Source organism: Leptospira weilii serovar Ranarum str. ICFT (assembly GCF_000332415.1).
Classification (GTDB): domain Bacteria; phylum Spirochaetota; class Leptospiria; order Leptospirales; family Leptospiraceae; genus Leptospira; species Leptospira weilii_A.
This window is the reverse complement of record NZ_AOHC02000035.1, coordinates 1-57,304: the sequence shown is the minus strand read 5'-3', so window position 1 is coordinate 57,304 and position 57,304 is coordinate 1. Positions and strand designations below refer to the sequence as shown.

Annotated in this window: 55 protein-coding genes and 2 pseudogenes (1 of these 57 cut by a window edge); 29 read left to right on the top strand and 28 right to left on the bottom strand. The window is 43.6% G+C overall.

Features of this window, described 5'->3' with window-relative positions:
* A protein-coding gene (locus LEP1GSC060_RS10400) for a PLP-dependent cysteine synthase family protein (protein ID WP_003003402.1) crosses the window boundary here: on the top strand, positions 1–445 show its 3' portion. It extends 557 nt beyond the left edge of the window; only the last 445 of its 1,002 coding nucleotides appear in the window; its start codon lies beyond the left edge, outside the window; its stop codon occupies positions 443–445.
* On the top strand, positions 442–2,346 hold the full coding sequence (locus LEP1GSC060_RS10395; protein WP_003003274.1) for an AAA domain-containing protein: 1,905 nt from the start codon (positions 442–444) through the stop codon (positions 2,344–2,346). Before LEP1GSC060_RS10400 ends, LEP1GSC060_RS10395 begins: the two co-directional genes overlap by 4 nt.
* Before the next feature lie 970 nt (positions 2,347–3,316).
* On the opposite strand, the gene LEP1GSC060_RS10390 is transcribed toward LEP1GSC060_RS10395, so the two are convergent.
* Complete coding sequence (locus tag LEP1GSC060_RS10390) at positions 3,317–3,949, bottom strand: NrsF family protein (RefSeq protein ID WP_003003457.1); 633 nt, start codon at positions 3,947–3,949, stop codon at positions 3,317–3,319.
* A gap of 312 nt (positions 3,950–4,261) precedes the next feature.
* On the opposite strand from LEP1GSC060_RS10390, the gene LEP1GSC060_RS10385 reads away from it, so the two are divergent.
* The 7 genes from LEP1GSC060_RS10385 to gshAB are packed head-to-tail and all read left to right on the top strand — an operon-like array spanning position 4,262 to position 12,972.
* The gene (locus LEP1GSC060_RS10385) at positions 4,262–4,819 is read left to right on the top strand and encodes an RNA polymerase sigma factor (RefSeq protein ID WP_003003272.1); all 558 of its coding nucleotides are present in this window, start codon (positions 4,262–4,264) and stop codon (positions 4,817–4,819) included.
* Positions 4,820–4,852: 33 nt separating this feature from the next.
* The gene (locus LEP1GSC060_RS10380) at positions 4,853–6,082 is read left to right on the top strand and encodes a GNAT family N-acetyltransferase (RefSeq protein WP_003003482.1); all 1,230 of its coding nucleotides are present in this window, start codon (positions 4,853–4,855) and stop codon (positions 6,080–6,082) included.
* On the top strand, positions 6,079–6,414 hold the full coding sequence (clpS, locus tag LEP1GSC060_RS10375; protein ID WP_003003296.1) for an ATP-dependent Clp protease adapter ClpS: 336 nt from the start codon (positions 6,079–6,081) through the stop codon (positions 6,412–6,414). Before LEP1GSC060_RS10380 ends, clpS begins: the two co-directional genes overlap by 4 nt.
* Positions 6,411–8,648 (top strand): ATP-dependent Clp protease ATP-binding subunit ClpA, encoded by a 2,238-nt coding sequence (gene clpA / locus LEP1GSC060_RS10370; protein WP_003003547.1) that lies wholly within the window; start codon positions 6,411–6,413, stop codon positions 8,646–8,648. Before clpS ends, clpA begins: the two co-directional genes overlap by 4 nt.
* 18 nt (positions 8,649–8,666) lie before the next feature.
* A complete protein-coding gene (gene ggt / locus LEP1GSC060_RS10365) occupies positions 8,667–10,400 on the top strand; it encodes a gamma-glutamyltransferase (protein ID WP_003003341.1) in 1,734 nt (577 codons plus the stop codon).
* Positions 10,397–11,953 carry a glutamate--cysteine ligase gene (gshA, locus tag LEP1GSC060_RS10360; RefSeq protein WP_003003492.1) on the top strand — a complete coding sequence of 519 codons (1,557 nt, stop codon included), beginning with the start codon at positions 10,397–10,399 and terminating at the stop codon, positions 11,951–11,953. Before ggt ends, gshA begins: the two co-directional genes overlap by 4 nt.
* Positions 11,941–12,972, top strand: a complete 1,032-nt coding sequence (gshAB, locus tag LEP1GSC060_RS10355; RefSeq protein WP_003003521.1) for a bifunctional glutamate--cysteine ligase GshA/glutathione synthetase GshB — start codon at positions 11,941–11,943, stop codon at positions 12,970–12,972. Before gshA ends, gshAB begins: the two co-directional genes overlap by 13 nt.
* On the opposite strand, the gene LEP1GSC060_RS10350 is transcribed toward gshAB, so the two are convergent.
* From LEP1GSC060_RS10350 to LEP1GSC060_RS10310, 9 genes are all read right to left on the bottom strand, one after another.
* The gene (locus tag LEP1GSC060_RS10350) at positions 12,969–13,211 is read right to left on the bottom strand and encodes a glutathione S-transferase N-terminal domain-containing protein (protein ID WP_036096130.1); all 243 of its coding nucleotides are present in this window, start codon (positions 13,209–13,211) and stop codon (positions 12,969–12,971) included. The two genes, gshAB and LEP1GSC060_RS10350, sit on opposite strands and share 4 nt — an antisense overlap.
* Positions 13,211–13,531, bottom strand: coding sequence for a Grx4 family monothiol glutaredoxin (gene grxD, locus LEP1GSC060_RS10345; protein WP_003003324.1), 321 nt, complete (start codon positions 13,529–13,531; stop codon positions 13,211–13,213). Before grxD ends, LEP1GSC060_RS10350 begins: the two co-directional genes overlap by 1 nt.
* Positions 13,528–13,755, bottom strand: coding sequence for a BolA/IbaG family iron-sulfur metabolism protein (locus LEP1GSC060_RS10340; protein ID WP_003003389.1), 228 nt, complete (start codon positions 13,753–13,755; stop codon positions 13,528–13,530). Before LEP1GSC060_RS10340 ends, grxD begins: the two co-directional genes overlap by 4 nt.
* Positions 13,756–13,869: 114 nt before the next feature.
* Positions 13,870–14,163 (bottom strand): BolA family protein, encoded by a 294-nt coding sequence (locus LEP1GSC060_RS10335; protein ID WP_003003445.1) that lies wholly within the window; start codon positions 14,161–14,163, stop codon positions 13,870–13,872.
* 12 nt (positions 14,164–14,175) lie between these two features.
* On the bottom strand, positions 14,176–14,949 hold the full coding sequence (locus tag LEP1GSC060_RS10330; protein ID WP_003003352.1) for an ABC transporter permease: 774 nt from the start codon (positions 14,947–14,949) through the stop codon (positions 14,176–14,178).
* Entirely contained in the window at positions 14,946–15,863 is a 918-nt protein-coding gene (locus LEP1GSC060_RS10325) for an ABC transporter ATP-binding protein (RefSeq protein WP_003003370.1), read from the bottom strand. The genes LEP1GSC060_RS10330 and LEP1GSC060_RS10325 overlap by 4 nt, the downstream gene beginning before the upstream one ends.
* A 15-nt stretch (positions 15,864–15,878) precedes the next feature.
* The gene (locus LEP1GSC060_RS10320) at positions 15,879–17,264 is read right to left on the bottom strand and encodes a dihydrolipoyl dehydrogenase (RefSeq protein ID WP_003003442.1); all 1,386 of its coding nucleotides are present in this window, start codon (positions 17,262–17,264) and stop codon (positions 15,879–15,881) included.
* 138 nt (positions 17,265–17,402) lie between these two features.
* Complete coding sequence (locus LEP1GSC060_RS19450) at positions 17,403–18,053, bottom strand: hydroxyacylglutathione hydrolase C-terminal domain-containing protein (RefSeq protein ID WP_003003515.1); 651 nt, start codon at positions 18,051–18,053, stop codon at positions 17,403–17,405.
* A 165-nt stretch (positions 18,054–18,218) separates the two neighbouring features.
* On the bottom strand, positions 18,219–18,533 hold the full coding sequence (locus LEP1GSC060_RS10310; protein WP_003003347.1) for an STAS domain-containing protein: 315 nt from the start codon (positions 18,531–18,533) through the stop codon (positions 18,219–18,221).
* Positions 18,534–18,728: 195 nt separating this feature from the next.
* Here LEP1GSC060_RS10310 and LEP1GSC060_RS10305 point away from each other — a divergent pair, with 195 nt between their 5' ends.
* Together LEP1GSC060_RS10305 and glpK are read left to right on the top strand one after the other, a co-directional pair.
* Positions 18,729–19,685, top strand: coding sequence for an MBL fold metallo-hydrolase (locus tag LEP1GSC060_RS10305; RefSeq protein WP_003003454.1), 957 nt, complete (start codon positions 18,729–18,731; stop codon positions 19,683–19,685).
* Positions 19,686–19,750: 65 nt separating this feature from the next.
* Complete coding sequence (gene glpK / locus LEP1GSC060_RS10300) at positions 19,751–21,241, top strand: glycerol kinase GlpK (RefSeq protein WP_003003479.1); 1,491 nt, start codon at positions 19,751–19,753, stop codon at positions 21,239–21,241.
* Here the strand turns inward: glpK and LEP1GSC060_RS10295 are convergent.
* The 6 genes from LEP1GSC060_RS10295 to sppA all read right to left on the bottom strand — a co-directional run bounded on the left by LEP1GSC060_RS10295 (position 21,235) and on the right by sppA (position 27,123).
* A complete protein-coding gene (locus LEP1GSC060_RS10295; protein WP_003003470.1) occupies positions 21,235–22,530 on the bottom strand; it encodes a hypothetical protein in 1,296 nt (431 codons plus the stop codon). The genes glpK and LEP1GSC060_RS10295 overlap by 7 nt on opposite strands.
* A 206-nt stretch (positions 22,531–22,736) precedes the next feature.
* On the bottom strand, positions 22,737–23,030 hold the full coding sequence (locus tag LEP1GSC060_RS10290) for a hypothetical protein (RefSeq protein WP_003003280.1): 294 nt from the start codon (positions 23,028–23,030) through the stop codon (positions 22,737–22,739).
* Position 23,031: 1 nt separating this feature from the next.
* Entirely contained in the window at positions 23,032–24,012 is a 981-nt protein-coding gene (locus tag LEP1GSC060_RS10285) for a PP2C family protein-serine/threonine phosphatase (RefSeq protein WP_003003363.1), read from the bottom strand.
* Positions 24,009–24,545, bottom strand: a complete 537-nt coding sequence (locus tag LEP1GSC060_RS10280; protein WP_230458319.1) for a hypothetical protein — start codon at positions 24,543–24,545, stop codon at positions 24,009–24,011. The genes LEP1GSC060_RS10285 and LEP1GSC060_RS10280 overlap by 4 nt, the downstream gene beginning before the upstream one ends.
* A gap of 130 nt (positions 24,546–24,675) precedes the next feature.
* The gene (locus LEP1GSC060_RS10275) at positions 24,676–26,091 is read right to left on the bottom strand and encodes an MBOAT family O-acyltransferase (protein ID WP_003003326.1); all 1,416 of its coding nucleotides are present in this window, start codon (positions 26,089–26,091) and stop codon (positions 24,676–24,678) included.
* A gap of 39 nt (positions 26,092–26,130) precedes the next feature.
* Complete coding sequence (gene sppA / locus LEP1GSC060_RS10270) at positions 26,131–27,123, bottom strand: signal peptide peptidase SppA (RefSeq protein WP_003003500.1); 993 nt, start codon at positions 27,121–27,123, stop codon at positions 26,131–26,133.
* Positions 27,124–27,410: 287 nt separating this feature from the next.
* Here sppA and LEP1GSC060_RS10265 point away from each other — a divergent pair, with 287 nt between their 5' ends.
* From LEP1GSC060_RS10265 to LEP1GSC060_RS10245, 5 genes are all read left to right on the top strand, one after another.
* Positions 27,411–28,316: an aldose 1-epimerase gene (locus LEP1GSC060_RS10265; protein ID WP_003003391.1), complete on the top strand. Its 906-nt coding sequence runs from the start codon at positions 27,411–27,413 to the stop codon at positions 28,314–28,316.
* 196 nt (positions 28,317–28,512) lie between these two features.
* Entirely contained in the window at positions 28,513–30,222 is a 1,710-nt protein-coding gene (locus tag LEP1GSC060_RS10260) for a DNA repair helicase XPB (protein ID WP_036096112.1), read from the top strand.
* A 74-nt stretch (positions 30,223–30,296) separates the two neighbouring features.
* Positions 30,297–31,514 (top strand): pyridoxal phosphate-dependent aminotransferase, encoded by a 1,218-nt coding sequence (locus LEP1GSC060_RS10255; RefSeq protein WP_003003476.1) that lies wholly within the window; start codon positions 30,297–30,299, stop codon positions 31,512–31,514.
* Positions 31,515–31,517: 3 nt separating this feature from the next.
* The gene (locus LEP1GSC060_RS10250; RefSeq protein WP_003003394.1) at positions 31,518–32,450 is read left to right on the top strand and encodes a hypothetical protein; all 933 of its coding nucleotides are present in this window, start codon (positions 31,518–31,520) and stop codon (positions 32,448–32,450) included.
* Positions 32,438–33,268 (top strand): alpha/beta fold hydrolase, encoded by an 831-nt coding sequence (locus LEP1GSC060_RS10245; protein ID WP_003003417.1) that lies wholly within the window; start codon positions 32,438–32,440, stop codon positions 33,266–33,268. The genes LEP1GSC060_RS10250 and LEP1GSC060_RS10245 overlap by 13 nt, the downstream gene beginning before the upstream one ends.
* Here the strand turns inward: LEP1GSC060_RS10245 and LEP1GSC060_RS10240 are convergent.
* The gene (locus LEP1GSC060_RS10240) at positions 33,225–34,703 is read right to left on the bottom strand and encodes a sodium:solute symporter family transporter (protein ID WP_003003386.1); all 1,479 of its coding nucleotides are present in this window, start codon (positions 34,701–34,703) and stop codon (positions 33,225–33,227) included. The genes LEP1GSC060_RS10245 and LEP1GSC060_RS10240 overlap by 44 nt on opposite strands.
* 301 nt (positions 34,704–35,004) lie before the next feature.
* Here LEP1GSC060_RS10240 and thrB point away from each other — a divergent pair, with 301 nt between their 5' ends.
* Entirely contained in the window at positions 35,005–35,970 is a 966-nt protein-coding gene (gene thrB, locus LEP1GSC060_RS10235) for a homoserine kinase (protein ID WP_003003424.1), read from the top strand.
* Between the two features lie 35 nt (positions 35,971–36,005).
* Here thrB and LEP1GSC060_RS10230 read toward each other — a convergent pair whose 3' ends face one another.
* Positions 36,006–36,653, bottom strand: coding sequence for a hypothetical protein (locus tag LEP1GSC060_RS10230; protein ID WP_003003286.1), 648 nt, complete (start codon positions 36,651–36,653; stop codon positions 36,006–36,008).
* Between the two features lie 9 nt (positions 36,654–36,662).
* Entirely contained in the window at positions 36,663–36,962 is a 300-nt protein-coding gene (locus LEP1GSC060_RS10225) for a hypothetical protein (protein ID WP_003003439.1), read from the bottom strand.
* Between the two features lie 270 nt (positions 36,963–37,232).
* Between LEP1GSC060_RS10225 and LEP1GSC060_RS10220 the strand changes: the two genes are divergently transcribed.
* The 9 genes from LEP1GSC060_RS10220 (at position 37,233) to serB (ending at position 45,714) form a co-directional block, all read left to right on the top strand.
* Positions 37,233–38,279 (top strand): DsbA family protein, encoded by a 1,047-nt coding sequence (locus LEP1GSC060_RS10220; RefSeq protein ID WP_003003436.1) that lies wholly within the window; start codon positions 37,233–37,235, stop codon positions 38,277–38,279.
* 27 nt (positions 38,280–38,306) lie between these two features.
* Complete coding sequence (locus tag LEP1GSC060_RS10215) at positions 38,307–39,287, top strand: malate dehydrogenase (protein WP_003003433.1); 981 nt, start codon at positions 38,307–38,309, stop codon at positions 39,285–39,287.
* A 19-nt stretch (positions 39,288–39,306) separates the two neighbouring features.
* A complete protein-coding gene (locus LEP1GSC060_RS10210; RefSeq protein ID WP_003003277.1) occupies positions 39,307–40,437 on the top strand; it encodes an aminotransferase class I/II-fold pyridoxal phosphate-dependent enzyme in 1,131 nt (376 codons plus the stop codon).
* On the top strand, positions 40,437–41,102 hold the full coding sequence (gene bioD / locus LEP1GSC060_RS10205; protein WP_003003301.1) for a dethiobiotin synthase: 666 nt from the start codon (positions 40,437–40,439) through the stop codon (positions 41,100–41,102). The genes LEP1GSC060_RS10210 and bioD overlap by 1 nt, the downstream gene beginning before the upstream one ends.
* Positions 41,099–42,400 carry an adenosylmethionine--8-amino-7-oxononanoate transaminase gene (gene bioA, locus LEP1GSC060_RS10200; RefSeq protein ID WP_036096125.1) on the top strand — a complete coding sequence of 434 codons (1,302 nt, stop codon included), beginning with the start codon at positions 41,099–41,101 and terminating at the stop codon, positions 42,398–42,400. The genes bioD and bioA overlap by 4 nt, the downstream gene beginning before the upstream one ends.
* 40 nt (positions 42,401–42,440) lie before the next feature.
* Positions 42,441–43,505: a biotin synthase BioB gene (gene bioB, locus LEP1GSC060_RS10195; RefSeq protein WP_003003565.1), complete on the top strand. Its 1,065-nt coding sequence runs from the start codon at positions 42,441–42,443 to the stop codon at positions 43,503–43,505.
* 389 nt (positions 43,506–43,894) lie between these two features.
* Entirely contained in the window at positions 43,895–44,071 is a 177-nt protein-coding gene (locus LEP1GSC060_RS20335) for a hypothetical protein (protein WP_000875511.1), read from the top strand.
* A gap of 7 nt (positions 44,072–44,078) precedes the next feature.
* Positions 44,079–44,825, top strand: a complete 747-nt coding sequence (locus LEP1GSC060_RS10185) for a GDSL-type esterase/lipase family protein (protein WP_003003494.1) — start codon at positions 44,079–44,081, stop codon at positions 44,823–44,825.
* 7 nt (positions 44,826–44,832) lie between these two features.
* Positions 44,833–45,714 (top strand): phosphoserine phosphatase SerB, encoded by an 882-nt coding sequence (serB, locus tag LEP1GSC060_RS10180; protein WP_003003339.1) that lies wholly within the window; start codon positions 44,833–44,835, stop codon positions 45,712–45,714.
* Here the strand turns inward: serB and mutS are convergent.
* Positions 45,703–48,243 (bottom strand): DNA mismatch repair protein MutS, encoded by a 2,541-nt coding sequence (gene mutS / locus LEP1GSC060_RS10175; RefSeq protein WP_003003420.1) that lies wholly within the window; start codon positions 48,241–48,243, stop codon positions 45,703–45,705. The two genes, serB and mutS, sit on opposite strands and share 12 nt — an antisense overlap.
* The gene (locus LEP1GSC060_RS10170) at positions 48,240–48,890 is read right to left on the bottom strand and encodes a phosphoribosylanthranilate isomerase (protein WP_003003298.1); all 651 of its coding nucleotides are present in this window, start codon (positions 48,888–48,890) and stop codon (positions 48,240–48,242) included. The genes mutS and LEP1GSC060_RS10170 overlap by 4 nt, the downstream gene beginning before the upstream one ends.
* A gap of 136 nt (positions 48,891–49,026) precedes the next feature.
* Here LEP1GSC060_RS10170 and LEP1GSC060_RS10165 point away from each other — a divergent pair, with 136 nt between their 5' ends.
* Positions 49,027–49,728, top strand: a complete 702-nt coding sequence (locus tag LEP1GSC060_RS10165) for a purine nucleoside phosphorylase YfiH/LACC1 family protein (RefSeq protein WP_036096109.1) — start codon at positions 49,027–49,029, stop codon at positions 49,726–49,728.
* Here LEP1GSC060_RS10165 and LEP1GSC060_RS10160 read toward each other — a convergent pair.
* Genes LEP1GSC060_RS10160 through LEP1GSC060_RS10145 form a run of 4 tightly spaced genes read right to left on the bottom strand, consistent with a single transcriptional unit; the run spans position 49,725 to position 54,222 of the window.
* Positions 49,725–50,132, bottom strand: coding sequence for a response regulator (locus LEP1GSC060_RS10160; protein ID WP_003003507.1), 408 nt, complete (start codon positions 50,130–50,132; stop codon positions 49,725–49,727). The two genes, LEP1GSC060_RS10165 and LEP1GSC060_RS10160, sit on opposite strands and share 4 nt — an antisense overlap.
* 16 nt (positions 50,133–50,148) lie before the next feature.
* Entirely contained in the window at positions 50,149–51,225 is a 1,077-nt protein-coding gene (gene leuB / locus LEP1GSC060_RS10155) for a 3-isopropylmalate dehydrogenase (protein WP_003003452.1), read from the bottom strand.
* Between the two features lie 16 nt (positions 51,226–51,241).
* Entirely contained in the window at positions 51,242–52,462 is a 1,221-nt protein-coding gene (locus LEP1GSC060_RS10150; RefSeq protein ID WP_003003510.1) for an aspartate aminotransferase family protein, read from the bottom strand.
* Positions 52,459–54,222 carry a phospho-sugar mutase gene (locus LEP1GSC060_RS10145; RefSeq protein WP_003003593.1) on the bottom strand — a complete coding sequence of 588 codons (1,764 nt, stop codon included), beginning with the start codon at positions 54,220–54,222 and terminating at the stop codon, positions 52,459–52,461. Before LEP1GSC060_RS10145 ends, LEP1GSC060_RS10150 begins: the two co-directional genes overlap by 4 nt.
* A 90-nt stretch (positions 54,223–54,312) precedes the next feature.
* On the opposite strand from LEP1GSC060_RS10145, the gene LEP1GSC060_RS10140 reads away from it, so the two are divergent.
* Positions 54,313–54,678, top strand: coding sequence for a hypothetical protein (locus LEP1GSC060_RS10140; protein WP_003003292.1), 366 nt, complete (start codon positions 54,313–54,315; stop codon positions 54,676–54,678).
* Positions 54,678–55,793 (top strand): pyridoxal phosphate-dependent aminotransferase, encoded by a 1,116-nt coding sequence (locus LEP1GSC060_RS10135; RefSeq protein WP_003003409.1) that lies wholly within the window; start codon positions 54,678–54,680, stop codon positions 55,791–55,793. Before LEP1GSC060_RS10140 ends, LEP1GSC060_RS10135 begins: the two co-directional genes overlap by 1 nt.
* A 167-nt stretch (positions 55,794–55,960) precedes the next feature.
* Here LEP1GSC060_RS10135 and LEP1GSC060_RS21095 read toward each other — a convergent pair.
* The 3 genes and pseudogenes from LEP1GSC060_RS21095 to LEP1GSC060_RS20975 form a co-directional block, all read right to left on the bottom strand.
* Positions 55,961–56,065: pseudogene (locus LEP1GSC060_RS21095) on the bottom strand (Rpn family recombination-promoting nuclease/putative transposase); the annotation flags it as partial.
* A 546-nt stretch (positions 56,066–56,611) separates the two neighbouring features.
* Positions 56,612–56,871, bottom strand: a pseudogene (locus LEP1GSC060_RS20980) (IS110 family transposase); the annotation flags it as partial.
* Positions 56,815–57,304 (bottom strand): IS110 family transposase (locus LEP1GSC060_RS20975; protein ID WP_003003562.1); only part of this gene is annotated, 490 nt, incomplete at its 5' end. The gene LEP1GSC060_RS20975 and the pseudogene LEP1GSC060_RS20980, both read right to left, overlap by 57 nt.

Here is a 57,304-nt window from a genome sequence, read left to right as displayed (position 1 = left end):
GAACACAAACGCGCATTTTCTTTTTACCGGTCCCGAAATCTGGAGAGACCTAGGCGGAAACGTAGACGCGTTCGTCGCGGGTGGCGGTTCCGGTGGAACGCTTTCGGGTGTCGGAAGATTCTTAAAGTCCAAAAAGTCTTCCGTTCGAGTGATTATGGGAGTCAGTCAAAAATCCAGATTCATTCGTAAGATGGTTCAAAAAGAAACTTCGATCCTTCTTCCGGAATCTTTTGATCCCAAGATCGTAGACGAATACGTCGGAGTCGATCGGGAACAAGCTCTTTTATATCAATCCGATCTCTACCAAAAAGAGGGAATCTTTGCGGGACAGACAACCGGAACCACTCTTGCCAGTGCGGTTCGATTTGCGGAAGGACTCCCCACAAGAGACGACCCAAAATCCCAGGTCTACAGAATCGTAGTCCTTTCCCCCGATCGATTTTGAAGGAAGAAAAATTTTCCAGTTCACTCGAAGAGTTAGAGTCGGTAAAAATCGAACTCGAAAGAGAAAAGAAACAAGAAGATTCGCTCTTTTCCAAGGACTGGTTGTCTCGTCCTCTTCAAGATAGAATCAAACTCGGAATCACGTTATACCCTCTTGTCTACGAAGAACAAACTCTCGGTCGGGAAGGGAGTTGGATTCTTACCTTTCATTTTCCGGATCAGGAAGAATATCCCGCAAAATTTCAATCGGGCGCGCCGGTTCAAATCGGAAAAAACGAAGATCGTGTTCGGGCGATTTTAGTTTCTTTGCATAATGAAAAGATTCGGATTGCGATCGACGAGGTTCCGGAATGGACCGAAGACGGAAAATGTTTTCTGGATCTATTACCCGATGAAACCTCTTACAAGGAAATGCTTCACGCGTTAGACGTCGTTGCCGGTGCGACGAAGGGGACAAGACTGTATGCAAATCGGGAACTTCTTTTAGGATACGGAAAACCCGATCCGATCGTGATACGGGAATCGGATCGCCCTCGAATTTTGGGAAGAATGAGTCCGGACTTAAACGAATCCCAGAAGAACGCGGTTTTATATTGTGTTCTTTCCGAGGACGCAGTCGTCATTCACGGACCTCCCGGGACGGGTAAAACGACCACGTTAACCGAAATTGTGAGCCAACTCGTAGCCGACGAAAAAAAAATTCTCGTATCGGCGCCCACACATTCCGCTTGTGATCTACTCGTAGAATCGATTTCCGCGAAAGGAATTTCCGTTTTGAGACTGGGACATCCCGCTCGTATCAGCGAGGCGGCGTTTCATACGACTTTGGATTATAAACTCTTTCATCATCCCGACGGAAAATTGTTAAGCGAATACAGAAGGGACGTGATCGAAATATCGCAACAGGCTAAAAAATACAAAAGAAATTTCGGCGCAAAGGAAAGAGAAGAAAGAAAAAATCTTTTTGCGGAAGTCAAAGAACTCAAAAAGACGATTCGTTTGATGGAAAAGGGACTGGTCGACAGTTTGATTTCTTCTCATTCCGTGATCGTTTCCACACCGGTCGCTTCCGCTCGTTCCGTTTTGGAGGGAAGAACCTTCGACTTTTGCGTGTTAGACGAATCTTCTCAAGGACTCGAACCCGCTTCTTGGATTCCGATTTTGAAGTCGGATCGTGTGATTCTCGCGGGGGATCACAAACAATTGCCTCCTACGTTGTTTTCGGAAAAAAATTCGCTTGAATGTACACTTTTTGAAAAGGCAGTAGAAAGGTTGGAAGGGTCGGGCCGTGTATTTTTGCTCGACACACAGTATAGAATGAAGGACGAGATCGCAGCGTTTCCTTCGAGAGAATTTTACGCAGATCAATTGAAGGCCGGGCGTCCACCGGAAGAAAGGGTTTTTGATTTTCCGAAAACATTCCCTTTTTTGAATGCGTTTCAGTGGATCGATACCGCCGGAACCGATAGCGAGGAAGTGGCCGTAGACGACAGCCTTACCAATCCGTTTGAAGCGGATCTTCAGGTTCGTCTTTGTATTCTTTTAAAAGAAAACGATTGGCCGGAAGAAAAGATCACGATTCTTTCTCCGTATCGGGCGCAGGTTCGATTGATTTCCGAAAAATTAAGAGAGGCGGAATTTTCTAAGATCCACGTTTCCACGATCGATTCTTTTCAAGGAAGAGAGAATCGTTGTATTCTTCTCGGATTTGTGCGTTCCAATACGGAAGGTCGTTCCGGTTTTTTAAAGGAGTCCAGAAGGATCAACGTTGGTATGACCCGGGCTCGCGATTTGCTCCTTTGTATCGGGGACAGTTCGACCCTTTCGGAGGATCCGTTCTTATCCAAACTCATTCGTTTTGCGGAGGAAAAGAAAGTCTTTCGAACCGCTTGGGAATTTTAATTTTTGTAGGAGTTCCCACGTTTCAAGGGGTTAGTGATTGGATTTTAGGACTTTACGTACAAGACATTTTCCTAGTAGATGGATTGCGCTTTTAACAAAGCATGATTTTCCAATTCTGTAAACATACTAGGAATCAGTGGATAGATTTCAGAGTTCAGTTACATTTTCTTAACAGAGCGATTAGACTTTATCAAGGGTAAATCCATCTCTTCTGAAATGTACACTGAAATCTGATCCCTGAAAATCTAACCACTAGAATAGAGTTTCTTCCCTGAATTGCGCCCCTGAAACGCGATCCGTAGAAAGCGTTTCACTTACTTCTGAGAACGATTTATTGAAATAGGTGCCTCATTTTCTAAGGATCATTCGGCAGGAAGCAATTCACTTGAGTTTACCCGCCCAAAATCAGGGGGAAATTAAACACAACGCTTCCTAAACTCAATCTCACTCCCTGGTGCTGCGACCCATCGGGAGCAGTGCCACTTTATTACCTGGGTCGTTCGTAACTCAATCTCACTTCCTAAGGGTCGTTCGTAACTCAATCTCACTCCCTAAGGGTCGTTCGTAACTCAATCTCACTCCCTAAGGGTCGTTCGTAACTCAATCTCACTTCCTAAGGGTCGTTCGTAACTCAATCTCACTCCCTAAGGGTCGTTCGTAACTCAATCTCACTCCCTAAGGGTCGTTCGTAACTCAATCTCACTTCCTAAGGGTCGTTCGATAGGGCGCGTTGTGGGACGTAAGTTTCACAGTAGATTGTCGTAATTCCGGCAGATTTATCTTAAGATCCAAATACTTGTGAGTAACGCTATCGCTCTCTACGAGCGGCTCCTTACTCAGACGCAAATTTTTTGCCGTAAACTTTGTCGGTCCGATTAAAAAATTTTAACGATCGTTGACGGATAGAATAAGTCTTATTTAAGCGGCTGTTTTGAACGATTGCCTTGTGACGATCGTATCGATTTATATATTACCATTTTAGAATATTCTTAAATACGGAAAAGCCGAGTAAAAATAGGCCCAGACTTGTGGAAACGTGAGAGACGAGAATGTGAAAAGAGGATTGGTCCACGCAGACAAACTTGAGGCAGAAATTTGCAATCGACAAACTGAAAACAAAAAGGATCGCCGCCGTTAAAACAGGATTGCCCGGTTTTCCTTTTTTCAAAATGAAAATTCCAAAGCCGGCAAATGGAATACTCGTGAGAAATAGGATGATCCAACATTTTCCGATATGTGTGTGAACTTCATCGATCGAAATCAAATCCCAGGCAAACATACACATCGAATAAAAAATCCAAAAAAAAGCGAGTAACAGAGGGAAACGTGCGGACTTAGAAAACGATTCTTCCGGAAATCGCAATTGAGTTAAAATCCAAAACGAATAAAGTCCGATGAGGGAAATCCAAAGGAAGTCGGGAAACAAAGTCGGGACGTGAATGAAACGACTCGTAATCGGATGTAAGGAAAGTAAATAAAACGCAATCACGATCGCAAAAATCGGTCCTAAAATCACGAACCAATTCCAATCGTTTTTTCGAACCGGAGGTTCTTCGGCGATTCTTCGGATCAAAGATTCGGTTGTTTGTTCTTTACGAGGCATCCGTATTACTGATCTCTATAAAATTGAGTACCGTTCATTTTTTTCGCAAAATACTGTTTCAATACAAAATATTAGATATTTTATTATATAGTTATGAATATATCTGAGTGGAAATTTTTTAATTTTAAAGAATGGTTGGACTTCCCGATCTAAATTGGAAGGAATCGGCTTTTCGCTTATTTTCAACGCGTTCCAAATCGAAGGGCCGTTTCTTATCGTCGTTTAAAACTCAAATTTTTGTATCGTGTTCGCAGAGTGATATCGCGGAGGAACGAACTCTTATCTTTTCGAAGGTTCCAAGCAGTTAGTTACATGTCAGCTAAAAAAGAAATCTGGGAAGAATGTTCTGTATTAATCCGCAAGGCTCGGGAAGGAGATCAAAGCTCGTATGAAAAGTTTCTTAGACTTGTAACCGGCGTTCTCAGATCCTATCTCATCCCCAGGATCAACAATGTAGAGGACAGAGAAGATTTAATCCAGGAAATTTTAATCGGACTTCACAGGGCCAGGGATTCTTACCGCCAAGATCGTCATCCCGCGCCTTGGATTTTTGCCGTTGCTCGATATAAAACGATCGATTATCTGAGAAAGAAGAAGATAGGAGATCGGACTTTCAGCACGGACAATCTCGATTTTTTCGCGTCTCCAGAACCGATCCGCGAAGAAGAACCCGAAAAGGCAAGGGAGATTTTAAAGGAATGGCTGAACATTTTGGACGAACGACAAAAGCAGATTCTCACTCATCTCAAACTAGACGGTATGAGCGTTCGAGAAGTTTCCGAACGAACGGGACTTTCCGAATCCAACATCAAAGTCATTACTCATAGAGCGGTTCAAAAGATTCGAAAGCATTTTTCACTCGATCTCTGACAAAGTAGCCGCCAAAATCGTCCAAGAATTAACATGACTTCCCATTCTCCGAGCGACATCCGAGTAGAGTTTTTAGATTCTATCTCTTCGATTTCCAAGGAAGAATGGAATTGTATCTCCGATCCTAAAAGTCCTTTTTTAGAATACGATTTTCTCAGATCCTTGGAAGTTTCTCGTTGTATCGGATCTTCCACTTCTTGGATTCCCAAATATTGCGCTTTTTGGAAAGAGGGGCGTTTTGCCGCGGTGATTCCTCTTTTTCTGAAATTCGATTCTTATGGAGAGTATATCTTTGATTTTGAATGGGCTCAATTTTTTTCCCAAGTCGGACTCGAATACTATCCCAAAGGACTCGTCGCCGTTCCGTTTACTCCCGCTAACGGAAAAAGAATTCTTTATGATAGGAACCTTGATTTAAAAGAGATCTGTTCAATTCTGATTCCGGAACTTCTACGTTTTTGCGAAAAAGAAGGTCTTTCCGGAGTTCATTTTTTATTTCTGGAAAAGGAAGAATCCGAGGTTCTGTCCGAATACGGATTTGCAACGAGGCTTTCTCACCAGTATCATTGGATGAACGGGGATTACTCGAACTTCGATGATTATCTCGGAGCGATGAAATCCAAAAAAAGAATGCAGATCAAACGGGAAAGGGAGATCGTCCGGAGTTACGGACTGGAACTCCGAGTTTTAGAAGGAAATCAAATCACCCGATCGGACATGGACGCGATCTGGGGTTTTTATTTGAATACTCACTCGAGAAAATGGGGTTCAGCGTATTTGAATCGCAAATTTTTCGATTCTTCCTTTGAAAACTTTTTAGATCGAATCGTTCTCGTTCTCGCGTATCGGGACGGAAAGGCGGTCGCGGGAACTTTCAATCTTCGCAAAGGCGATTTTCTCTACGGAAGATACTGGGGTTGTACGGAGTATTATCCTCATCTCCATTTTGAATGTTGTTTTTATCAATTGATCGACTATGCGATTCGAGAAAAGATCAAGGTCTTTGAAGCGGGAGCGCAAGGGGAACATAAATTCTTAAGAGGGTTTCCGGCGGTTCCCACGTACAGTTCTCATCTGATTTTTCACGCTCAAGCTAGAAATGCGATTGAACGTTTTCTACAGCAGGAAAGATTGCACATGCGGGAAATGATCCGGGAGACAAACGAACATTCTCCGTTGAAGGAAGTTCAACCGGCGCCCTTTTTTCAAAACGGAACGAATCGGGACGGAAGGGCGTCGGATTTAGGGAGTTACGAATCGTGAGCGATATCTTTCGATTTGATACGGAAGAACAAACTCTCGTGAAAGAGAGGGTCAAACTCAAACGTCCTTCCAAATACAGAGTCATCATACTCAACGACGATTTTACTCCGATGGAATTCGTCGTTTGGATTTTACAAGTTGTCTTTCATAGAAGCAGAGCGGAAAGTCAACAGATCATGTTAAAAGCGCACATAACGGGGAAAGCGTTATGCGGCGTTTATTCGCACGACGTAGCCAGAACCAAGGTCATACAAGTTCAACAATTGGCGGAACAACACGGATATCCGCTTCACTGCACGATGGAAGTGGAGGAAGGAGAGGAGGAATCATGATTCTCACGGAAGAAATGGAACGCACTCTAAGAAAGGCTTGGGAAGAAGCCAAAAAAAGAAGAAACGAATTTATCACTCTCGAACATATTTTACTCGCCCTTACATACGATACGGTCGGTAAGGAAGTCCTGGAAGCCTGCGGGGCGGATCTTGAACTTCTTCGAAAAAATTTGATCGGATATCTGGAAAGCGAATTGGAATCGTTTCCGGAATCTCCCGACGAACTCGATCCGATTTATACGATCGGGGTTCAGCACGTTTTACAACTCGCAGAGTTTCACGTTCAATCCACTCGGAACAAAAAGATGGACGGAGGGGACGTACTCGCGGCGCTTTTCCGGGAAGATCAATCCAACGCTGTGTATTTTTTGGGTTCGCAGGATATTTCCAGACTCGACATCGTTCGTTATATCTCGCACGGAATTCGTAAAGATTCTAAAAATTCCAACAAGGAAATCCTGGGCGAAGAGGTGGAAAAAAATTCCGATCCTTTGCAGACGTTCTGCGTGGATTTGACGGCAAGAGCCAAAGAAGGAAAACTCGATCCGATGGTCGGAAGGGAAGACGAACTTGATCGAACCATTCACATTCTCTGTAGAAGAAGAAAGAACAATCCTATCTTTGTAGGGGAGGCGGGAGTCGGTAAAACTTCGATCGTAGAAGGACTCGCACAAAGAGTTGTGGACGGAAAAGTTCCGGAACCATTAAGAAATTTGAAAGTATATTCTCTGGACATGGGGCTTTTGCTCGCGGGCACCAAGTTCAGAGGAGAATTTGAAGAGAGATTGAAAAACGTGGTCACTCGGATCACGGCTCAGGACGATCACGTACTTTTTATCGACGAGATTCACACGATCATCGGCGCGGGTGCGGTTTCGGGGGGCTCCTTGGACGCGTCCAATCTTTTAAAACCCGCGCTTTCCAGCGGCGAACTCCGTTGTATCGGAACCACGACTTACAAGGAGTTCAAATCTATATTCGAAAAAGATCATGCACTTTCCAGAAGATTCCAAAAGGTGGAAGTGGGGGAACCTTCGATTTCCGAAACGATAGAAATCTTAAAAGGGCTTTTGGAGAAATACGAATCCTTTCACAAGGTAAAGTATTCCGCATCCGCCGTGGAACAAGCGGCTGAGTTGTCGGCCAGATACATTCTGGATCGAAAACTTCCGGACAAGGCGATCGATCTTTTGGACGAGGCAGGCGCCCGAGTCAGACTGAGGGAAGGAGGCAAAAAAACGGTAACGGTTCGAGAGATCGAAGACTTGGTTTCTAAAATTGCAAAGGTTCCGTCCGTAACGGTCAAGGCAGACGATCGAGAAAAACTAAAAAACTTAGACGAAGAATTGAAGGCCAAAATCTACGGACAAGATTCCGCGATCGACCAATTGGTTCAGTCCATTCGACTTTCCAGAAGCGGACTTTCCGAACCGGGAAGACCCGTCGGCTCTTTTCTTTTTGCGGGACCGACCGGTGTCGGTAAAACGGAACTCACACGCAAACTCGCGGAAATTCTAGGAGTGGAACTCGTCCGTTTTGATATGAGCGAATATATGGAAAAACATACCGTGTCTCGTTTGATCGGATCCCCTCCGGGTTATGTGGGTTTTGAACAAGGCGGACAACTCACGGATGCAATCTATAGAAATCCTCACTGTGTGCTTTTACTCGACGAGATCGAAAAGGCTCACGAGGATATTTATAATATTCTACTGCAGATCATGGATCACGCGACTCTCACGGACAATAACGGAAGAAAGTCCGACTTTCGCCAGGTGATTCTCGTGATGACTACGAACACGGGCGCGCGGGAACGTTCCACGAATCCTGTCGGATTTGAGAACGATCTTTTGGAGGATCGAAGTTTAAAGGCGATCGAAAAACAGTTTTCTCCCGAATTCAGAAACCGACTCACGGCGGTGATTGAGTTTTCTTCTTTGAATCCGGAAAATGTAACCAAAGTGGTTGCAAAACAGCTTGCCCTCTTACAGGAAAGATTGAATTCTAAACAAATTGAACTCGAGTTTCAGGAAGATGTACTCGTTTACATCGCGGACAAGGCTTACACTCCCGAGTTCGGCGCAAGACCCGTACAAAGATGGATCGATACCCACATCTCGAAACGGATCTCCGAAGAAACTCTTTTCGGTGCGCTGAAATCCGGTGGTAAGGCGAAATTGATTTCCGGCCAGGAGGGAATTGAAATGGAATTTTCTCCCGGAAAAAAATCCTGAAATTCACACCGGGATCTGATGAAACAAATTACAATTCGTATCGTTCTGATACTTTTACTCTTCTCGTGTAGGGAAACATCCCTTACCATAGAAGGAAAAAACGTTTCCACGGATTTACTCGTAACCCCTTCCCATCAAAAAAAACACTCCGATTTCTTCAGCGAAAGGTTGAATTTGATGATCGCGTCCGATTCTCCCGAAGCCACTCAGGCGGGGATCGAAGTGGGTTTGTTAGGTGGAAACGTAGTGGACGTCGCGGTTGCAACTTCGTTTGCGATTTCAGTCACAAGGCCGCACTCAACCGGACTGGGTGGCGGAGGTTTTTTAGTCCTTTATCTCAAGGAATTTCCGGAACCGATCGCATTCGATTTTCGAGAAAGGGCGCCTAACGCATCGTCCAGAGATATGTATCAGAGAAAGCCGAAGGAGGATTCCCTGTTCGGATTTAGGGCGGTCGGTGTGCCGGGTAACGTGGCGGGTCTGGTTCAGATCCAAAAACGTTACGGAAAACTTTCCTTAAAAGCCGTAATCGCACCCGCCATTCTTTTGGCGGAAAAAGGTTTTCCCGTTTATCCGGATCTACAATCCGCGATTCAAAAATCTTCCAAGGACATGGACGAGGAAATGAAAACGATTTTTCTTCCGGGAGGAAAGGTTCCGGAGTTGAAGAGTGTTTTGGTCCAAAAGGATTTGGCCAATTCCTTGAGGCTGATTTCCGAAACGGGTGAAAAAGAATTCTATCGAGGAAAAATCGCAAACTTGATTACGACGGCGATGAAAACAAAAGGCGGTCTGATTACTTCTCGAGATCTGAGCGATTTTAAGGTGATCGAAAAGAAAACCGTTCAAACAAAATACCGCGATTATACGATATACACGATGCCGCCTCCTTCTTCCGGGGTGCATCTTCTTACGATGTTGTCCATGGCGGAAACAAAACCTCTCCAAGAAATCTACGCAAAAGACCCGGTTGTATATTATCATTTTATTACGGAAGTGATGAGAAGAGGTTACGCCGATCGTGCGATTTTAGGCGGAGATCCCGCGTTTACAAAAATTCCTTTGAGCCGTCTTCTTTCCAAAAAATACGCGGCAGAAAAAATTTCCGATTTTGATCCGAAAATCGCGTCGAGCAGTTCTTCGTTCCTGAAAACGTTAAACTTCGGAGTGGAATCTCCGCAAACGACTCATATTTCCGTAATGGATCGGGAAGGAAACGCGGTGTCTACGACTCAGTCCATCAATTTTCGATTCGGCGCCTCAGTTATGGCTCCCGGAACCGGAATCGTGTTAAACGATACGATGGATGATTTTAGTAGGGCTCCCGGAGAACCGAACGTGTACGGTTTGATCGGAGCGGAAGCGAATTCCATTCTCCCTAAAAAAACGCCTCTCAGTAGTATGTCCCCGACGATCGTATTCAAAGGGAAGGAACCTTTTTTAGTTACCGGCGCACCGGGAGGTTCTTACATCGTCAACGCGGTCTTACAATCACTCGTCTACAATTTGGATTTCAATCTTACATTGTATGAATCCGTTGCACGAGGAAGGATACATCATCAATTTTTTCCGGACGCAGTGTTTATCGAAAAGTCGGTGAACGAAAGAAACGTGTTCGACGGTCTTTCCTCCAGAAAACACGACTTACGAATTGCTCCGAACTTTGCGAAACTTTTTTCGGTCAAAAGAGAGAACGGAATGCTCTACGGAGCCTCCGATCCACGCGGAGAAGGAAACACGGGCGGACTTTGAAAACTGAAGAACTTTCTAAAATCAAAGAAGTTTCTCTCGAAATTCTTTTAAGACACGCCGTTAAAGCCAAACACGGTTTGGAAAAAGAAAGTATGAGAGTGAATCCGGACGGAACGCTCGCGGGAACACCGCATCCGGCTTCTTTGGGTTCGAGTTTGACCAATCATTCCATCAAAACGGATTTTGCGGAACCTCAACTCGAATACGCGACTCATCCTCGCCCCAAGATCGAGGCAAATATTAGAGAATTACAAGATTTGCATATATTTACGATCCGCAAATTGGACGACGAACTCATCTGGCCTTTCAGTATGCCCCCGATTCTACCCGATGACGAAAACGAAATTCCTCTCGGACAATACGGAACTTCTCATTCGGGCAGTTGGAAAACGATCTATCGCCACGGATTGGGTCTTCGTTACGGAAGAAGGATGCAGACGATTTCCGGAGTTCACTATAACTTTTCTTTCTCGAAAATTTTCCTTCGTCAATTTTTAGGAAAGGAAATTTCGAACTTCACGAAGGAGGAAATCTCTTCTCTATATCTGCACGTGATTCGAAATTTTATGAGAAGGGTTCATTATTTAACGTATCTCACCGGATCTTCCGCGGTTTTTGATTCCACTTTTTTGCCGAATCCGGGTAATCTCAAATTCGAAAAACATAAGAATTTTACGATCTATTCCCCCTATGCGACTTCGCTCAGGATGAGCGAGATCGGATATACGAGTAAGGTTCAGGATACATTAGGAATTCATTATAATACGTTGGAAGAATACGCGGATCGTATGTGTTACGCGGTCCATACTCCGTATCCTAGTTATGTTTCTTTTTCTCAAAATGCGGACGCGCAACTCAATCCGAATTATCTTCAGATCGAAAACGAATTTTATTCCCCGATTCGCCCGAAACAGGTTCCCAAGGGGGACGAACGACCGTTAGACGCTCTTCTTCGAAGGGGAATCGAATACATAGAAATCCGTTCCCTGGATATCGATCCTTATTCTCCGGTGGGTGTTTGCAGACTCAATCTCGCCTTTACTCAGTTGATTCTTTTGGATTCTTTGCTGAGTCCTTCTCCTTCGATTTCTACGGAAGAGAACGCGATCTTAAAAGAAAATTTGAATTCCGTGATCTGGGAAGGAAGAAATCCCGAGCTTAAAATTCATACAAGCGGATCTACAAAAAATTTTCAGACCGCGGGCGCGGAATATTCCGAATCGCTCAGGCGCTACGCGAAAGTTTTGGATCTTCATACCGGAAGGTGTACGTATCAGGAAGCGATCGACTTTCAGATCAAAAAATGGAAGAATCCGGATAAAACTCCTTCCGGAAAACTACTTGCAGAAATTCTAAAACGTAATATCGAGTTCAGAGACAAGGGGATGGAACTCGCACGGGAAAATCGGCGCGCTCTCTCTTATCTGGAATATTCTCCCGGAACTTTGATGAAAATGGAAAAAGAAGCGGCTCGTTCCTTCCAAGAAAAAGAACAACTGGAAAAGGAAGAAATCCAAACCCAATATCCTACCGTTAAATTATGCAATCATTGAAATTAAAACCGGGAGAATTTCTTTCCCCGGAAATGTTCGCTTTGAAAGGATTTGAGGATTTGGAAATTTCCACTCAAATCATAATCCGAGACGCTCTCAATCGGGGACTGGAAGTGGAAGTTTTGGATCGTAAGAACCATTTTCTGCGACTTAAAAATTCAGCGGGGTTGGTTCAGTACGTTAAGGAAGCTTCCAAAACCGCATTGGATTCTTATATGTCCTTCCTCGTGATGGAAAACAAAACGATTTCAAAAATTATAATGTACGAATCCGGTTTGGAAGTTCCTGCGGGGGATAGTTTCGGAGATCCTCAATCTGCTTTTGTTTTTTGGCAAAAAAATTCCCATCGAAAAATGGTGGTAAAACCGGTGACCACCAATTTCGGAATCGGAATTACTATTTTGGCTCCACGCGCGTCCGAAGAAGACGCAAAAAAGGCGATCAAAATCGCCTTCAATCATTCCGAATCCGTGATTGTGGAAGAATTTGCCGAAGGAAACGAGTACCGTTTTCTCGTAATCGGCGAGAAAACGGTGGCGGTTTGCAATCGGATTCCGGCTAACGTAACCGGAGACGGAGTTCGCTCGATCGAAGACCTTGTCGCTTTAAAAAACGAGGATAAAAGAAGGGGAGTCGGACACGTAACTCCGTTGGAAAAAATTCAGTTAGGCGACACCGAACTCGACGTTTTACAACAATCCGGTTTTACGAAAGATTCGATTCCGCCTAAGGATCAAAAAGTTTTTTTAAGAAAGAATTCCAACATCAGTACCGGCGGCGATTCGATGGACGTCACCGATCTCGCACATTCTTATTATAAGGAACTTGCGGTGAAAGCGGCGACGGCGGCGGGAGCGAAAATTTGCGGCGTGGATATTATCCTACAGGATTTGGAAAACAAAGGGGATTATCGAATTTTGGAGTTAAACTTCAACCCCGTTTTGTACATTCACGATTATCCGTATGAAGGTAAAAACAGGGACGTCGGAAATAAGATTTTAGACTTACTTGGTTTTTAAGAAACCTTTTTTAAGTTCACGTATTTTACGATGTCTCTCGATTCGTACATCCTGATATCCCCGTCGACTAAAAACGGAACCTGGCTTTTGAGACCGAGCCGAATGACTTCCTCCCTACCGGCGGTACCCCGACCGGCTTCCACGAGTTCGTAGTCCTTTCCTAAAATCAAACCCATGTTCCGAAACTCGTCTCGAACATAGGCGCAGTAAGGACAGGATTGAAAGTGATACAACTTCATCATGCGCTCAAGGTGCCCGCTTTTTTCTGAAGATCTCCGGACTTCGCCATTTCCACCACGATGTCGTGACCTCCTATGAATTCTCCGTCGATATAAAGTTGCGGAATGGTCGGCCAGTTCGCGTAGTCCTTAATCCCTTGGCGCATCGTTTCGTCCGAAAGTACGTTAAAGAAACCGAAGGAAATTCCTAAACTTCGGAGCACGTTAGACACACCGGCAGAAAAGCCGCACATGGGAGCTTCCGGAGTTCCTTTCATAAAAAGAAATACTTTGTTCGTTCCCACAAGTTCGTCTATCTTTTGTTTTACTGTTTCGTTCATTCTTGTATCCTCGTTTCCAGTGCAAGCGCGTGCACTTCTTGTTTTAGTTCTTCTTTTAGGGTTTCGTAGACCATTCTATGTTGTTCCAAAACGGATTTACCCTCGAATCCTTTGTAAATCACGATGGCCTTGATATGTACTCCGTCCCGATAAGGATCTAAGATCGTTACTTTCGAATCGGGAAGACCGGATTCTATTTTATTTTTAATTTCATCGATTGTCATCGTTTTTTCTTTAAACTTAAATTTCGGGACTTTCTTCAGGAGATCTTGGTTTTAGAATTTTAAATCCCGTTTTTGTTACAATCCCAAATTGGAAGTCGCCTCCAAATCTTCCTTTTACTCGCGTTTGATCTCTTGGGAGAATCCGGGTTCCCTTGTATCAAGGGTAATCGCGTGTAATCCCCGATCGATCCAAGGTTGGATAAGGGAGTACACCATCCTATGTTGTTCTACTTTCGATTTTTCTACAAAACTGGAAGAGACGATCTCGATTCGGATATGGGTTCCTTCGGGTTTACTTTCCGGGTTGCCGTCGTGGCCCGCGTGCTCGTCGCTAAAGTCCTCCACTTCCAAATACGAAGGACTCAAGGAAGAATTTAATAGGGAACGGATTTCTTCTTGTACGCTCATCGAATTCTAAAATCAGTGTCGGATTCCGATTCCTTTTTTTAATAAATATACGGAAAGTATATAAAGCGACAACGTCGCGATTGCAATCATAGAAAGCGCAAACCAAGGTTCGATATCGCTTATGCCTAAAAATCCGTAACGAAACGCATTTACCATATACAGAATCGGATTGAGTTTGGATACGTTCTGCCAAAACGGAGGAAGCATCTGGATCGAATAAAACACACCTCCTAAATAGGTCAAAGGAGTTAAGATAAAGGTCGGGATGATCGTCACGTCGTCGAACTTTCTCGCGTAGAGTGCGTTTAAAAATCCCCCGAGAGAAAACAAAAGAGAACTTAAAAACACCGTGGTGATAAGCATCGGAAAATGATACACTTCCAACTCCGTAAAAAAAAGAGAAATCGCAATGACCAGAACGCCCACCGACATCCCTCGAATCACTCCGCCGATCGTGTAACCTAACACGATCAAAGACGGGGGAGTGGGAGAAACCAAAAGTTCTTCTATGTTCTTTTGAAACTTCGCTCCGAAAAAAGAGGAAACTACGTTGTTATACGAATTGATGATCACCGACATCATCACAAGACCGGGAACGATAAATTGGATATACGTATGATTTCCGATGTTCCCGATTTGCGAACCGACGAGTTTTCCGAAAATGATGAAGTAAAGGGTGATGGTGATTCCGGGAGGAATGATCGTTTGAACCCAGATGCGTAGAATCCGAATCGTCTCTTTGATGACGATGGTTTTGAATGCGTTGTATTTTTCGACGATAGTCATAATTTCTTCTCCACCAATTTGAGAAAGAGTTCTTCCAAACGGTTGGATTTGTTTCTCATACTGTTGATTTGGATTCCACCTTGATCCAGGATCTTGAATAAATCGTTGAGAGAGGCGTCTCCGTAGATGGAGGCTTCGAGAGTCGAGTTATCGGTCTGTTTGATTTCGATTCCCGGAGCGGATCGAAACGAGTTCAGATGACCCGTAAAATCCAATATAAAGGTTTCGTGATCCAGCTTTTGAAGGAGGTCCTTCATGGAAGTATTTTCAACGATTTTTCCTTCGTCGATGATCGCGATGTTTCTACAAAGGCTTTCGGCTTCTTCCAAATAGTGAGTTGTGAGAATGACGGTGATACCGGATGTGTTTAGTTTTTGAAGAAATTCCCACAGGGATCTTCTCATCTCAATGTCCACACCCGCGGTCGGCTCGTCCAAGATCAGGATTTTCGGATTGTGAACGAGGGCTCTTGCGATCATCAATCTTCGTTTCATTCCGCCCGAAAGTCTTCCCGCCGTTTCTTTACGTTTTTCGTAGAGACCGAGTTGTTGCAGGTAACCGAGAGCGTTTTCGGTTGCGATTTTACGATTCATTCCGTAATAACCGCCCTGATTGACTACGATCTGATCGACCCTTTCAAAGATATTGAAATTGAATTCCTGAGGGACGACTCCGATGTAGGATTTCGCTTTCGCAAGATCGGTATCGATATTCGCGTCTAAAATTCGAACTTCTCCCGAAGTTTTGTTCACGAGCGAACTGAGGATCCCGATCGTGGTGGATTTTCCGGCGCCGTTCGGACCTAGGAGCGCGAAAAAATCTCCGTTCTCCACATTCAAGCTGATCCCTTTCAGAGCCGTAACTCCGCCGCTGTACGTTTTGACTAAATTCTCAATTTGCAGTGCAAATTTCATAATTTTCGAATATTCCTATGATTCATTTGTTTGTAAAAGTTCGTTCGCTTTTCTGGCCGCGTTTCTCGCAATTTCGGGTAACGCAGGGTGTATATAAATCATTCTTAAAAGATCGTCTAGATTTCCGTCCATCGTCATAAGAAGGATAAAAAGATGGATCACGTTGGAAGCTTCGTCTCCGATTGCGTGTGCACCCAGAATTTTTCTCGATTTTTTATCCACGAGAATTTTTATAAATCCGGAATCGGACAACCGAGCCATTCCCGTCGCACTGGCGCTGTACGGATTTTTAGCCGCGATATAATCAGCGCCTTCTCGGATGAGTTGTTCCTCCGTTTTCCCCACTTTGGCTACTTGAGGATGTGTAAAAACCGCGTGGGGAACCGGAGGATAATCGATCGGCGTTCTTTTTCGTTCCCCGTATAAAGTGCGGAATAAAAATTCTCCCTCAAAATTTACGGCATGTCTGTAAAAATGTTTTCCGGTAATGTCGCCTAACGCATAAACGTCCGGCGCGGAAGTTTCCAAATATTCGTTTACTATGATATATCCGTCGTTATCCGTTTTGATTTTTGTATTGGATAAATTCAAAAGATCCGTGTTGGGTCGGATTCCGGTTGCGACCAAAAGCGCCTCGGATGTAAGTCGGATCGTTTTTCCGTCCGTCAAAACGTCAAGATAAAACATATTTTCTTTATATTCCACTTTTTGAACGTAACTTCGGAGAAAAACCTCGTGTTCCTTCGTGAAAATCCGTTCAAATTCTTCTATAACTTCCCCGTCCTCGTCTTTGAGCATTTTGTTTCGAACGAGAAACGTAACCTTGCTGCCGAACGCGGAATACGCAAAACCCAATTCCAACGCGATAAAACCTCCGCCGATTACGATCAGGGATTTCGGAAGTTCGGTTCTTCTCAGAGCCTCTCGGCTCGTCATATAAGGAGTTCCGACAAGTCCCGGAATGTTAGGAATTTTTGGTCTTGCACCGGATGCGATAAAAATTTTTTCCGCAGTCAGTTGTTCTCCGTTTACGACGATCACTTTATCGGAAACAAAACTTGCGGTTCCCGGAAGGTAGGTCACGTTCGGATTTTTCTCATAGGCGGGAAGGATGGACGCGGATTCTTCATCCACCGTGTTGGAAATCCTTTCTATGAGAGTTTTAAAGTCCACCGTCGGTTTATCCGGAAATGAAATTTGAAACTTTTTCGAATTTTTAATCAGGGAAAGAATCTCGGCGGGGTAGATCAACATCTTGGAAGGAATACATCCGCGATTGAGACAGGTTCCTCCCGGATTTTCCATTTCGATCACCGCAACCTTATAACCGATTTTGGAAGGAGGAGTCACGAGTTTGGTGCCACCTCCCGTCCCGATTACGATGATGTCATATCCTTTCACAAAAAAGAACCGCCTTGGTTACAGATTCTAAGTTGGTGTCTGAGAGGGCAAACGATTTCTAAAATCGGAATTCGTTCCAACACGATAGGACCGGGGAGTTAAAATCCCATCTCTAAAAAATAATTTTCCGCCGATCGTTTACCACCGGTCTCTTAAAGAACGCAAAGAAACAAAAAGGGAGATCGGATCTTTTAAAAGTGGTTTTGCGGAAATCTTTTCTGAAACGTTTTTTAAAAGTTCGGGAGAAGGTTTGTCGCACTGAAGAAACGTATTGATTTTTCTTTCTAGTCCGAGATGGGTTGTGAGGAATTCCACATTCTTAGGCAAACGAGAATATTCTTCCAAAGTATGAATCGCATCCGCGTTCGACGGATCGAGAGAAAGAGTGAACTTTAAATTCGTTTCGAGATAATCGTGACCGGGATAAAGAAGAATTTCTTCTTCGAGAGGATAAAATTGTTCGAGAATCGTTTTGGCAAGAACTTCCGGATCGCCGCCTCGATGACAATTTCCCACACCCGCGTTGAAAAGGGTATCACCGGTAAAGATCGCCGTCGGTTTTTGATCTTCCATCAGAAGAATACAAACGTGGCAGAAGGTGTGACCGGGTGTATCTAGAACTTCCAAATATTCCCGGGAGGAAGAAAGAATCCGATCTCCTTTTTTTAAGGGATGGGTGGCGTACGGAATTTTTCCGATTCCACCGGGATGAGAATAAACTCTACAACCGTATCTCTGAACGAGCCTAACGTTACCGGACGTATGATCCGAATGCTCGTGTGTGTTCAATATGAAATCGAGCTTCCATCCCTTAAGGTCTAAAAATTTTTCGATTTGATCTCCATCATACGGATCGATGGAAAGAGTTTCGGAAGTTTCCGCGTTTCTGAGAATGTAAGTGAAGTTTCGAAGAGGACTGTTCGTGTAGATCCGAAAGACTTCCAGATAAACGACCTAACGGATGATATCCAGATGTTTGTCGAGGTTTGCGATTTTCAAAATTGTCATCACGTCTCGGCTGATATTCTTGAGTTTGAGGGAACCGTTCCGTTCCGTCACGTATTTTTGGGAGTTGAAAATGGCGCCGATTCCGGAAGAATCCAGATACGCGTCTCCCGAAAAATCGAGGATGATATCCGTAAAACCTTCACCGTGTTTTTTGATAATGAGTTCTTTGAGGGCAAATGCGTTTTTAAGACTGATGCTCCCTTGAATTCGGATCGTGCAAGTTGTTCCTTCAGTAAGGATCTCTGTGTTGAAGTTTTCCACGTTTATTTGGCTCTGAATCTGTTATGGATCCTATTCGAACGACATACTTGGTAAACAAAATTTTTACTAAACCAAGGTCCTATCGGAAATTTTTCATAAATAAAAAAGAATTCGCTGGAAATCCTGATCGAATCGGTAATTTTAGACAACATTTTCCTGATAAATCCTCCTCTGATCGGAACAGTTTTTTAAATTATGCGCATAAAATTTTGGGGTGTACGCGGTTCGATTTCTTCTTCCGTTCGCGGGGAATCGATTCGAAATAAGGTGCAGAAAATTCTCGGACTCGCAACTCCCGCGGATATACAAAGTCCCGACGCGATCGATACCTTTCTGGATTCTCTTTCTCTTTCCAGTTGGAGTACTTATGGAGGGAATACGACTTGTATCGAAATCCGCGATAAGAAAGACAATTTGGTCATCATAGACGGCGGTACCGGTATCAGAGAATTGGGAAATTCCATTTTGCACGAAGGATTTTTAGAAGGAAAAGGAAAAGCCAAGTGGATTTTCACGCACACACATTGGGATCATATTCAAGGAATTCCATTTTTTGTTCCTCTTTATTCTCCCGGGAACGTATTCGAGTTTTTAAGTTCCGTAGACAACTTGGAAGAACGACTTAAGTATCAGCATAGTTTCACACACTTTCCGGTTCCGTATGAGGGATTTAGAGCCACTAAAAATTTTAAATTCATTCCGGAAGGAAAAGCGTTTCCAGTTACCGATTCCATTTCCGCGATTTCCAAGTCGGTTCGTCATCCCGGAGGCAGTTTTTCCTATCGTTTCGAGGAGGAAGGAAAGTCGCTCATCTTCGCTTCGGATGCGGAGTTTAATCTGGATGAGATGGAAAATATTCAGGATTATCTGAACTACTTCCGAGGGGCGGACATACTCGTTTTCGACACTCAATATACGTTCGAAGAATCCCTTCAAAAAATCGACTGGGGGCATAGTTCCGCCTCTATGGCGACCGATATCGCCTTACGTGCAAACGTGAAAAAACTCGTGATGTTTCATCACGACCCTTCCTATGACGACGAAAAGTTGGACGCGGTTTTCCTAAGAGCGTTAAAATACAAAGAGATGTTCGATCCGAACAATCAGCTCCAGATCGTCATGGCCTACGAAGGTCTGGAACTGGAAGTATAACTTGCAGCTTTTCGAATATTAAAAATCGTTCAACCGTTTATTTTAAACTTTCTGGAGAATCTTTCATGAGTGATTATATCATCGGGATCGACGCGGGAACCACAGGGATTCGAATCTTTTGTTTTAACAAATCCGGGAACGTGATTTCCAGCGCTTACTCGGAGTTCAAACAACACTATCCAAAATCGGGTTGGGTGGAACACGACGCGGAAGAGATCTGGGTGAAAACCGAAAAACTGATCGTAAAAGCGATTCGTAACGGAAAGTTACATCCTTCCAAAGCGGTTGCGATCGGAATTACAAATCAAAGGGAAACCACAGTACTGTTTGACAAGGATACGGGAAAACCGGTTTACAACGCGATCGTATGGCAGTGTAGAAGAACTTCTGAAATTTGTATGGATCTCAAATCCAAGGGTTTTGAACCTCTCTTTCGTAAAAAGACGGGACTTGTTTTGGACGCCTACTTTAGCGGAACCAAAATTCAATGGATTTTGGAAAACGTAAAAGGTGTAAAAACAAGGGCCGAAAAGGGAAAGATCCTTTTTGGAACCGTCGATACGTACCTACTCTATCGATTGACCAACGGAAAATCGCATAAGACCGATCATACGAACGCAAGCAGAACCTTAATCTATAATATAGAAAAAAAAGAATGGGATAAGGAATTGACTCAAATATTGGGAATTCCCGAGTCGATTCTTCCCGAAACGCATAACTCGAGTTCCCTTTTCGGTAGAACGGAGAAGGTCAAAGGGTTGCCGGATGGAATCCCGATTTCTTCTCTCATCGGAGATCAACAAGGCGCTTTGTTCGGTCAACTTTGTACGGAACCGGGAGAGGCCAAGAACACTTACGGAACCGGATGTTTTCTTTTGTTTAACACGGGAAATAATTTTCAGATTTCAAAGAACAATCTGCTTACCACCTTAGGATGTGGTCCGGAGGGAAAGACGGTCTACTGTCTGGAAGGTTCCGTTTTTATCGGAGGTGCGGTGGTTCAATTTTTGAGGGACAATCTGAAGTTCTTCAAAGAATCCAAGGTTTCCGAAAAACTCGCTTCTTCCGTAAAAAAGGAGGACGAGGTGGTGTTTGTTCCCGCCTTTGCAGGGTTAGGCGCACCGTATTGGGATATGAACGCAAGGGGAGCGATCTTAGGTTTGACGAGGGATACGACCGCCGAACAGATCACAAGGGCCGCTTTGAAATCGATCGCGCTTCAATCCTACGAACTCGTGGAAGCGATGGAGAACGATACCGGTTCCAAGTTAAAGGTTTTGAAGGTGGACGGCGGGGCCACCGAAAATTCCTGGTTGATGCAATATCAATCGGATATATTAGGAAAACGTGTAATTCGTCCCTCGAATGTGGACACGACCGTGTTGGGCGCCGCGTTTTTGGCCGGACTCGAAAGGGGATTTTTTCCGTCCGTCGCGGATCTAAAAAAGAAACTCAAAGCGAACAAAGAGTTTTCTCCCCAAATGAAAACGGCGCAAAGAGAAAAGGAAATTCGGATTTGGAAAGACGCCGTACGAAGGATCCGAACCGATCAATAATCGAATCCTAATAAACAAAATTCGAATGTCTTTCTTTCCGAGGTGATTCCGGCTCCGCAAAGAATTCGAAACTCCGGAAAGAAAGGGATTTCGAGAATTCTTCCCGGCGGGATTTTTAAAAAGAACTGTTCGTCTTTTTCCCGTTTGGAAACGAGGGTATCCATTCGAACGATTTCCACCCATTCTAAAATTCTAAAAAGAATCTCTTTTTTTGTCACTGAGTAAAGTTCGATCGCTTGAACTCCCGAAATTTGAAAATTAAATTTTGAAGTTCCGGGAAGACTTTGAAACTCCGTTTCTATTTTCCCGCTCGGATCGGTTTTGGAATCGTCCGTAGATTCTTGATAAATCGAGAATATTCCGTTTTCATAATAAATCTTTCTGGAAAAGTTCCGGAAAATTTCCTTTTCGATTATTTCTTCCAGAGATTCTCCTGTTTCCGGTTTTTTGACGGGTGAACTCAAGATGGATTTCAGTTTGTTCTTGGATATGTTTTTTTCGATCATCGTTTTGACCGGAGGTGAAAGTTTGGGATAAGAAAAGCGAACGATTCTTTCGTCCATTGTGGTCAAAATTTTACCCAGAAAAGGGCCGTGAATGAGCGGCAGAATTTCTATTTGAAAAATTCGATCCCTTAAGAATACCGCAAACTCCGGCTCGTGACTGAACAGGTTGGATACGATCGTTTGCTCTTCGGCGGGAGTTCCCGCAAAAAGAATTTTCACCAGACGAAAAAGATAAGACTTTTGCCGGGCGTCAAAGTAGAGGGATTCTATCTTTTTTGTAACTTCCGATTCGGACAGTTCCGGGTTTACGATATCCTTCAAGGACAAATAACGCGTTGAAAGCATTTTGTTTCTTCTTTGTCGATACAAATTGAAACTTCCCGTTCTTACGACGCCTATGGAAGTAAGATCGGATTCCCCTCTGGAAATTTGGAAAGGGATCGACCCGATCGGGGAATATGGATTTTGCAGAATCGGATATTTCGTGCCGTTCGCTATTTCAAAAGATCCTTCCGGAAAACGTTCGTTTTTGGAAAAAATTTTTCCTTCTTCAAAACTCAAATAGGCTTTGGAGTGAATGGATTGGGATGAAAACGAAACTCGATTCCATTCCAAGGAATATAAAAATCGGGGAACAAGAGCGGGTAACGCGAATAGAAACGGAAGTTCTTCGATTTCTCCGGACTGAAAATCGTAAAAAGGGTCCGCTTTTGATTGGAATCGAACGACCGAGTCCGGGTTTGCCAGGATAAAAAAGTAGTTTAAACCTTCCAGTAAAGGCATCGTATTCGCTCTTGTTTAACTTGAGTTCCCGTTCGTTTGATAAAATTTTTTTTCCAAAATCTCGTCCTCATCTTGGCAAAAAATTATTTTTGATCGTTCCAACAAACGGTTTGATTGAAAAATCTCCGCAGAGCCGTAAACCCCAAAACGAAAGTTTTACGACGGAATGGAAGATACCATTCCTCAAAAAAAACGATCTACGGTTTTTAAAGCGACGGGCGCACCACCTCCGGAATCGGAGCGGAAAGTCCAGGGGACGAATAATCTCTTTTGGTAAGTTTGGAGACGAGCGCTTTTTTGAAATTGCCGAAATTATATTCAATTTTTAGAATGCGAATCTCATCCTCTAATCCGAAGGGAATGAATTCGATGATTTCGTCCTCGGTCATTCCGGTAATTAAGGTAACGTCGTGAAGAATCCTTCCTAATTTACGAACGTCCCTTTCGTCCAGCGGGATCAGATTCAGAATTTTAATTTCAAGTTCGGTCAGTTCTAACATATTACTTTTTGCGAATCATGAGGATTGTCATGTCGTCTTGAATTCTTCCGCCCGTATGTTTTAGAATTTCGATAAAAAGATCGTCCGCGATTTTCCCAAGATCGTCTTTGGAAACCTCTTCCAAAAAACGAAACAGGCTTTCTCCGAAATATAGGTTTCCGTTATTTTTCTGTTCGTAGAGTCCGTCTGTAAAGCAAAATACGATGTCCCCGGATTCCAGTTGAAAACCGTTCCGGCCTTGGACGTTTTTTAGACTTGCATTCATAGTGGTGGATATGAATTTTCCGTCGGTTTCCATGATTCGGTTTTTCCCGATTCTTTTTTTATAAACCACAAAACTAGGATGAAGACCCGAGTGTTCCAAATTTCCTTCTTTGTCGGCCTTGATCAAAAGGAAGGTCGCATACAAACTCGGATTGATCGTTGGATTTTGTTCCGTTCTTTTGAGAAGATCTTCGTTGATCCGCTCGATAACTTCGTAAGGATTTGAATCGTGTCTTACGAGTAAGGACATTCTCTGAAGGATCATCATGCTGAAAATTCCCGCTAGATAACCGTGTCCGACGGAATCTCCGATTCCGATCCAATAGTTCCCTTGCAAGTCGGTCAAAAAATTATAGAAGTCTCCTCCGATGGGATTGTATGTGAGAGTTCTTCCGTAGATTTCGTAGTTCTCGTCGTCGATAGGTAAGGGAAAAAGATAACTCTGCATCCTATCGTCGCCCTTTCGATAACGTTTCATCATTTTTCCGCGGGCTTCCTCTTCCGGCAGAATTTTTTTGGTCAGAAATAATATAAAAGAAACATAATTTACTAAATAAACAAAACCGATCGCAGTCAGATAAAAGACGACTCTTTCTTTTGCGGAGAACGAGAACGTTTGCAGAAAACCGATCGCGATCGTCAAACAGAGCAGGTTGACGCAGGACAAAAGCCACCCGACTTTTTGAAAGTAGCTTTTGATATATTCCAATAAATTCATGGTTTGTAAAAATAGGCGTGAAACTGAAATTCTTTCTTTAAAAAGTTTTTTCGCGCTATTTGAAAATATCGGTCTTCCGAATAAGGTTCGTTTACCCCGTCCAAAAGTCCGTATGTTTTTTCCTTATATCCCGATTCATACAATAATGGGACGAGAGTTTTTGTGGAAGAATCGTAGTGATACAACAATTTATGCCGAAACGGACGATACTCGATTTGAAACGCTTCCCCGTTTCCCGGAAAGAGGGTTTCTCCTTTCTGATCGGTTTCGAGTAGGACCCAATTTCCGGATACGGAATATTTTCCTTTTCCGCTTACGATGTGCGTCGTATACTCGTTTACATCCTTCACTTCCCGTCTCATGGATTTTTCGAACGTATGATCTTTCGGATTTAGGAAAATTCTTTCCTGGACCGTATTTTTATAAAAGAGCGTGTTTCGATGCGATCTTTCCGGTCGGTTTCGGACATACATACCGCCGGGAATTTTTTCCGGATCCGTTTCCAACATGGAATTTGGAGGTAACTTTCGAATCCATTCGGGAGAACAGGTGAAAAAAAGGAAACAAACGAGGAAAAGGGATTTTAGACCTGAAAAAGAAGAGAATTTTCCACGATCCAAATGAGTCCCTCCTGATCCAATCCTCCTTTTTTAACGGAGGGTTTTAAAACTGAAAGTAAATAAATTCACCGCCGCCGTCTCCAAAAACTCCTAGGAGCAAAAGCAAAATAACGCTCAAGGTAGGAATCAAGATCGTGGAACGTTTTTCTATCTTTTCCATAAGTTGGGGAAAATACTGGAGCGCATTTAAGCCGATGGTCAGAAAGATGAACAGAAGAAGTTCTTCCCAACGAGGAAGAATCTTACCGGAAAAAAGATTTTTAAAACCGCCGATCAACTCGAATATAAGCGTAAGCGAATTTTTTCCTGCGGAACCCGATCGAAAGAAAATACCTGAAAACGCGAATAGGTTCACAGTGATTGCATTTCTCAAAAAACGAACGGCCTTTGACGGGCCTGCGTTCGGCGTGTGTTTCGGTTCCAAAATTCTTTCGACTACAAGTATGAGACCCAAATACGCACCCCACAACACGAACGCGATATTGGCTCCGTGCCAAAGTCCTCCCAAACACATCGTAAGGAATAGATTCCACTGGGATCTGAATTCTCCTTTTCTACTTCCTCCAAGAGGAATGTAGATATAATCCCTAAGCCAAGTGGACAACGTTATGTGCCATCTCCCCCAAAATTCTCGAAAAGTGAAGGATAAAAAAGGTCCTCGGAAGTTTTCCGGAATCTCATATCCGAGTAAGAACGCAGAACCTCGGGCAATGTCCGTATAACCCGAAAAGTCGCAATACACCTGACATATAAAACCGAGCGCAGCGATATAAATCGAAGCCGCGTGATACTGACCCGGTTCGACATAAAGAGGAGATATGATTCCTGCGATGGAATCCGCGAGAACCGATTTTTTAAACAAACCGAAGATCAAAAGAAAGATTCCTTGTTTCATTCCGTGTTTGTCGATGGAAGGATGATCGAGTTTCGGTAAAAAGTCGGCGGATCTCATGATCGGTCCCGCTATCAATTGAGGAAAAAATAAGATAAACAAAAAGTAATCGCCCGAACCGATTCTGTTCGGGATCAAATCCCTGTGAATGTCCACTTGGAGCGCGATCAACTGGAACGTGTAAAAACTGATCGCCAAAGGAAGAAGAATTTCCACCGAGGTTCCGAGTTTTTGCCAGAGTTCCATTCCGGTCGTAGAACTTAAAGAGTCCATTACGAAATAATAATATTTGAATGAAGCGAGATTGATCGCGTTTAATACGATCGCACATTTGAGAAGTCCGCTCGTCGATTTTCCCTTTTCCTTGTTTTCCCAGAGTTTAAGCGAAAAGTAATAGTTGATTCCGATCACGAGAAGAAAGTGAATTAGAAACGCGATGTGCGAATAACCGTAGAATAAGAGCGAGGAAACGAGGAGTACCTTCTTTTTCGCAGGCCCGTCCACGTTCCAATAGATCAAATACGTGATTAGGAATAAGAATAGAAAAGGTAAGGAATTGAATAACATCGATATACCGGAAAATAGATTCTAAATTTCTAATGGACTTTAGTAAGACCAGAGATAAAGAAAACGAATCTGTCTTCCCGTTCCGAAAATTTTTGAAATCGCCGAATCCGGTTTTAACTCGGGAGATTGAACCTGATAGAAGTTCGCTCTTTTGTCCGCACTCTGCGAATAATAAATGATTCTCGGGCTCGTATTCCCCGGAGTTTTTTTATAACTCGGAAGGGCCATCGTTTCTTGTACGGCGTTGTCAAAGTAGCCGATCTTATCGATCAGTCCGTGGTGAAGCGCTTGAGAGGCGGTGAAAATTCTTCCGTCCGCGATCTTACGAAGTTCCGACGGATTTTTTCCGGGCCTTCCGTTCTTTACCACTTCGAAAAACTTTTCGAAAAGATCGTCCACGATGGATTGAAGCAATTTTCTTTGTTCGGGAGACAGATCTTCCAAAGGAGAACCGATGGTTTTGTTTCCACCGGAACGGATCGACTGATCCTTGATTCCGAGTTTATCCAATCCTTCCTTTACGTTGATTCCGGAAAGAATCACTCCGATCGAGCCGGTGACGGAGGTCGGATGAGCGATGACGAGGTCGGTAGCCATTGAAATATAATAAGCCCCGCTTGCCGCCGTATCCATAAAAAGAGAAACCACTGGAATTTTCTTTTTGGTTTTAAACTGAAGAATCTCTCTATAAAGAATGTCGCTCGCCGTTACGGAGCCTCCGGGAGAATTGATTTTCAAGATCACGGCCTTAATTTCCGGATCGAGTTCGGCGAGTTCGAGTTGTTTTTTGACTCCGGCTAAAATCGAATCTTCTTGGCCGCCAAACAAGGTTTTTTCTCCTTCGTCGCTGATCACTCCGTCGATGGGAATGATGAGGATTTTGTCTTCGTTTCTACCGGAGAGAAGTTTTTCCCTGAGTTCCGCCGTTTTCGAGGACGGTCCGCCTAGGTTTGCGTTCACCGGAATATAACAATTAAAAAGAAAAAGACTGAAAAAAACAGAGTAGGTCCCAGTTAGAATCGAGTGTTTCAAAGAAATGCTCCTATGGAATCGTCAGTTTCCACTGACAAAGCAGGGTTTCAATTCCTTTCCATTACTGGCTAGGGTTCAGATTTCGATTTCAGACAACACTTGTATTTTACGCAAAAATACACTTTTCCCAGAGTTTTCGTGAAAATAGGTTTCGGACTTTAGAACATTTATCCTAATCAACACCGTTACACTCAAACCTCTCGGCCCCTAATTCCTAGTCACTCAAAGCGTAGTAGTTTCCCACAAAATGATGGAAAAAAATCTGAATTTCCCGAAAGCTTGCGGTCGTGTCTGAAATTTTTAGCGAACGTTCCCGGCTGAAATTTACGGAGAACGGAGAACAAATTCTTTCTTGGAATTGGAAACATCCCTTGAGCGGGAAGGAATTGGAAATAATCTCCGGATACAACGAAAAGGAACGTTTCTTCGGTTCCGGTTCGTATCTGATGTATCCCTGGGTCAATCGTCACACCGAAAATAAAATTCGACTCGGAGAAGAATGGATTTCGCTGTCTACTATCGGAACCAAGGACAAGAACGGATATCCTTCCCACGGACTGGCCTATTCTTGGAAACGAAAGATCGTTCAAAAGACGGAGGACTCGATCGGATTTGAACTTTGTCCGGAACCAGGATTGTTGGATTCTTCTTTAGGAAAAGTGATCGTTCGGGAAACTTATTCTCTTCGGAGAGTTTGGGACGAAGAAGTGATCACACTCAAAACCTCTTTTTTGAACCGCAGCCCGTTTCCTTTTCGATTTTGTTACGGTTATCATCCTTATTTTCGAATGAAATCCGATCGATTTCCATGTGTTCTTCGGTCTAATCTTTCGAAACAGATTCCCTTACGAGAAGATTTGATTCCAGAGTATCCCATCCGTGTAAGAGATACGGATCGATTTACTTTGGACGGCATTCCCGCTTTGGATTCTCTTTTTTTTGGAGAAAACGGGTGGGTGCTTTTACAAGTTCCGGATGATTCTTACCAAGTTCGTATTCGATCGAACGTTTCGAGCGAGAACGATATACGACTTTCGTACTTTCAAATTTACACGGACTTGGATCGAAATTCCATCGCCATCGAACCGATGAGTGCGCCGGGGAACGCGTTTCCAAACGACTTTTCTTTGACGACCATTCTTCCTGAAGAAGAAAAGAGCGGATGTTTTCAAATTCTGCTTTCCGCATTGTGAGATTTTTTGAAAACTTTCGCGAAAGAAATTTCTTTTTTGTAATGTTTTCGTTTTTCTTAAGGCAGAACAAAAGAGATGTGATCGCGTGATAAAATCGAACCCGATCGGAAAGATGGAACTCAGAATCTTATGTTCGCATTCTTCTTGACAGAAAGGGGTCGATTTTCAGTCTAAACAAACAGGAAACCAGACACAAATGAGTAAACCCTTAATCGTTCAGAGTGATAGAACTATGCTTTTGGAGGTGGATAATCCCGAATTTGAAGCCTGTCAGAGTATCGTTTCCAAATTTGCTGAATTAGAAAAAAGTCCGGAATACCTCCACACGTATAGAATTTCTCCTCTTTCTCTTTGGAACGCCGCATCGATTAAGATGACGGCGGACGAAATCGTAGAATGTTTAGAGAAGTTTTCCAGATACTCCGTTCCGAAAAACATCGTAAACGAAATCCGCGAGCAGATCAGTCGTTACGGAAAGGTAAAACTCGTTAAGGAAGAATCCGGAGAACTCGCAATTCTCTCCAACGAAAAAGGATTTCTTCAAGAAATCGGAAATCATAGGGCGGTTCAACCGTTCATCGAATCCACGTTCCCGGATAAAATTTATATCAAAAAAGAATACCGTGGTCATATCAAACAAGCCCTGATCAAAATCGGTTTTCCCGTAGAAGATCTCGCCGGTTACGACGAGGGGAACAAATACGGATTCAATCTCAGACCCGATAGTATCAGCGGTAAAAAATTCGGAATGCGGGATTATCAAAGAGCTTGTGTGGAAGTATTCCACGCAGGCGGCGGTAACGAAGGCGGCTCCGGAGTTGTGGTTCTTCCTTGTGGTGCGGGGAAAACCATCGTAGGAATCGGAGTGATGCAGATCGTAGGAGCGGAAACCCTGATTCTCGTCACAAACACACTTTCCATCCGTCAGTGGAGAAACGAAATTCTGGATAAAACCGACATTCCCCCCGAAGATATCGGAGAATATTCCGGTGAAGTTAAAGAAATTCGTCCGATTACGATCGCGACTTATAACATTCTTACGCATAGAAAGAAAAAAGGCGGAGACTTTACCCACTTCCATTTATTCAGCGCGAACAACTGGGGACTGATCGTTTATGACGAGGTTCATTTACTTCCGGCTCCGGTGTTTCGGATGACGTCGGAACTACAGGCAAAAAGAAGACTCGGACTGACCGCGACCCTCGTAAGAGAGGACGGTTTGGAAGAAGATGTGTTCTCGCTCATCGGACCGAAAAAATACGACGTTCCCTGGAAGGAACTCGAAAGTAAGTCTTGGATTGCGGAAGCAAAATGTAAGGAAATCCGAGTGAGTATGGAAGACGATCTGCGTCTGAAGTATTCCATCGCGGACGACCGAGAAAAGTTCAGACTTGCATCCGAAAACCCGGAAAAGATGAGGGCGATCGATCTCATCATGAAAAAACATTCGGAGTCTCATTTGCTCGTGATCGGACAATACATCAATCAACTGGAAGAAATATCAAAGAAATTTAATATTCCTCTGATTACGGGTAAAACTCCTCTTCCGGAAAGACAAACTCTGTATGATGCGTTCCGTTCCGGGCAGATCAAATCTCTCGTGGTCAGTAAGGTTGCGAACTTTTCGATCGACCTTCCGGATGCAAACATCGCGATCCAGGTTTCCGGAACCTTCGGTTCCAGACAGGAAGAAGCGCAGAGATTGGGTCGAATCCTCCGGCCGAAGGGGCACGATAACACGGCGGTTTTTTATTCTCTTATTTCGAGAGATACAAACGAAGAACGTTTCGGTCAAAATCGCCAGTTATTCCTTACGGAACAGGGATACGAATACGAAATTTATACTCTGGATCAATTCCGGGAAGCTCAGGAAGAATTGGCTCAGTTGCAACTCAATAACGTCTGATCGTTTCCGTAGGGAAGACGATCGATCGAATTAAGAAGAACGGATCAAAGTTAAAACCAAAAAAGGGGAATAGAATGGATCTCAGCGCAAAAAGGCTGAACGTCATCGAACCTTCTCCCACACTCGTAATTACCGCGAAGGCGAACGAGTTGAAAAAAAAGGGAGAGGATATTGTCAGTTTCGGAGCGGGCGAACCGGACTTCGAAACCCCGTCCCATATCCGAGACGCCGCCAAAAAAGCGATCGATAAGGGAATGACGCGTTATACGGCCGTTTCCGGAACGGTCGAACTGAAAGAAGCTATCGTCCATAAATTCAAAAGAGACAACGGACTTGACTATGATAAGAGTCAAGTTATCGCGGGAACCGGCGGAAAACAAGTTATCTACAATTACTTTCTCGCGACTTTAAACGCGGGAGACGAAGTAATCATTCCGGCTCCGTACTGGGTGAGTTATGCGGATATCGTTCGTTTGGCGGAAGGTGTTCCCGTGATCGTGACGACCACTCCGGAAAGTAACTTTCAAATCTCTCCGGAACAATTGAAGAAGGCGATCACTCCTAAGACCAAATGTCTGATCCTAAATTCACCGTCCAATCCTACGGGAGCCGGATACTCTAAAAAAGATCTGGAAGCGTTAGGCGAAATCGTGCTTTCATCCGGGATACAAGTCATGAGCGACGATATCTACGAAAAGATCGTCTATAACGGATTCGTATTTTATAATCTCGCGATGTTATCCCCCGAACTCAAAAAACAAACCTTTGTGATCAACGGCGTTTCTAAAACCTATGCTATGACCGGCTGGAGAATCGGCTACGGAGCCGGAGATATCGGCATCGTTAAAAATATGGAGACGATCCAGAGTCAGTCCACTTCCAACCCGTCCTCGATTTCCCAGGCGGCGGCACAAGCCGCGATCGCGGGAGATCAGTCTTGTGTGGAAGAGATGAGAAAAGCGTTCGAAACCAGAAGAAACCTCGTCGTTTCTCTGTTAAACGCGATTCCGGGCGTGAAGTGCAATAACCCGCAGGGTGCGTTTTATGTGTTTCCGTATTTGACGGATGTCTACAAAACTCCCGGTTTTGAAAAACTGAAAAAAGAAAACTCCGAAACCTCTTTGAGCAAAATCTTTTGCGGTGTTTTATTAGAAAAATATAAAGTAGCCGCCGTTCCGGGAATCGCTTTCGGGGAAGACAAAGCCCTTAGACTTTCCTACGCGATGGGAGAAGCGGATATTAAACGCGGCGTGGAAAGAATCGCCGAAATGATACGGGATCTGAGCCAGTAAACGATGAGACGGATCGTTCTGATCCTAATCTTTTTTACGGCGGTTCCCTGTGCCTGGGGAGGAGATCGGTTGGTTCTGAAACCGAATTCTCCTCTTTATTTATTCCCCGATAAAAAATCGGAAATTCTTCGCCGTCTCGGTTTCGGAGAAGTCGTTCAAAGCAAAAACGAAAAACAGAACGATCGCAACTTTCGTTTTGTGTCCGATTCCGCCGGTTTGAGCGGATGGGCGGAAACTCAAGTTCTTTTCGATATGAAAGAAAGAGGTGGGTACAAGGTGATCGTACGTTCCATCGATCGGATGTTGTATTCCACGAACACGGGTCTTACGGAACTCGAATCCGTTTTTCAGTATTTAAGTTCCTTGGAAGAAAACGAGATTTATCGCGGAGAAGAGTATATCTATTTGAAAATCAGACGAACGATCGTTTTGGTCAGAATATTAGAAATCTTGCAAGAAGGTGAAAATAAACGCAAGGAATCCAAGTTGCTCGAGTATCTTTCCAAAAACCCGGAAGAAATCATTCCCGGAGAAAAAGGAAAACCGGCCAAAATCAATCCGGAAACGTTCTGGAAAATCGGGGAAGAGTTCAGAGATAAAGGACCGGGAGATTTTGCAGCGTTTCTCGGAGTCAAACACACTCCGGAAACGAATTGTAAAAGGGACGTTTTTTGTTTTTTAAACGACGAGAAAAAAAGAAGGGTCCGTTATCTGCAACTGAATCCGAACGGAAACTACGCGAGCGTTTTCGCCAATCAGATTTCCAAAAAACTCGAAATATTGACGAAAGATTCCGAAACGATTCAATGCGGTCAGAGAGAATCCAAAAAGGAAATCTACGAATCTTTCCGTAAAGATCTTCAGTCGCTTCCGTATCGATACGGAAAAAAATATCATAATTTTCTAAAGATCATACAAAAAGAATGCCTTCCGTAGATTTGAGTTTTCGTAAGATCGATTTTCAAAACGAGAAATTTCTTTCTCCGGTTTGTGGTCCGATTCTGGTTTTGCACGGACTTTTCGGCTCTTCTAAAAACTGGTTGAGCGTCGGCAATTTCTTAAGTCGATACGCGGACGTGTATCTGATGGACCTCCGAAACCACGGAGATTCTCCGCACTCCTCCCAACATTCCCTCGCTTCCATGGTGGAAGATATGGAAACTTGGATCGCAAAACGGAAAATAGAAAAACCGGCGATCCTCGGACATTCCATGGGAGGGCTTGTGGCGATGGGTTTTGCATTAAAAAATCCGAATATTCCATCTTTATTATTCGTCGAGGACATCGCTCCCAAGGACTATCCGTTTGATTACGAGAGTGAACTCGCTTGTTTTCGTACCGACGTTTCCGGTTTTAAGTCCAGACAGGAAATCGACTCGGTTCTGACAAAAATTCTTCCCGATCCGTTTATCCGAAACTTTTTAGAGATGAATCTGGAACGTCTCGAAAACGGAGGTTACTATTGGAAACTCAACGTGGAAGGAATTGCGGGTTCTCCTAGGTTGTTGCAGGATTTTTTCAGCAAATACGAAAAAAGTCCGTATTCTGGAAAAACGTATTTTATCACGGGTCAAAACTCGAAATACTTTCAGAAGGAAGACATCGAGGTCGCTCGAATTTTTTTTCCCAATTCCAAGTTTTATGGAATCCCCGGCGGAGATCATTACATCCATTTCACCCAGGCTCCCGAGTTTCGAAAAATCGTAGAATCTATTTTTGAAAAGTCGGACGATTCTGAATTTGTAATAAACTGAATCCGAGCAAAAAACAGGTTCCGATTCCGAACGGAACGAGGAGGGTAAAACCGGAGCCCGTCCATTTTCCGAAAAGTAGAGTAAAAATCGGAGTGGTTCCGATCGCCAAAGAAGCGAAGGAATCTTTTAAATTCTGCATATAAGAAAAATATTTTATTCTTCCGCTCAAAAAAATCGCGACGATCGGACCGACCGTATAGGATGAGATCGACAAACCCAACTCCACGAGACCGGTTTTTCCGGTCGTTAAAAAAAGAGGAAGGAGGGAACTCAAAAGAAGAATCATTCCCCAGAATAAACTTAATGTCCCCGGGCCGAACTTTGAAATTCCCAAATCCACTTTGGTCGTTAAGGAAAGCGAATTGATCGAACTCGACAAAGTGGACATCGCCGAAGCCAAAATCGCCGCCAACAAAAACCCCGTGATCGGAGAAGGCACTTCCTCCAAAATAAACTTGGAAAACACCTTGTCCTTGTCGGGAAGGACGGAACCTTTATAATAAAAGTATAATAGAATTCCGATACTTAAGAACAACACAAATTGAAAGAAAACGAAAATTCCCGAGGAGATCATCGCCTTTTTGGCGTCCGATTCGGATTTACAAGCCAGTACTCTTTGCACGAACATCTGATCGACTCCGTGTGTTCCCAAAGTCAAAAGAATTCCTCCGAGAATCGCGGTCGGCAAAAAATACGCGGAAGAAAAATCACTCCATTCAAAAATCCTTAACTTGTTCGCCTGATTTGCATTTTGAATCAGACCGGAAACGTCGAAACCTCTTTCCAAAAGCAGATAACCCAAGTAAAAAAAAGCGAAAATCCCACCGAGGACGTAAATCAAAAATTGAATCGAATCTACCCAAACGACGGAACGAAATCCTCCTTGAACCGTGTACAAAATCGTAATACTCGAAATCAAAAGCAAACTCAGAATTTCAACATGCAACGTAGACGTTTCGAAAGAGACGTATTGTTTTAAAAATACTTCGAGTAAAATCGCCACCGGAATCGCGGACGCGTACATCCTCACTCCGTCTCCTAAAATCCGAGTGAGCTTAAAAAGAAAGGTGACCGTCTTTTGAGAAACTTTTCCGTAACGAATCCCCACCCATTCGTACACGGAAATAAAACCTGACTTGTAATACATGGGAATAAAAAGTTCGGCTACGATGATCCTTCCTAAAACAAATCCCAAACCGAGTCCGAGAAAAGTGAGATTGCCGGAATAACTGAGTCCCGGAACGTTCAGAAAGGTTAGAGTTGAAGTTTCGGTGGCTACGATCGAAAAACTCAGAGGAACCCAGGAAAGTTCTCTTCCGGCTAGAAAGTAGGAGGAAGAATCCTTGTCTTTTTTTCTAGACGTAAACCATCCTGAAAAAAGAACCAGGACCACGTATAAAAGTAAAACGATCCAATCTAAAAATGAAAAGTGCATAATCAGGCAGAGTTCACTCCTGTAAGACCCCGAAAACTCTTTTTCCTTTAACTGCCGTTTCTTAAAATTGAGGGATAGATTCGATTCACTCGCGCCAAGGAACGGTTCCTAAGAGGATGTTCGCATTTTGCAGTAGTTCCCACATTTTATAAAAATCGGTGAAAACGATTTCGTTTCCTCTCTGCAATCCATCGATTTGAAAATCCGGATTTCCGAAACCGAAAATCAAATGACGGTTTGATTCGGAGAGAAATCGTGGTCCTAACTTTTACGATCGTTTGCCGATCGTTTTCCATTTTTTATGCCTTCGATTCGACAGTATTCCATTTGTGTTCCCGGTACTTCGGCCAATTTGGGCCCCGGCTTTGATCTATTCGGCCTTGCGTTTAAAATTTATAACGATTTCCAATTTCAATTTCATCCGGGAGAAGAATTCAAAACTTCCGTGAAGGGGATGGAGATCCTTCCTTTCGGCCCGGACGAGGATTTCGTGATTTCTTCGTATCGTTCCTACTTTCGGAAATTTTTGCCCGGCAAAGAACCCGTTGCCTATTCTTTACTTATGGATTTAAAACTTCCGATGAAAGGCGGACTCGGTTCCAGCGCGAGCGCGGCCGTTGCCGGAGTTTGTGCCGCAAGATTTGCACATAAAAATTTTTATCCCAAAATTCCTCTTCCTAAAGAAAACGAATTTTTATTTCATCTCGGTCGGATCGAAGGACATCCGGACAATACGATTCCCGCTTATTTGGGCGGTTTTGTGTTTGCCTATTTCAACGGAGAACGTTTGGAGTATGTCAAAAAGAAATTTCCAAAGAGGGTGCGTTGTTTTTTGATCGTGCCTAACTTGGAAACTTCCACACATCAATCCAGAAAAATACTTCCGAGTTCTTATTCTACCGAAGACGTAATCTTCAACATGAGTCGTGTCGTTACGTGGATGGAATTTCTGGATTCGGGAAAAGTTTCTCTTTTGAAACTCGCGTTGGAAGATCGACTCCACACTCCGTATCGGATGCACTCCGAGTTCGAGTTGAATCCTCTTTTGATCGAAATAAGACGGAATTTAATCGGATATTCGCTTTCCGGAAGCGGACCTTCCGTCCTTTTATTTTCGGAGCGTAACAATGCGGTTCGAGTCGAAAAAATTCTCAAAGAAAAGATCGCCGAGTTTGTACAAAAAACTCATTTTAACTGTCAGATCCTTTCCTTAAAAGTGGAAGAGGGCGGAATTTTAGAGTCGTCAAAAGACATTCAGGTTTTATAAAATAACGTTACTTGAACTTCCTTTGAGATCGTCTCTTATTCCTCGGATTCTTCCTTTTCTTCCTTACCGAATGCGTAGAGTCTTTTTTTAATCGGAGTTTTGCGATTGAGTCCCGGATGAATTTTCGTGATCGTAAAAACGAATCGCATTCTTTCTCTTCCGAAGTTGTTGACGAAAAATTCGGAGGAAAGCCCGATCTCGAAATATTGAGTCATTCTTTCTTTGACTACCTTGTCCGAAATCCGAAAATCCGCGCTTTTGCCGATCACCTCGTAACTATCCAGTTTTTCCGCGGATTCCATTTTGGAGAACGTAGGCATTCCCGGAGGTTTGAACAATACGGGAGAATTTCGTAATATTTGAATTTCGTAATCTTCCGAGTCTTTCGCTTTTTTAAGATTGAATATCAGATGATTGTCGGAGATTGCGTTGCAATACGTTCGAATATTTCCGGAAGTTTGTCCCACGCTGAATCGGATATTTCTCTGACTTTCGGAAACCACGAGTAAAAATCTATCGCCTTCTTCGGGTGGAGTTCCGATTCCGGCGCTTCCTTTTTTGATCGCCGGATAAATGACTTCTCTGAAAAATAGAAAGATTAGACCGGTAAACGCCGCCAAACCCGCGAAGATCAAAAAAACGTCCAGACCGACCGTATAAATAAGACCGAGAGTAAAAAACAAACTTCCTCTCTATCGTATTACATCGATTTTGTGATCGACGGCGTTTTCGCTCATTCTGGAACGTACCATCATGGAAAGAAGATTTTTCATTTGTTCGGGACTGATGACTTGATTCATTCTTTCTTCAAAGGACACGGGGGAAGGTTTCATGACAAGTTTTTCCGGTTTGATTTCATTTTCGGGTTTTGTTTTCGATTCTGAAATTTTTACGTCCTTTTCTTGGCGGTTGGTCCCTGTTGATATCGGTTCCGCTTCTTTACGGAACTGAAGCCACGAAAAAGGTTGGATCGTAAATCCTGTTACATTCATAAATCCAAACCTCCTTTGAAATACGAATCGGATCGTTTTGATCCGAAAGTTTCTCTATTAAAACTATCGGTAATAGAGGATTCACTTTAGTTTTTTTTCGAATTTTTTTACTCCTCAAGAGATATTTTTCACCGGAACTTTTAAACCGGGATCCAAAAAGGGCGGAAAAGAGAGTCTGAATTTATCGTTTGCCAGTCTACCTCGGATTTCTAAATTGGCAGTAGGGAAACTTAAGTTGCCGTTTTTCTAACCTTCGGAGGAAATATTTCCATGCAAGACATAATCGAAAAATTAAAAGCAAAGGAATCCAGGCCGTTACTCGTACTCTCGGCCGTCTTTTTGATCTATATCGCTTTTACGATCCTTCCGCTCGTTTCCTATTTTTCTCCGGAAGGAGTCGTTCAAATCAACGGTAAAAATTATACCATCAAAGACGTTGAAAAGGACAATCCTCGGGTGGCTCGTAAATTTTATGCGGAAACGAACGATCGTCTGTATCGTGTTCTCTCCGAATTCGCGAGTAAAAAGGTGGTCTCGCTCGCCGCAAAGGAGCGTAACGTTTCCGAAAAAGAACTCTTAGAGCCCGTAGGTTCCGCTCCGAGTGTCGAAGAAATGCGCGCCATCTACGATCAATACAAAAATTCACCGGCTCTTAAGGGAAAGTCTTTCGATCAGGTTAAGTCCGAAATCGAAAATCATCTCGTTGCCCAAAAAAAAGAGGAAGCGAGAAATTCCCTCTTCGGCCAACTTCGAAATCAATACAATATTTCCGTAAAGGTCAAAGAACTTCCTCCTCTCAGAGACGATACGATTCTCGCAGGAAACAATCCTTCCGTCGGACCTGAAAAAGCAAAAGTTACCATTATCGAATTCTCCGATTTTGAATGTCCTTTTTGCAAAAGAAGTCAGGATGTAAACATTCAGTTGAGAGCAAAATACAAAGATCAAATTCGTTGGGTGTTTAGAGACTATCCCCTTTCTTTTCACCCGAACGCTATGTTCGCTCATATTGCCGCAAACTGCTCGGCTCCTCAGGGAAAATACTGGGAATTCTTCAAAGTGCTTTTTGATAATTCCGGCAATCTTCCAAAGGAAAGAGTATTGGATTTAGCAAGAGGTGCGGGTCTGGATATGAAAACGTTCAGCCAGTGTGTGAACGATTCCGAGGTTCGTAAAGAAGTGGAAGCGGATATGGCCGAAGGTGAGAAATACGGAGTCAGCGGAACCCCCGCTTTTTTTATCAATGGGATTATGGTAGAAGGTGCGCAACCGTTGGAAGCGTTTACAAAAGTGATCGATCAGGAACTTAAAAATTAAAATCAGAAAAATAGGAGTCAGCCAAATATGAGTAAGACGGTGAAAGTCGCTGTTACAGGCGCCGCTGGGCAAATTGGGTATTCGCTACTTTTTAGAATTGCTTCCGGACAAATGTTCGGCGCCGATACTGCGGTGGAAATTCAAATGCTTGAATTGGAAGCTGCGATTCCTGCTGCAAAGGGTGTAATCATGGAATTGGAGGACTGCGCGTTTCCACTTCTTCAAAAAGTGACCGTTTCTTCCGATTTAGACGCCGCTTTTAAGGATATCAACTGGGCGCTGTTAGTCGGTTCCGTTCCTAGAAAAGCGGGAATGGAAAGAGGCGATCTTCTCAAAATCAACGGAGGAATTTTCGTAAATCAGGGAAAGGCGATCGAAAAGAACGCGGCTTCCGATGTGAGAATTCTCGTGGTTGGTAACCCTTGTAATACCAATTGTCTGATTGCAATGAACAACGCAAAAGGAATTCCCGGAGATCGTTGGTTTGCGATGACTAAATTGGATGAAAACAGAGCCAAGTCGCAACTCGCTTCCAAGGCGGGTGTTCCCGTAAAAGAAGTCACTCATTTGGGGATTTGGGGAAACCATTCCTCCACACAATATCCCGATTTTTACAACGCAAAGATTTCCGGAAAACCGGTAACCGACGTAATCTCCGATCACGATTGGTTGAAGGGAGATTTCATTAAAAACGTTCAACAAAGAGGAGCCGAAATCATCAAAGCAAGGGGAGCTTCTTCTGCGGCGAGCGCGGCAAACGGAGTTGTGGACACGGTTCGTGGAATCCTTACTCCGACCGCATCCGGGGATACCTTTTCTGCAGCGATCGTTTCCGACGGATCTTACGGAGCTGAAAAAGGATTGATCTTCGGATTCCCTTTGAAGTCGGATGGAAAGAAAGTGGAAATCATCCAAGGACTTCCATTGAACGACTTTGCAAAAGAAAAATTCAAGATCACTCACGACGAACTCATTTCCGAAAGAAACGAAGTAAAGGAAATGCTTTAGAATTCGAAAGAGAGGTTTTTTGAACCTGAACCAGTCTACGTTTTTTCAGAAAACCTCTTTCGTTTTGGAATCCTTGAAAAAGGATTTCCTTTTTAGATCCCTGGAAGTTCCTTCCGGGGTCGATTTATCTTCTAACGATTATCTCGCGCTTACTCGCCATCCAAAACTCATCCAAAGTCTGAAAGAAGGTCTGGATCTTTACGGAGCCGGTTCTGGCGCCTCTCGTTTGGTAAGTGGACACAGGGATTCTTTTGAAACCGCGGAACGAGCCTGTTCTGCATGGATCGGAACACAAACCTCTCTTTGGGTTGCGAACGGTTACACGGCCAATCTGGGACTTATCTCTTGTATCGCAAACGCAAAGTCGGAAATCTTTATCGACCGGCTCAATCACGCTTCGATTCTGGACGGAGTTCGTCTCTCGGGCGCCGAGAAAACATATTATAAACATCTAAACTTAAATCATCTCGAAGAACTTCTTCAAAAGTCCAAAAAAAAAGAAAAGGTCGTCGTTTCCGAAACCGTATTCAGTATGGACGGAGATCTTGCGCCGATTTCAGATCTTCTCTATCTCAAAAATAAATACGATGCGGTTTTGATTTTGGACGATGCTCATGGGATCGGTGTTTTTGGATCGAAGGGAGAAGGGAGAGTTGCTCAGATTTTAGGTCCCGAAAAAATAGGAGAAGTGGACTTTATCACTTATACAAGTGGAAAGGCTTTAGGTCTGGAAGGGGCTTGGATCGGAACTTCTCAAACCGGAAAAGAGTTTCTAATCAACAAGATGAGAACCTTTATTTATTCCACAGCGCCTATGCCCGCGATCGCGTACGCCGTTCCGACCTCGATTTCGATCGTAAAATCGATGGAAACCGAAAGGGAAAATCTTTTAAAACGAGCGGATTATTTTCGTACTTCGCTGGAAACCAAAAATTATCCGAAAACCGGTTCCGAATCGCAGATTGTACCGGTCTTGTTTCCGTCCGAAAAAACTGTATTGGAAACTGCAGAGACTTGTAGAAATAACGGGCTTCACGTCAAAGCGATCCGTCCTCCGACTGTGAACGTTCCCAGACTTCGAATCAGCATTCATTCCGATACGGCGGAATCTGCATTAGAGAAATTGATTTCTCTTTTACCGGAGTTTTGATGGCGGTATTCATCGGAGCCACCGGAACGGATGTGGGCAAAACACTTTTCAGTTCTCTCGTTTTGGGAAAATACGGAAAGTCCTTGGGACTCAAGTATTTCAAACCCGTTCAAACCGGGCACGATAGCGATCGTGTTACCATGATGAACCTCACCGGTCTTCACGAAAGTTACTTTCTGAAAAACTACTATTCCCTGGCCTTTGCCGGATCTCCTCACTATTCGTCGGAGTTGGAGGGGGTGGAAATCGATTCGGACGAACTGTCCAGGCATCTTTATAGCATTCGAGACGAAAAAATCATCGTGGAAGGAGCGGGCGGACTTCTCGTTCCCTTGACTCGCAGGACTCTCACATTGGAAGTGATTCGTCAGTCGGAGATTCCTCTGATTTTGGTCGCCCCCGTTTCTTTGGGTGCGATCAATCAAACTCTTCTTTCGATAGAAGCGATCCGAAATCGGAATATCGATCTGAAAGGAATTTATTTTATGGGTATTCCCGATAAAACTACGAAAGATAATATTCGAACGATCACGGAATTGAGCGGGACGGTTTCCCTTGGAAATTTCTTTTTGAATTCGAAAGAAAAGATGAGCCGGGAACGTTTTCAAAATGAATGTCTTCTTCAATTCGATTCTGAAGAATGCGTAAAAAAAATACTCCTATGATTTGGTATCCGTTCACTCCACAGTTCGAACCCGATTTTCCCTTAAGGATAAAAAGGGCCAAGGGAGAATTTTTGTATGACGAGCGGGGAGATTCCTATATAGACGCGATCTCTTCTTGGTGGGTGAGTATTCACGGACACAACCATCCCAAAATCATTCAAGCCGTTAAGGATCAGTTGGATCGACTCGACCACGTTTTGTTGGCGGGTTTTACACACGACCCGGCGGAAAAACTCGCGAGTGAACTCTTAAAAATTACGGACGGTTTGTTTCATTGGGTTCTCTATTCCGATAACGGATCTACGGCTGTGGAAATCATGATCAAACTCGCCTATCAGTATTTTCAAAATACGGGAGAAAACGATCGAAGAATATTCATAAAATTGAATGCTTCTTACCACGGAGATACGATAGGCGCCATGAGCGTGGGAGGAAATTCCGTTTTCAACCGGGTATTTCAAGGACTGATGTTTCCGACGGAAGAATTTGTAAGTCCTAACTGTAGTTTTTGTCCTGTGGGAAAAAAACCCGATTCTTGCAACGTGGAATGCGTGGACCCCATCGAAGAGTTTTTTCAAAAAAATCGCCAAACCGTCGCCGGAATCGTGATCGAACCTTTGATCTTAGGTTCGGGAGGAATGATCTTTTATAAGGAAGAAGTTCTTCAAAAACTCGAAACCGTCGCTAAAAAATACGGAGCCTTACTTTTAGTGGACGAGGTTTTTACGGGATTCGGAAGAACCGGTTCCCTCTTTGCGTATCAAAAGGCAGGGATTAAACCGGATCTGGTTGCGATGGCAAAGGGGTTGAGCGCGGGTGCGGCTGCGATCGCTGTGACTTTGGCGACGGATCAAATTCATTCCGCGTTTGTGACCCCCGAACCGGAAAAAGGATTTTATCACGGACATACGATGACCGGAAATCCGATCGCTTGTTCGGCGGCTCTTGCTTCCATAGAACTTTTTTTTGCGGAGAATCGTCTGCATCAAATCGCAGGATTGGAATCCAAACTCAAGGTCGGTTTAAAAAAAATAGAGGGAGAATTTCCGAAAGCGGTTCGGGACTGCCGAGTTTTAGGAGCCGTCGGCGTTTTGGAATTGGAAGTAGGAAACGAAAGCGGTTATAATTATCCGGGAAACAAAATTCTCAAGAAGAAATTTTTGGAAAAGAAAGTGTTACTTCGTCCTTTAGGAAACGTGATTTACCTGACTCCCCCGTACAATATTCAGGACTCATCTTTGGAAAAAGTGTTCCAGGCGATTCGGGAAACACTCTCGGAAATTTCCTTTGGGAATTAGACTTTTCAAGAAAACTCCCTCGCTTGAATCTGTCTGAAGCATGTCCACAACACTCAAAGCTGCCGAAAAAATATTTTCCGAAATTCCAAGCGTAATCACCAAAGAAGAAGGTCTGGAAATTCTAAGCGGTTCCGTTCCGTTGACGACTTGTTTGGACAAGGCGTTTCAAGAAAGAAGTCGATACTTCTACGATAAGGTTAGAATTCATATCTTGGATAATATCAAAAACGGCTATTGCCCGGAAGACTGCGGTTATTGCGCTCAAAGGAAAAACGCAAACTCCGGAGTCAGGGAATACCCGATGAAGTCCGAAGCGGAGATTTATGAGGAGGCGGTTCTGGCGAAAAAAAACGGAGCTTACCGTTTTTGTATGGTGACCTCCGGAACGGGACCAAATCGGCCGACCACCGAAAAACTGGCTTCTACGATTCGACGGATCACGGACGAACTCGGTATGAAGGTTTGTTTGTCCGCCGGGCTTTTGGACGAGGAAAAGGCTCAACTTTTAAAAGGCGCGGGTTTGGATCGTTACAATCATAACCTCAACACTTCCGAAAACCATTATTCGGAAATCTGCGACACTCATACGTATGCGCAAAGGACGGAAACTCTTTCATCCGTTTCTAAGGCGGGAATCGGAATGTGCAGCGGCGTCATCGTAGGAATGGGAGAAACTCTTCGAGACGTAGTGGATGTCGCTTTTGAACTCAAGTCCTTTCGAGTCATTTCGATTCCGGTGAACTTTTTTATTCCCGTCAAAGGACACGCGATCAAAAATCCGAGCGTTTTAACTCCGGAACTCTGTGTGAGAATTCTATGTCTTTTTCGTTTGGTGAATCCGGATTCGGAGATTCGAATCGCAGCGGGGAGAGAAGGGCATCTCAGAAGCCTTTCCGCAACGGCCTTGTTTGCGGCCAATTCAATATTCTCCTCCGGCTACTTGAATGTAAAGGGTTCTGAGATCGCCGAGACGGTTGCGATGATTCGGGACGCCGGCTTTGTCCCCGAACTCGCGGATGGCGGAGTTCTTCCGGAGGATTCCGAGACGGAAGGATTTTATTCGGAAAAAAATTTCCCGGAACTCTATAAATTTAAGAAATCCTAAAGGTTAAAACGAAGGTTAAACCTTCAAAAAAAGCTGGTTTTGGTATTTTTTAAGCTTTCCCGACAACTTTTTTTTATTAAATTGAGTCTGAGAACAATGTAGATTGTTACACGCCGATTTGCGTTACGAATGTTCGGATCGGAGTTTAAAAAAACGGAGTTCGGTTTAAAAACGGAACTTCGGCAAAAAAGCGAAAAGTTCGATTTTCAAACATCAGTTACGTTATGTGTCTTGTTTTTGGATTTTGAAGTAAAAAAATTTGAAAAACAATTTGGAAATGTCGGAGCGAGAATGTTTTTTTTCGAGTCTGAAAAAGAGTCGTTCGTTTTTTTAGAATCGATTGAAAGCCTGAATTGATCTAAAAATCTGACATTACTGGAGTTTAATGGATGAAATATAAAATAGAAATCAATAAGCTAAAAAACGGTTATATAGAAGCTAAACTGATCGATACTGCCTCCAACAATCCGATCGAGTTCAGAATCTGCGATTCGGAGGATTATCTGCAAGCTCAGATCGCGGATTGGCACAAACGTTTTCATATGAAAGAACCGCAGGAGCAGTAGTAGATCTTTGGCAAAGTATCTTTCTATTGTTTCTTTGCTTTTTCTTTTTATCTCCTGTTCCTCCCTGCTTAAAAAATCGTATATAGATGATTATTCAAGCCCCGACTTCGAATGCTGGTCCGGGGCCGGGTACCGTTCCGCTGAAACTTTCGAGTTATACAGATCCGCCTGGTCCAAGGTACGAAATCTTTATAGAGATGAAAATCGGAGAATCCAATCCGCAAATATCGTCTTCACAGGGAATTCACTGATTCATTTGTTTCCGAAAGAACTTATGACGAAAGAATTTCCAGGTGCGGTCAACCGAGGAATCGGCGGGGATATAACGGAACTACTTCTGGAAAGATTGGATGAGGATGTGGTTTCTTTAAATCCAAAGGCGATCGTTTTGGAAATCGGGGGAAACGATCTCATTCAGGGAAAATGTCTCCATCGGATTGAAAACAATTTGGTCAAAATTTTGGACAAACTTACTCAATCCCTTCCCAATACAAAAATAGTGATTCTGGGAGTTCCTCCCGTTCGAACTCAGAATTTGAATAGGGTTTCTCCGGTGCTCAATCTGGCTTGGATCTCAATCATTCAGTCTTATAAAAACGTCGTTTTTTTGGACAACTGGCAATGGCTTAGAGAAAAGGATAGGCCGATTCTTCGTCAGGAATTCTGGCTTGAAAAAGATAAAATCCATTTGAATGACAACGCCTATAAGGTCTGGGTCGAAAAATTAAAACCGATTCTTTTACCTTATCTTTAAAGGTCCCGTGCTTTTAATTCTCACCGACAATCCCGAAGAGATTCGAAAAGAAATCCTGTTAGGAGTGGGAGATTTTGGATCGCTCAAACCGGAGGAGGTCTTTCTGCTTTCCTCGGCTCCGATCCGCACCCGAGGATTCTGGAGTTGTATCGAATGGAAGATTTCGAAAAAGTTGGATCGTCTTGAACTGATTCAAATCAGAGAAATATTTGCAAAAAAAAATGCGGACCTTCTGCAAGTGGAGAAATTACTTGATCCGAACAAAAAGAGTTTTTTCGCTTTTGATATGGATTCCACTTTGATCCGGCAAGAAGTTATAGACGAATTGGCGGGACTTGCCGGAGTTTATGAGGAAGTCGCTTCCGTCACCAAAGAAGCGATGGAAGGAAATCTGGACTTTCAAGAAGCTCTCAAAAAAAGATGCGCTCATTTAAAAGGACTTTCTACTTCTATTTTTACGGAACTCTATCCGAAACTGGAGCTGAATCAAGGAGTCGAAAAACTTTTGCGGGGATTGAAGGAAAGGAATAGTAAAACCGCCGTTTTTTCCGGAGGTTTTACGGACATTCTGGAAATTTTCCAAAAAGAGTACGGGATAGACGAGATTCACGCGAATCTTTTAGAAAGAGACAACGGACAACTTTCGGGAAACGTAGTCGGAGACATTGTTGATAAAAATAAGAAACTCGAATATTTGAAAAAAATTCGTGATCGGGAAGGTGTTCATCCTTCTCAAGTGGTTGCCGTCGGCGACGGCGCGAACGATTCTCTAATGTTAAACGAAGCGGGGATCGGAATCGGATTTCACGCAAAAGAAGGTCTGAAAAAGCTCATCGTCAATTGGGTGGACTTTGCCCCGATGGACGTTCTCTTATTTTTATTTTCTTAATTTTTTTTGAAAATCTTCCAAAGCCTTTAAAGCTTCGATCGGCGTCATTTCTTCCAATTTCAATTTTAGAATCGATTCTTCCGTTTCCGAGCGAAGGTTCTTTGGTTCCGATTCGGAAAAGAGAGAAGGTTGTGCTTCTTGAATTCGAATCTCTTTCTTTTTGGATTCCAGATCGGTCAGGAGTTCTGCGGCCCTTTTTACGATCGGCTCCGGAACTCCCGCGATCTTGGCTACATAAATCCCGAAGGATTTTTTTGCCTTACCGATTTTCACCTTCCGTAAGAATAGGACCTTGTCCTCTTTTTCAAGCGTTTCGAGATAAAGATTGAAAATTCCGTTCAGACGAGAAAGCTCCGTCAACTCGTGATAGTGTGTCGCAAAGATGGTCTTTGGTCGTACGGGCAAAGAAGAAAGATATTCCAGAATCGCCCAGGCGATGCTCATTCCGTCGTAAGTAGAAGTTCCTCTTCCCACTTCGTCGAACAGAATCAAAGAATCTTCGGTATAGTGATTCAGAATATTCGCTGTTTCTTTCATCTCGACGTAGAATGTGGACTCTCCCGCCGTGAGGTTGTCTCCCGCGCCGATTCGAGTGAATAGTTTATCCACGATCGGAAGTCTCGCCGACTTTGCGGGTACAAAGGCTCCCATCTGAAAAAGAATCTGATTGAGTGCGATTTGTCGCATGAACGTGGACTTACCGGCCATGTTGGGCCCCGTTAAAACGGCAATGGCCTTGTCCTGCGTATCCAAATAGACGGAGTTCGGAATAAATTCCTGACCGGGAGGAAGAGTCGCTTCTACCACCGGATGCCTGGAATCTCCCAGATCCAGAGAACGATCTTCGGAAAGTTGGGGGCGAATCCAGCCGAACTTGTCCTTGGCAGTTAAGACGGAAATCTGAAAATCCAGATCCCCGATCTCTTCCGAAAAGGAAAGTAAAGCCGAAGAATATTTCAAAACTTCTTCCACCATTCGATTGAATTCGGTTCTTTCGATTTCTTGAATGATTTCGTCCGCTTCCAGAATGGTTCGTTCGATCTCCTCCAACTTAGGAGTTGTAAACCGTTCGCTTCCGACGAGGGTTTGTTTTTTGAGATAATCTTTCGGAGCCTGTTCCGCTTGAACCCTGGAAATTTCGATAAAGTATCCGACGATTTTATTATAACGAATCTTTAATGTGTTTAATCCGGCTCTTTTTTTCTCTTCCGTCTCGAGTTCTAAAATCCAGTCCTTTCCTTTGAATCCGGCCTCTCTGGCCTTATCTAACTTTGCGGAGAATCCGGTTTTTAAAAAAGGACCGTTTCCTAAAATTACCGGGAGGTCTTCGTTCGGATAAAGACGTTCTTCGATGAAATTGGAGAGAGTTTTTAATTCTTCCGATGGAATCAAAAACGGATAGGAAAGCGCTTCCAATTCTTTTTTAAGTTTGATTCCGGTGGAAATCGAATTTAAGATCGAACGAAAATCTCTCGGATAGGCGTGATTTCCACGAAAACGTGTGAGGATTCTTTCCAAGTCCGCGACGTCCCGGAGCGCGCTTACGAACGGCGAGAGAATTGTTTTTAAAAGAATGTCCTGTTTTTCCCAGCGAGAATACAAAATCAACGGATCACATTCAGGAAATAGAATCCTTTGTTTGAGAAGTCTTTTGCCTTTTGAAGTATTGCAAAAATTGAATATAGAATAAAGTGTGTGATTCTTTTCCTTTTCGTTCTCTACGAGTTCCAGGTTGAGAATCGTTTCCCGATCCATTTCCAAAAACTTTCCGGAGCTTAAAATTCGGGGTTCCCTCAAAACGAGTCTGTTGTCCCGGTACGTTTCGCGTATGTATTCGTTCAAATATTGAGAAAGAATCCGGAACGGATCCTTATCCGAAGTTTCTTTCTGGTCTTTTAAAGCCGTGAATTCTCGATTTTTAAAATATTCCAAATCTTTAAAGAATGAAATCTCCGATTTAGGAACGCAGATTTCGGAAGGTTTAAATTTTTCCAGTTCCGTGATCAGTCTTTCAAGTCCGGTGATCGACGCGGAAGAATGGAACACCTCGCCGGTCGAGAAGTCGGCCATCGCGAAGTAGATCAGACTTTTTTTTAGATGGAGAACGGCGAGGTAGTTGTTTTGAAAACCGGAAAGGAGATTTTCCTCGATCACGGTTCCGGGTGTGATGATTCGAACCACGTCTCTTGTCATGAGTTTGGAACCGGGCTCCGCCGATTTGGATTGTTCACAGATTGCGATCTTTTTTCCCGCATTCAAAAGTCGGGAGATATAGTTGTCCTTGGAATGATAGGGAATCCCGCACATCGGAACCGCATTTTGTCTTTTGGTGAGCGCGATGTCCAGAATGGAAGAGGCTACTTTAGCGTCCTCTAAGAACATTTCATAAAAATCGCCCATTCGAAAAAATAGAATCGTATCCGGAAAATCCTTTTTGATCGCGAGGAATTGTTTCATCATCGGCGTGTTGAGCGCTTCCGCGAGATCGCTCCAGTATTCGGCGGATGTTCCCGTAGTTTCCAAACTCATAAGGCAGACTTTGTATTCCGGATAAATTGAATTACTTTTTGTGCGTCTTTAATTCCGGGAGAGGATTCGACTCCGCTCGCGACGTCGACTCCAAAGGGTCTTACGGTTTGAATCGCATTGGCGACGTTAGTCGGGTTTAAACCGCCGGCTAAAAAAAACTTTCTTTCGATTTCGGAAATGAATTCCCAGTTGAAAGTTTCCCCCGTGCCTCCGCCCGCTCCTTTGGAATAACTGTCCAAGATCAAAAATTCCCCCGGAATGTCTTTTAGATTTTCGTTATATACCGGAACTTGCACTCGATACGAGCAAATCTGGCGTTTACCGAGTAGCGCTTCCCGATCTACGGAAACAAGTTCCGGATCGTCCCAAACCCATTGAACGAGATCGTGATCTAAGGCGGAAACGACGGATTCAATTTCTTCGGGAGGATTTTGATAGAATAACAATACGATTTCGGGGGAATTCTTTTGCGCTCTGTAGTATTCTACGATTTTTTGAGCGTCGGCAAACGAGATTTTTCTCGGACTGGAAGCCGCAAAATTCAAACCGATATAATCGGCGCCTGCTTCCTTGCAGATTTTTGCGATTTCTAAGTCTCGAATTCCGCAGATCTTAACCTTTGTTTTTTCGGAAGAATTCGTTTTCATGAGGGAAGTTTTTCCAGTCTTTAGGGAGGGTTTTTTTAGATCACGTACTTTAAAGTGAGCTCGATAGAACCAATGGGAAGCGACCGATTTTCTTTAACACTGGTCAATTTCAACGCGGAATGTATTTTCGGATTTCATGGCCTTGTTTCATTCGTTTCCGATTTCCAAAGGTAAAAAAATCAAGATTCTCATCGCGGGAAAAAACGAACTTCCTTCCGCATCCTTGGACGTCCATACTCAGAGAAAGGAAATTTCTAGACTTACCGGAATAACCGAATCGAAAGTTTATATTTTAAATCAGATTCACGGAGAAGGGATTGTCGATCTTTCCAAGATGAAATCTTTTTCTTTTCCGGAAGGAGACGCCTTTTTCGGAGAAGAGTCCGGTAAAATTCTCTGTATCAAAACTGCGGATTGTATGCCTTTATTTTTTTGGTCTCTAAGAGATTCCGAGTTTGTAGCGATCCATTCCGGTTGGAAAGGAACGTTAGCCGGAATTACAGAAAAAACTTTAAAACTCGCTTTTTCCGAATCCGTTTTACGAAGCGGTTCTCTTTTGGGTTATCTAGGACCCTGTGCGAGCGGACGTAGATACGAAGTCGGAGAAGACGTCGCGTCGGCTTTTCGAGAAGAATTTCCGGATTGTCTGAAACAAAATGATACCGGTAAAACCTTACTCGATCTAGAATCCTTTTTAAAATACCGTTTGGAAAAAAATGGAATTCAGGTGTTGTTCCGATCGGCAGGGATCTGCACGTTGGAAGAGAATTCAGATTTCTTCAGCCATCGTAAAAATGAAGTCGGAAGAAATCTGAATCTGATTTGGAAAGAGGATTAAACCTTAGGAATTTTTTTCATCGCTGCATTGATCTTTTCCAATACCTTCTCGCGTTTTACCGGTTTTGGAACGTAATCCATCGCGCCTTCGTCGATCAGATTTTTTAAAACCGCCGGAGTATTTTCTTCGGAAACGATTACGATTCTAGGAAGTACTCCTCTATCCTTGATTTCAAAGAAGGTCGCATATCCGTCCATCACCGGGAGATTGAGATCGAGTGTGATCAAATCTACGAGCCTATGTTGATCATAGAGTTGTACGAGTTCCTTTCCGTTTTCCGCAAACCCGATCACTTGATAACCTTCCGATTCCAAAATCTGTGCCAGTTGTTTGGCTTGAAATCTAGAGTTTTCGGCGATCAATACTTGATACGGTCTTCCGTTAGGAGCTACACCTGCTTTCATTTTTTTTTACCTCTTTTTAGAGAAAGGATTCGATTAACTGACCGATTTCTTTGGTTCCGACTACAGTCGATCCCGCTTCCGCGATGTCTCTGGTTCTTTTCCCGGAGGCGATCGTTTTTCGAACTGCGGTTTCTATCTTGGTCGCTTCTTCTTCCATAGAGAACGAATAACGCAATAACAACGCGGCGCTCAGAACTTGCGCGATCGGATTGGCAATACCTTTTCCGGCTATGTCCGGAGCGGAACCGCCGGAAGGTTCGTACAAACCGAATCCGGATTCGGAAAGGGATGCCGAGGGAAGCATTCCGATCGAACCGGTAATGATCGAGGCCTCGTCGGAAAGGATATCTCCGAACATATTTTCGCAAAGAATCACGTCGAATTGTTTCGGATTTACGATGAGTTGCATCGCCGCGTTGTCCACATAAAGATGATTCAATTGGACGTCTGAAAATTCTTTCTTATGCAGATCGATTACAACTTCCTTCCAAAAAACGGAAGTCGTCAAGACGTTTGCCTTGTCGATGCTTGTCACTTTATTATTTCTTTTTCTCGCCGCCTGAAATGCGACCCTGGTAATCCTTTCGATTTCCCTTCTCGAATACTTCATCGTGTCGTACGCGAATTCTTCCGGACCTGATCCTTCTCTACCTTTGGGTTGTCCGAAGTAGATCCCTCCGGTCAATTCCCTTAAAATCAAAATGTCCAATCCGTCTCCGATGATGTCCGAACGCACCGGAGAAGCGTTTTTCAACTCGGGATAAATGATTGCCGGTCTGAGGTTTGCAAATAAATCGAAATGTTTTCTTAAGGGTAGAAGCGCTCCCCGTTCCGGTTGTTTTTCCGGTGGTAGGTTTTCCCATTTAGGTCCGCCTACACTTCCGAAAAGAATCGCGGAGGAATCTTCGCAGAGTTTTAGAGTTTCCGGCGGAAGGGGATGTCCGGTTTTATCGATCGCGATTCCACCCACGAGTCCTTCCTTAAATTGAAACTCGGAAGATTTTTTACCGAGAGCCTTTTTCAAAACGGAGAGGGCTACCTCCATGACTTCCGGGCCGATTCCGTCTCCGGAAAGTACTGCTACGTTTTTCATTCTTTTTTGGATCCTTTTAGTTTTGTTTGAGTACGGATTCTAAGATATCCAGACCTTGATTTAAAAAGTCCGTCGAGATCGTAAGCGGAGGCATAACGCGAATCACGTTATCCGCCGTTGCGTTGACCACGAGCCCCGCCGCCAAACAAGTTTCAACGATCGGTCTGGAAGGAATTTTCAACTCCACTCCGATATGAAGTCCTTTTCCTCTGACTTCGGAGATCACGGGATATTTCTCTTTCATCTCTCTCAGTCTTGTGAACGCGATATCCGAACAAACGTTTACGTTGTTCAGGATTTCTCTTGTCTGAATGATTCGGATTGTCTCATACGCGATCGCCGCGGCGAGGTGGTTTCCTCCGAACGTGGAGCCGTGAGATCCTTGTGTAAAAAGGTCCTGATATTTTTCCGCAACTATCAAAGCGCCGATCGGAAAACCCGAACCGAGTCCTTTTGCCAGGGCCATCGCGTCCGGACTGAAACTCATCGTTTCAAAGGCGAATAACGTTCCCGTTCTTCCCATTCCGGTTTGGATTTCGTCGAAGATCAGGAGCGCTTCGTTTTCCAAGGTCAATTCTCTGGAAAGAGTGAGAAAGCTGTTCGACAAAGGAATGATTCCACTTTCGCCTAAGATCGGTTCTTCGATCAGTGCGACGATTTTTCCCTGATATCTTTCAAACGCGGATACGAGAGCTTCGTCGTTGTTCGGTTCTATGAACTCGATTCCTTTGAGAAGTTCTCCGTAGCCCTTTCTGATTTTTTCCTGACCCGTAAGGCTCATTCCGGAAACCGATCTTCCGTGAAAACTTTTCTCCAAGGAAAGAATGATCGGATCTTCGATGTTTCTAAAATCCGCGTATTTTCTGGCGAGTTTAAACGCGCCTTCGATCGCTTCGGTTCCGGAGTTGGTTAAAAACACCTTTCCCGGAAAAGAATTTAAGATGAGAAGTTCCGCAAGTTTTGCCGCTTCTTCGGAGTAGAATAGATTGGAAGTGTGAAAGAGTTTGTCCGCTTGAGAACGAACCACTTCTATGATATCCGGGTCCGCGTGCCCTAGGTTTGTGACCGCGACTCCGCAGTGAAAATCGATGTATTGTTTATTATCAAAATCGAATAGAAGTTCGTTGACCCCGTAACGAAACGCGACGTCGTATTTGGAATACGTATTGAGAAGATAGTGATCCGCCAATTCTTTTGTGTGTTGAAAAAGTTCCTTTTGGATTTCCGTGTCGTTCATGAGAGTCCTGCCATTTGTAAAAATATTTCTTCGGAGTTTTTGATTTCGGAGAGAAGATCTTCGGTAAGATTTCGAATTTCTTCCTTAGATTTCGGAGCCTTTAAACTCTGAAAGGAAGAATAGATTTTGATCTTAGGTTCCGTGCCGGAAGGTCGGATCGTGAGTTTTGCGTTTCCTTCCAGAATCACTTGAATTACGTCCGAGGACGGACAACCCGCAAACGCGGACTTAGACGCGGTCCCTTTTGCGATCCCGGTTTTGTAGTCGAGAATCCCGATGATTTTTCTCCGATGGATTTGTTTTCCTAAAAGATCCGCGGTTCTTAAGGACTCCAAGGATTTTCGGATCTTTTCTTTTCCAGCGCTTCCCTCCAAGGTAAGAGATTTGAGACTTTCTTGAAACAAGCCGTATTTGAGATAGATCTCGTCCATGTAATTTAAGAGATCTTTTTTTTCGGTGAGAATTTCGAGTAAGAGCAACGCGGAAGAAAGGGAATCCTTATCTCTTACAAAAGAAACGGGAAGATAACCGAAGGATTCTTCTCCGCCGAACAAAAAGAAATCGGTTTTGCTTTTATCGATTTTTGCCATCACTTGCGCGATGAACTTAAATCCTGTAAGAACGTTCTTATACTTTACTTTATTTTTTTTAGCGATGATTTCTTGAAGATCCGTGGTTACGATCGTTTTGATCAAAACCGCCTTTTTCTTTTTTTTACCCGAAGTATAGGACTCGCAGAGATAAGCCGCCATGATGGAACCGATTTGATTTCCGTTTAATAAAACGTAGTTGCCGTTTCCGTTCTTGACTCCGATTCCGAGTCGGTCCGCGTCCGGATCGGTGGCGATAAAAGCGTGAGCCCCTTTGGCGATCGCAAATTTTTTGGAAAGTTCCATGGCCTCCGGTTCTTCCGGGTTCGGAAACTTGACGGTTGGAAATTCTCCGTCCGGATCTTTTTGTTCCGGAACTAAGAATACGTTTTTATATCCGAAACCGTTTAGAAGTTCTTTCATCGTTTTGGCGCCGGTTCCGTGTAACGGTGAATAGACGACCTTCATCGCGGCCCTGTCTTTCGATTTTAAAGAAGAAGAAAGAATTCCCGCCTTTGCTAATTCTTTTTTGTAAGAATCAAAACAATCCTTTCCGGCGGGTTTTACCATCTTTTTGTAAAGCGGATCTTTGGGAGAAAGAATGGAGATCCGATTCCAATCCGTGATGGACTCGATCTTGGAAATGATTTTTTGATCGTCCGGAGGAACGAGTTGACCTCCGTCCGAAAGATACGCTTTGAATCCGTTGTAATCGGGAGGGTTGTGGGAAGCCGTGATGACAACTCCTCCGGTCGCTTTGTAATAACGGATCGCATAAGAGAGAAGAGGAGTGGGGGTCACTTCTCCAAAAAGAATCACTTTCACTCCTAAGGATGCCGCGATACCCGCGGTGACTTCCGCAAATTCCTTGGATCTCCTTCTGGAATCGTATGCGATTACGATCGAAGCCTTTTTGGTTTTTTTAGAAAGATAACTTACGAATCCGAGTGCGGCGCGACCAACGGTGAACTCGTTCATTCTACCGATTCCGTTTCCGAGTCTGCCGCGCATTCCTCCGGTTCCGAATTCGAGCGGAACCGAAAAGGCTTCCACGTCGGGACCGGATTCTCCATTGGAAAATTTTTCAAGGACCCGTTTGGCTTCGTCGCGAACTTCGCTGGGGAAAGGATCTAACGTCCAGGAATGAATGAGGGATTCGGGATAATTCATAGGATTCTATTTCAGTTTTTAAGAAGATTAAATTCATAAAAATCGGCTTTCTTTTGAGGTTCAACCCTAATTTTAGCCGATCCATAAAGTATGGAATCTTATGAATTCAATCAGAACGAAAACAGGGAATTTCTGAGGTTGAGCCGAGTTTTAAAACTTGCGTCATTCTCTTTTTTCTGTCTTTCCGGTGCGTCATTCTTTTCCGCATTCGTTTCCAAGGATACGAGCAAACTCGTTTTGTTTCTTTCGCCCGGAATTTTGTTTTTACTCGCCGGGATTTGGAGTTACAGCGCGGCGATTTCTTTTCAAAGGATCACCGATACTAAAGGAGAGGATTTGGATTTTTTAAGAATCGGTCTTCGTAGTTTACGAATTCATTTTTGGATTCAGATTTCTTTCGGATTCTTTGCAATTCTATTTCTCTTGGGAGGGGCCGTCCTTACCCTTGTTTCTTGATGGAACCCGGAGAATTTTGGATCGAAGAAAGACTCGAGAAGTATAGAAAGATCGCGCCTTGCAATCTCGGGGAAAGCGGGGTTCGAAATATAACTTTGGGCGAACTGCTTTCGAGTTTGAATCTTTCTCCGGATGTTTTGACTTCGATTTCTTTGGAAGACGCACCTAATCAAGGGGATTTGGTCTTAAGAGAAGAAATCGCAAAACTTTATCCCGGTCTGGACCCGGATCGGATTTTGATCACGACCGGTACCGGAGAGGCTCTTTACATTTTATTTCATCTGCTTTGTAAAAAGAATTCGGTTGTTTCTTATTTACATCCCGCCTTTCAAGCGTTATACGAAATACCGAAGATGATCGGCGCCGTTTTGGAACCCATTCCGCTTTTGGAATATATGGATCAGAGTTCAAATTCCTATCTTCCGGAATTTTGTGTTTGGGAATTGTTCGCTCGCGGAAAAAACCTTGCGATTTTCAATCATCCTCAAAATCCTACGGGATTTTCTTTGCGGCAGGATGAAATCCGAAAGATCCGTGAATTTGCGGTCGAACATACAGGATGGATTCTTTTTGACGAACACTACCGCTTTTTGGACTTTCAAAACGACCTCAGTTGGACCGGCGCCGGACTTACCGAACGCACAGTCAGCACGGGTTCGATCACGAAATGTTTCGGGGTGATGGGGCTCAGAATCGGGTGGATGACCGGACCGAAAAAACTGATTGAAAAGGCAAGGTCGTTCAAAGACTACCTAACGCATACGGTTTCTCCGATTTCGGAATTTTTGACTTTGAAAATTTTACAAAACCGAGAACGTTTGATTTCTCCGATCAAAACATCCATTTTAGAGAATATTCAATTTTTCGAAACTATCTGGAAGGATCTTCCGGGTATTGCCGGTTTTACGAGGCCGGGCGGAGGAGTGGTTTCTTTTGTAAAACTCAAAGAAGGAATCCTTTCTTCGAAATACGCGGACGTTTTGATGGAACAATGCGGGGTTTTTGTTCTTCCGGGAAGAGACTTCGAGTGCGAGGGTTGGATCCGAATCGGTTTTGGAGAAACCCCGGAGAGGTTTCGTTCGGGTTTGGAGCGATGGAAAACGTTGAGTCTGTAACGAATATTCGGATTGTATCCATCCAGAAGAGAATCTTTGCAGGTTATTCTTTTGTAATCTCCGGGGATCCGGTTTTGCAGGAATATAAGTAAATTGGAATATTATAGTTCTATCCCTAACAATTGCCGTAACTTCTATTCACTAACATCGCTTCGCCGGTGCAGTCGCGAGCTTTTCACAAAAGAACTCCGGTGTGCAATTTGGACTTCTACGTGAAAGATATTTTCACTTTCATCTTTCGCTCGGATGCCCAAAAACGAACGTTTGTCACTTGTATTCTCCATAATCACCCCACCACCCACACACACAAGTTGAGATGAGTTTTGAAATAAGGAGAATCAAAAACGCGGATTTTTCAAGTGTTCCGACAAGAATGAGATTTTTTACTTGCAAAAAGTATGATTTTCTGATAAAGAAAAACCTCCCGAATCTTCCCGCCTCCTATTTCGCGACTCATAGGGAGCGAAATAGAGTTTCTTCCCCTCCGCCCAAATCATGGGAGAAACTCAACACAACACTCCCTACGGGTCGTGCTGTGGGGCCGAGCTTCTCACAGAAGATTTGTCGTAATTCCGACAGATTTATCTTCGGATCCAAGCCCTTATGGGTAACGTTTTGGCTTCCTACGGGTCGTGTTGGAGAAACTAAAGCACAACGCTTCCTAAACTCAATCTCACTCCCTCCTCCTATGTTCCTTGTGTCAAGCCCCTCCGCTATTTTTTTACATAAGACCATATTGAGCTAACTTACGATTCAGAACATTTTCGGGCATAGAGTCGAAGAGTTGCCCTGTTCGAATCATAGAAAAAGAACTTCGATCATTTTACGTGAAGTAGCAATGATCGATTTCTTTGCTCCTTTTTAGCATATAACCTTTCGTAGAACTCTTTAATCTTACCGCCATGCTGACAACGGACCAGGCTCCAAGCTGCTTGAACAATCACTCTTCGGATCGAATGACAACCGCGGGAAACAATTCTACCATATCGAACCGTATCTCCTGAGATGTCAACTCTGGGAACTAAACCAGCGTAGTAGGCGGCTTGTTTACCGGAAGAAATCTTTTGCAGTCCCCCATGTAACTCATAATCGCCAGAGACGTAATCATCCCGATACCAGGCATGGACATGATCGTTTGAACGTAGACCTGATTGATTTTCAGAGCGCCTTTAATATCTTCTTCAATGAGTTTTAGATTTAGTTCGACTAAATCTAAAACTTTTAAGATTCGTTCCGCTTCCTTATGATATCGATCCGGAAGTAAAGTTACAGAAGTTTCTCTGGATGCTTTTGTCCGTAAATGTTTTTTGGTGATCTCAGTCAGACCGGCTTGAGTGAATAAACTGTGAAGCCGATTCTTTCCTTGCGTTAGTTGTCTTGTCCAATTCTCATGCTCGGTACACAATCGACGATTGTCTTCCTCTTCGTCCGTGGGAATTGGAACAACCGGTAATTCTTCCTTTGGATAACGTTGAATGAGTTTAGCTATCTTAAGAGAATCTTCTTTATCA

Excerpts from the sequence above, each read along its gene's own strand:
- LEP1GSC060_RS10390 (WP_003003457.1), bottom strand. The coding sequence starts at position 3,949 with ATGCCTCGTAAAGAACAAACAACCGAATCTTTGATCCGAAGAATCGCC.
- LEP1GSC060_RS10385 (WP_003003272.1), top strand. The coding sequence starts at position 4,262 with ATGTCAGCTAAAAAAGAAATCTGGGAAGAATGTTCTGTATTAATCCGC.
- LEP1GSC060_RS10380 (WP_003003482.1), top strand. The coding sequence starts at position 4,853 with ATGACTTCCCATTCTCCGAGCGACATCCGAGTAGAGTTTTTAGATTCT.
- clpA (WP_003003547.1), top strand. The coding sequence starts at position 6,411 with ATGATTCTCACGGAAGAAATGGAACGCACTCTAAGAAAGGCTTGGGAA.
- ggt (WP_003003341.1), top strand. The coding sequence starts at position 8,667 with ATGAAACAAATTACAATTCGTATCGTTCTGATACTTTTACTCTTCTCG.
- gshAB (WP_003003521.1), top strand. The coding sequence starts at position 11,941 with ATGCAATCATTGAAATTAAAACCGGGAGAATTTCTTTCCCCGGAAATG.
- LEP1GSC060_RS10350 (WP_036096130.1), bottom strand. The coding sequence starts at position 13,211 with ATGAAGTTGTATCACTTTCAATCCTGTCCTTACTGCGCCTATGTTCGA.
- grxD (WP_003003324.1), bottom strand. The coding sequence starts at position 13,531 with ATGAACGAAACAGTAAAACAAAAGATAGACGAACTTGTGGGAACGAAC.
- LEP1GSC060_RS10340 (WP_003003389.1), bottom strand. The coding sequence starts at position 13,755 with ATGACAATCGATGAAATTAAAAATAAAATAGAATCCGGTCTTCCCGAT.
- LEP1GSC060_RS10335 (WP_003003445.1), bottom strand. The coding sequence starts at position 14,163 with ATGAGCGTACAAGAAGAAATCCGTTCCCTATTAAATTCTTCCTTGAGT.
- LEP1GSC060_RS10330 (WP_003003352.1), bottom strand. The coding sequence starts at position 14,949 with ATGACTATCGTCGAAAAATACAACGCATTCAAAACCATCGTCATCAAA.
- LEP1GSC060_RS10325 (WP_003003370.1), bottom strand. The coding sequence starts at position 15,863 with ATGAAATTTGCACTGCAAATTGAGAATTTAGTCAAAACGTACAGCGGC.
- LEP1GSC060_RS10305 (WP_003003454.1), top strand. The coding sequence starts at position 18,729 with ATGCGCATAAAATTTTGGGGTGTACGCGGTTCGATTTCTTCTTCCGTT.
- glpK (WP_003003479.1), top strand. The coding sequence starts at position 19,751 with ATGAGTGATTATATCATCGGGATCGACGCGGGAACCACAGGGATTCGA.
- LEP1GSC060_RS10295 (WP_003003470.1), bottom strand. The coding sequence starts at position 22,530 with ATGCCTTTACTGGAAGGTTTAAACTACTTTTTTATCCTGGCAAACCCG.
- LEP1GSC060_RS10290 (WP_003003280.1), bottom strand. The coding sequence starts at position 23,030 with ATGTTAGAACTGACCGAACTTGAAATTAAAATTCTGAATCTGATCCCG.
- LEP1GSC060_RS10285 (WP_003003363.1), bottom strand. The coding sequence starts at position 24,012 with ATGAATTTATTGGAATATATCAAAAGCTACTTTCAAAAAGTCGGGTGG.
- LEP1GSC060_RS10275 (WP_003003326.1), bottom strand. The coding sequence starts at position 26,091 with ATGTTATTCAATTCCTTACCTTTTCTATTCTTATTCCTAATCACGTAT.
- LEP1GSC060_RS10260 (WP_036096112.1), top strand. The coding sequence starts at position 28,513 with ATGAGTAAACCCTTAATCGTTCAGAGTGATAGAACTATGCTTTTGGAG.
- LEP1GSC060_RS10255 (WP_003003476.1), top strand. The coding sequence starts at position 30,297 with ATGGATCTCAGCGCAAAAAGGCTGAACGTCATCGAACCTTCTCCCACA.
- LEP1GSC060_RS10250 (WP_003003394.1), top strand. The coding sequence starts at position 31,518 with ATGAGACGGATCGTTCTGATCCTAATCTTTTTTACGGCGGTTCCCTGT.
- LEP1GSC060_RS10245 (WP_003003417.1), top strand. The coding sequence starts at position 32,438 with ATGCCTTCCGTAGATTTGAGTTTTCGTAAGATCGATTTTCAAAACGAG.
- LEP1GSC060_RS10240 (WP_003003386.1), bottom strand. The coding sequence starts at position 34,703 with ATGCACTTTTCATTTTTAGATTGGATCGTTTTACTTTTATACGTGGTC.
- thrB (WP_003003424.1), top strand. The coding sequence starts at position 35,005 with ATGCCTTCGATTCGACAGTATTCCATTTGTGTTCCCGGTACTTCGGCC.
- LEP1GSC060_RS10225 (WP_003003439.1), bottom strand. The coding sequence starts at position 36,962 with ATGAATGTAACAGGATTTACGATCCAACCTTTTTCGTGGCTTCAGTTC.
- LEP1GSC060_RS10220 (WP_003003436.1), top strand. The coding sequence starts at position 37,233 with ATGCAAGACATAATCGAAAAATTAAAAGCAAAGGAATCCAGGCCGTTA.
- LEP1GSC060_RS10215 (WP_003003433.1), top strand. The coding sequence starts at position 38,307 with ATGAGTAAGACGGTGAAAGTCGCTGTTACAGGCGCCGCTGGGCAAATT.
- bioD (WP_003003301.1), top strand. The coding sequence starts at position 40,437 with ATGGCGGTATTCATCGGAGCCACCGGAACGGATGTGGGCAAAACACTT.
- bioA (WP_036096125.1), top strand. The coding sequence starts at position 41,099 with ATGATTTGGTATCCGTTCACTCCACAGTTCGAACCCGATTTTCCCTTA.
- bioB (WP_003003565.1), top strand. The coding sequence starts at position 42,441 with ATGTCCACAACACTCAAAGCTGCCGAAAAAATATTTTCCGAAATTCCA.
- LEP1GSC060_RS20335 (WP_000875511.1), top strand. The coding sequence starts at position 43,895 with ATGAAATATAAAATAGAAATCAATAAGCTAAAAAACGGTTATATAGAA.
- mutS (WP_003003420.1), bottom strand. The coding sequence starts at position 48,243 with ATGAGTTTGGAAACTACGGGAACATCCGCCGAATACTGGAGCGATCTC.
- LEP1GSC060_RS10170 (WP_003003298.1), bottom strand. The coding sequence starts at position 48,890 with ATGAAAACGAATTCTTCCGAAAAAACAAAGGTTAAGATCTGCGGAATT.
- LEP1GSC060_RS10165 (WP_036096109.1), top strand. The coding sequence starts at position 49,027 with ATGGCCTTGTTTCATTCGTTTCCGATTTCCAAAGGTAAAAAAATCAAG.
- LEP1GSC060_RS10160 (WP_003003507.1), bottom strand. The coding sequence starts at position 50,132 with ATGAAAGCAGGTGTAGCTCCTAACGGAAGACCGTATCAAGTATTGATC.
- leuB (WP_003003452.1), bottom strand. The coding sequence starts at position 51,225 with ATGAAAAACGTAGCAGTACTTTCCGGAGACGGAATCGGCCCGGAAGTC.
- LEP1GSC060_RS10150 (WP_003003510.1), bottom strand. The coding sequence starts at position 52,462 with ATGAACGACACGGAAATCCAAAAGGAACTTTTTCAACACACAAAAGAA.
- LEP1GSC060_RS10145 (WP_003003593.1), bottom strand. The coding sequence starts at position 54,222 with ATGAATTATCCCGAATCCCTCATTCATTCCTGGACGTTAGATCCTTTC.
- LEP1GSC060_RS10140 (WP_003003292.1), top strand. The coding sequence starts at position 54,313 with ATGGAATCTTATGAATTCAATCAGAACGAAAACAGGGAATTTCTGAGG.
- LEP1GSC060_RS10135 (WP_003003409.1), top strand. The coding sequence starts at position 54,678 with ATGGAACCCGGAGAATTTTGGATCGAAGAAAGACTCGAGAAGTATAGA.